61 protein-coding genes (2 of these 61 cut by a window edge) are annotated in these 57671 nt (G+C 40.3%); 43 read left to right on the top strand and 18 right to left on the bottom strand.

The window, feature by feature from the left end; genetic code table 11:
- From M9R32_RS06425 to hflX, 3 genes are all read left to right on the top strand, one after another.
- Nucleotides 1-143 carry the final stretch of a DUF485 domain-containing protein gene (locus M9R32_RS06425; protein WP_269925906.1) on the top strand. Its footprint begins 217 nt before the window's first position, so 143 of the gene's 360 nt are visible here — the last part of the coding sequence; the start codon falls outside the window, past its left edge; it ends in the stop codon at nt 141-143.
- On the top strand, nt 140-1675 hold the full coding sequence (locus tag M9R32_RS06420; RefSeq protein WP_269925905.1) for a solute symporter family protein: 1536 nt from the start codon (nt 140-142) through the stop codon (nt 1673-1675). The genes M9R32_RS06425 and M9R32_RS06420 overlap by 4 nt, the downstream gene beginning before the upstream one ends.
- 289 nt (nt 1676-1964) lie before the next feature.
- Nucleotides 1965-3236, top strand: a complete 1272-nt coding sequence (gene hflX, locus M9R32_RS06415; RefSeq protein WP_269925904.1) for a GTPase HflX — start codon at nt 1965-1967, stop codon at nt 3234-3236.
- A gap of 49 nt (nt 3237-3285) precedes the next feature.
- Here hflX and M9R32_RS06410 read toward each other — a convergent pair whose 3' ends face one another.
- Nucleotides 3286-4998: an ABC transporter ATP-binding protein gene (locus tag M9R32_RS06410; protein ID WP_269925903.1), complete on the bottom strand. Its 1713-nt coding sequence runs from the start codon at nt 4996-4998 to the stop codon at nt 3286-3288.
- A 262-nt stretch (nt 4999-5260) separates the two neighbouring features.
- Between M9R32_RS06410 and M9R32_RS06405 the strand changes: the two genes are divergently transcribed.
- A complete protein-coding gene (locus M9R32_RS06405) occupies nt 5261-6748 on the top strand; it encodes a peptide MFS transporter (protein ID WP_269925902.1) in 1488 nt (495 codons plus the stop codon).
- A gap of 72 nt (nt 6749-6820) precedes the next feature.
- Here the strand turns inward: M9R32_RS06405 and M9R32_RS06400 are convergent, their stop codons facing one another.
- Nucleotides 6821-6958 (bottom strand): hypothetical protein, encoded by a 138-nt coding sequence (locus M9R32_RS06400; RefSeq protein WP_269925901.1) that lies wholly within the window; start codon nt 6956-6958, stop codon nt 6821-6823.
- A 134-nt stretch (nt 6959-7092) separates the two neighbouring features.
- Here M9R32_RS06400 and M9R32_RS06395 point away from each other — a divergent pair, with 134 nt between their 5' ends.
- On the top strand, nt 7093-7950 hold the full coding sequence (locus M9R32_RS06395) for a DUF6612 family protein (RefSeq protein WP_269925900.1): 858 nt from the start codon (nt 7093-7095) through the stop codon (nt 7948-7950).
- 65 nt (nt 7951-8015) lie between these two features.
- Here M9R32_RS06395 and M9R32_RS06390 read toward each other — a convergent pair whose 3' ends face one another.
- Nucleotides 8016-8360, bottom strand: coding sequence for a YflT domain-containing protein (locus M9R32_RS06390; RefSeq protein ID WP_016429662.1), 345 nt, complete (start codon nt 8358-8360; stop codon nt 8016-8018).
- Nucleotides 8361-8536: 176 nt separating this feature from the next.
- Here M9R32_RS06390 and M9R32_RS06385 point away from each other — a divergent pair, with 176 nt between their 5' ends.
- From M9R32_RS06385 to M9R32_RS06355, 7 genes are all read left to right on the top strand, one after another.
- A complete protein-coding gene (locus M9R32_RS06385) occupies nt 8537-9157 on the top strand; it encodes a phosphatase PAP2 family protein (RefSeq protein WP_269925899.1) in 621 nt (206 codons plus the stop codon).
- 57 nt (nt 9158-9214) lie between these two features.
- Complete coding sequence (locus M9R32_RS06380) at nt 9215-9865, top strand: uracil-DNA glycosylase (RefSeq protein ID WP_269925898.1); 651 nt, start codon at nt 9215-9217, stop codon at nt 9863-9865.
- Nucleotides 9866-10251: 386 nt separating this feature from the next.
- The gene (gene zupT, locus M9R32_RS06375) at nt 10252-11061 is read left to right on the top strand and encodes a zinc transporter ZupT (RefSeq protein ID WP_269925897.1); all 810 of its coding nucleotides are present in this window, start codon (nt 10252-10254) and stop codon (nt 11059-11061) included.
- A gap of 292 nt (nt 11062-11353) precedes the next feature.
- Nucleotides 11354-12571 carry an MFS transporter gene (locus tag M9R32_RS06370; protein ID WP_269925896.1) on the top strand — a complete coding sequence of 406 codons (1218 nt, stop codon included), beginning with the start codon at nt 11354-11356 and terminating at the stop codon, nt 12569-12571.
- A gap of 115 nt (nt 12572-12686) precedes the next feature.
- Nucleotides 12687-13028 (top strand): DUF6054 family protein, encoded by a 342-nt coding sequence (locus tag M9R32_RS06365; RefSeq protein ID WP_269925895.1) that lies wholly within the window; start codon nt 12687-12689, stop codon nt 13026-13028.
- Between the two features lie 43 nt (nt 13029-13071).
- On the top strand, nt 13072-13443 hold the full coding sequence (locus tag M9R32_RS06360; protein ID WP_269925894.1) for a VOC family protein: 372 nt from the start codon (nt 13072-13074) through the stop codon (nt 13441-13443).
- Nucleotides 13424-13972 carry a DNA topology modulation protein gene (locus tag M9R32_RS06355; protein WP_269925893.1) on the top strand — a complete coding sequence of 183 codons (549 nt, stop codon included), beginning with the start codon at nt 13424-13426 and terminating at the stop codon, nt 13970-13972. The genes M9R32_RS06360 and M9R32_RS06355 overlap by 20 nt, the downstream gene beginning before the upstream one ends.
- Before the next feature lie 16 nt (nt 13973-13988).
- On the opposite strand, the gene M9R32_RS06350 is transcribed toward M9R32_RS06355, so the two are convergent.
- From M9R32_RS06350 to M9R32_RS06330, 5 genes are all read right to left on the bottom strand, one after another.
- Nucleotides 13989-14630 carry a class F sortase gene (locus M9R32_RS06350; protein WP_269925892.1) on the bottom strand — a complete coding sequence of 214 codons (642 nt, stop codon included), beginning with the start codon at nt 14628-14630 and terminating at the stop codon, nt 13989-13991.
- A gap of 4 nt (nt 14631-14634) precedes the next feature.
- Nucleotides 14635-15996 (bottom strand): copper amine oxidase, encoded by a 1362-nt coding sequence (locus tag M9R32_RS06345; RefSeq protein ID WP_269925891.1) that lies wholly within the window; start codon nt 15994-15996, stop codon nt 14635-14637.
- Nucleotides 15997-16230: 234 nt separating this feature from the next.
- Entirely contained in the window at nt 16231-16992 is a 762-nt protein-coding gene (locus M9R32_RS06340; protein ID WP_269925890.1) for an anti-sigma factor, read from the bottom strand.
- Complete coding sequence (locus tag M9R32_RS06335) at nt 16973-17560, bottom strand: RNA polymerase sigma factor (protein WP_269925889.1); 588 nt, start codon at nt 17558-17560, stop codon at nt 16973-16975. Before M9R32_RS06335 ends, M9R32_RS06340 begins: the two co-directional genes overlap by 20 nt.
- A gap of 156 nt (nt 17561-17716) precedes the next feature.
- Nucleotides 17717-18361, bottom strand: coding sequence for a hypothetical protein (locus M9R32_RS06330; protein ID WP_269925888.1), 645 nt, complete (start codon nt 18359-18361; stop codon nt 17717-17719).
- Between the two features lie 137 nt (nt 18362-18498).
- On the opposite strand from M9R32_RS06330, the gene M9R32_RS06325 reads away from it, so the two are divergent.
- The 6 genes from M9R32_RS06325 to M9R32_RS06300 all read left to right on the top strand — a co-directional run bounded on the left by M9R32_RS06325 (nt 18499) and on the right by M9R32_RS06300 (nt 23358).
- A complete protein-coding gene (locus M9R32_RS06325; RefSeq protein ID WP_269925887.1) occupies nt 18499-19248 on the top strand; it encodes a gluconate 2-dehydrogenase subunit 3 family protein in 750 nt (249 codons plus the stop codon).
- 17 nt (nt 19249-19265) lie between these two features.
- Nucleotides 19266-20978 carry a GMC family oxidoreductase gene (locus tag M9R32_RS06320; protein ID WP_269925886.1) on the top strand — a complete coding sequence of 571 codons (1713 nt, stop codon included), beginning with the start codon at nt 19266-19268 and terminating at the stop codon, nt 20976-20978.
- Nucleotides 20979-20994: 16 nt separating this feature from the next.
- A complete protein-coding gene (gene tatA, locus M9R32_RS06315) occupies nt 20995-21195 on the top strand; it encodes a twin-arginine translocase TatA/TatE family subunit (RefSeq protein ID WP_269925885.1) in 201 nt (66 codons plus the stop codon).
- A gap of 12 nt (nt 21196-21207) precedes the next feature.
- Nucleotides 21208-22029, top strand: a complete 822-nt coding sequence (tatC, locus tag M9R32_RS06310; protein WP_269925884.1) for a twin-arginine translocase subunit TatC — start codon at nt 21208-21210, stop codon at nt 22027-22029.
- Between the two features lie 107 nt (nt 22030-22136).
- A complete protein-coding gene (locus M9R32_RS06305; protein WP_269925883.1) occupies nt 22137-22997 on the top strand; it encodes a GNAT family N-acetyltransferase in 861 nt (286 codons plus the stop codon).
- A gap of 1 nt (nt 22998) precedes the next feature.
- On the top strand, nt 22999-23358 hold the full coding sequence (locus M9R32_RS06300; RefSeq protein ID WP_269925882.1) for an MmcQ/YjbR family DNA-binding protein: 360 nt from the start codon (nt 22999-23001) through the stop codon (nt 23356-23358).
- 153 nt (nt 23359-23511) lie between these two features.
- Here the strand turns inward: M9R32_RS06300 and M9R32_RS06295 are convergent, their stop codons facing one another.
- Entirely contained in the window at nt 23512-23670 is a 159-nt protein-coding gene (locus M9R32_RS06295) for a hypothetical protein (RefSeq protein WP_269925881.1), read from the bottom strand.
- A gap of 117 nt (nt 23671-23787) precedes the next feature.
- Between M9R32_RS06295 and M9R32_RS06290 the strand changes: the two genes are divergently transcribed.
- The 5 genes from M9R32_RS06290 to M9R32_RS06270 all read left to right on the top strand — a co-directional run bounded on the left by M9R32_RS06290 (nt 23788) and on the right by M9R32_RS06270 (nt 29272).
- The gene (locus M9R32_RS06290; protein ID WP_269925880.1) at nt 23788-24636 is read left to right on the top strand and encodes a helix-turn-helix domain-containing protein; all 849 of its coding nucleotides are present in this window, start codon (nt 23788-23790) and stop codon (nt 24634-24636) included.
- A 315-nt stretch (nt 24637-24951) separates the two neighbouring features.
- Nucleotides 24952-26598, top strand: coding sequence for a ribosomal protection-like ABC-F family protein (gene abc-f / locus M9R32_RS06285; RefSeq protein WP_269925879.1), 1647 nt, complete (start codon nt 24952-24954; stop codon nt 26596-26598).
- A 136-nt stretch (nt 26599-26734) separates the two neighbouring features.
- The gene (locus M9R32_RS06280) at nt 26735-27712 is read left to right on the top strand and encodes an ABC transporter ATP-binding protein (protein WP_269925878.1); all 978 of its coding nucleotides are present in this window, start codon (nt 26735-26737) and stop codon (nt 27710-27712) included.
- Complete coding sequence (locus M9R32_RS06275) at nt 27705-28346, top strand: ABC transporter permease (protein ID WP_269925877.1); 642 nt, start codon at nt 27705-27707, stop codon at nt 28344-28346. The genes M9R32_RS06280 and M9R32_RS06275 overlap by 8 nt, the downstream gene beginning before the upstream one ends.
- A gap of 11 nt (nt 28347-28357) precedes the next feature.
- Nucleotides 28358-29272 carry an ABC transporter substrate-binding protein gene (locus M9R32_RS06270; RefSeq protein WP_269925876.1) on the top strand — a complete coding sequence of 305 codons (915 nt, stop codon included), beginning with the start codon at nt 28358-28360 and terminating at the stop codon, nt 29270-29272.
- A gap of 54 nt (nt 29273-29326) precedes the next feature.
- Here the strand turns inward: M9R32_RS06270 and M9R32_RS06265 are convergent, their stop codons facing one another.
- Together M9R32_RS06265 and M9R32_RS06260 are read right to left on the bottom strand one after the other, a co-directional pair.
- Nucleotides 29327-30142 carry an SGNH/GDSL hydrolase family protein gene (locus M9R32_RS06265; protein WP_269925875.1) on the bottom strand — a complete coding sequence of 272 codons (816 nt, stop codon included), beginning with the start codon at nt 30140-30142 and terminating at the stop codon, nt 29327-29329.
- A gap of 87 nt (nt 30143-30229) precedes the next feature.
- A complete protein-coding gene (locus M9R32_RS06260) occupies nt 30230-30535 on the bottom strand; it encodes a nucleotide pyrophosphohydrolase (RefSeq protein WP_269925874.1) in 306 nt (101 codons plus the stop codon).
- Between the two features lie 161 nt (nt 30536-30696).
- Here M9R32_RS06260 and M9R32_RS06255 point away from each other — a divergent pair, with 161 nt between their 5' ends.
- From M9R32_RS06255 to arsC, 6 genes are all read left to right on the top strand, one after another.
- Complete coding sequence (locus tag M9R32_RS06255) at nt 30697-31287, top strand: DNA-3-methyladenine glycosylase (RefSeq protein WP_269925873.1); 591 nt, start codon at nt 30697-30699, stop codon at nt 31285-31287.
- A gap of 65 nt (nt 31288-31352) precedes the next feature.
- Nucleotides 31353-31871, top strand: a complete 519-nt coding sequence (locus tag M9R32_RS06250) for a type 1 glutamine amidotransferase domain-containing protein (RefSeq protein ID WP_269925872.1) — start codon at nt 31353-31355, stop codon at nt 31869-31871.
- A gap of 179 nt (nt 31872-32050) precedes the next feature.
- Nucleotides 32051-33184 carry a M20 peptidase aminoacylase family protein gene (locus M9R32_RS06245; protein ID WP_269925871.1) on the top strand — a complete coding sequence of 378 codons (1134 nt, stop codon included), beginning with the start codon at nt 32051-32053 and terminating at the stop codon, nt 33182-33184.
- Nucleotides 33185-33668: 484 nt separating this feature from the next.
- On the top strand, nt 33669-34001 hold the full coding sequence (locus M9R32_RS06240; RefSeq protein ID WP_269925870.1) for an ArsR/SmtB family transcription factor: 333 nt from the start codon (nt 33669-33671) through the stop codon (nt 33999-34001).
- A gap of 14 nt (nt 34002-34015) precedes the next feature.
- Nucleotides 34016-35311, top strand: a complete 1296-nt coding sequence (locus M9R32_RS06235; RefSeq protein WP_269925869.1) for an arsenic transporter — start codon at nt 34016-34018, stop codon at nt 35309-35311.
- Between the two features lie 16 nt (nt 35312-35327).
- Nucleotides 35328-35747, top strand: a complete 420-nt coding sequence (gene arsC, locus M9R32_RS06230; RefSeq protein ID WP_269925868.1) for an arsenate reductase (thioredoxin) — start codon at nt 35328-35330, stop codon at nt 35745-35747.
- A gap of 45 nt (nt 35748-35792) precedes the next feature.
- Here arsC and M9R32_RS06225 read toward each other — a convergent pair whose 3' ends face one another.
- Nucleotides 35793-36593 (bottom strand): GNAT family N-acetyltransferase, encoded by an 801-nt coding sequence (locus tag M9R32_RS06225; protein WP_269925867.1) that lies wholly within the window; start codon nt 36591-36593, stop codon nt 35793-35795.
- 199 nt (nt 36594-36792) lie between these two features.
- On the opposite strand from M9R32_RS06225, the gene M9R32_RS06220 reads away from it, so the two are divergent.
- Together M9R32_RS06220 and M9R32_RS06215 are read left to right on the top strand one after the other, a co-directional pair.
- The gene (locus M9R32_RS06220) at nt 36793-37584 is read left to right on the top strand and encodes a GNAT family N-acetyltransferase (RefSeq protein ID WP_269925866.1); all 792 of its coding nucleotides are present in this window, start codon (nt 36793-36795) and stop codon (nt 37582-37584) included.
- Nucleotides 37585-37663: 79 nt separating this feature from the next.
- Nucleotides 37664-38464 (top strand): alpha/beta fold hydrolase, encoded by an 801-nt coding sequence (locus M9R32_RS06215; RefSeq protein WP_269925865.1) that lies wholly within the window; start codon nt 37664-37666, stop codon nt 38462-38464.
- 14 nt (nt 38465-38478) lie between these two features.
- Here M9R32_RS06215 and hmpA read toward each other — a convergent pair whose 3' ends face one another.
- Nucleotides 38479-39663 carry an NO-inducible flavohemoprotein gene (gene hmpA / locus M9R32_RS06210; protein WP_269925864.1) on the bottom strand — a complete coding sequence of 395 codons (1185 nt, stop codon included), beginning with the start codon at nt 39661-39663 and terminating at the stop codon, nt 38479-38481.
- 154 nt (nt 39664-39817) lie between these two features.
- Between hmpA and M9R32_RS06205 the strand changes: the two genes are divergently transcribed.
- Nucleotides 39818-40255, top strand: coding sequence for an Rrf2 family transcriptional regulator (locus M9R32_RS06205; RefSeq protein WP_269925863.1), 438 nt, complete (start codon nt 39818-39820; stop codon nt 40253-40255).
- A gap of 47 nt (nt 40256-40302) precedes the next feature.
- Nucleotides 40303-41232, top strand: coding sequence for a manganese-dependent inorganic pyrophosphatase (locus tag M9R32_RS06200; protein WP_269925862.1), 930 nt, complete (start codon nt 40303-40305; stop codon nt 41230-41232).
- A gap of 187 nt (nt 41233-41419) precedes the next feature.
- Here M9R32_RS06200 and M9R32_RS06195 read toward each other — a convergent pair whose 3' ends face one another.
- On the bottom strand, nt 41420-42208 hold the full coding sequence (locus M9R32_RS06195; RefSeq protein ID WP_269925861.1) for an AAA family ATPase: 789 nt from the start codon (nt 42206-42208) through the stop codon (nt 41420-41422).
- A 125-nt stretch (nt 42209-42333) separates the two neighbouring features.
- On the opposite strand from M9R32_RS06195, the gene M9R32_RS06190 reads away from it, so the two are divergent.
- Entirely contained in the window at nt 42334-43041 is a 708-nt protein-coding gene (locus M9R32_RS06190) for a DsbA family oxidoreductase (RefSeq protein WP_269925860.1), read from the top strand.
- Nucleotides 43042-43161: 120 nt separating this feature from the next.
- Nucleotides 43162-43797, top strand: a complete 636-nt coding sequence (locus M9R32_RS06185) for an FMN-dependent NADH-azoreductase (protein WP_269925859.1) — start codon at nt 43162-43164, stop codon at nt 43795-43797.
- 47 nt (nt 43798-43844) lie between these two features.
- On the opposite strand, the gene M9R32_RS06180 is transcribed toward M9R32_RS06185, so the two are convergent.
- Nucleotides 43845-44207 carry a DUF2500 domain-containing protein gene (locus M9R32_RS06180; protein ID WP_269925858.1) on the bottom strand — a complete coding sequence of 121 codons (363 nt, stop codon included), beginning with the start codon at nt 44205-44207 and terminating at the stop codon, nt 43845-43847.
- Between the two features lie 72 nt (nt 44208-44279).
- Here M9R32_RS06180 and M9R32_RS06175 point away from each other — a divergent pair, with 72 nt between their 5' ends.
- Nucleotides 44280-45302 carry a S66 family peptidase gene (locus M9R32_RS06175; RefSeq protein ID WP_269925857.1) on the top strand — a complete coding sequence of 341 codons (1023 nt, stop codon included), beginning with the start codon at nt 44280-44282 and terminating at the stop codon, nt 45300-45302.
- A 42-nt stretch (nt 45303-45344) separates the two neighbouring features.
- Here the strand turns inward: M9R32_RS06175 and M9R32_RS06170 are convergent, their stop codons facing one another.
- Nucleotides 45345-47069, bottom strand: coding sequence for an ABC transporter ATP-binding protein (locus M9R32_RS06170; protein ID WP_269925856.1), 1725 nt, complete (start codon nt 47067-47069; stop codon nt 45345-45347).
- A 189-nt stretch (nt 47070-47258) separates the two neighbouring features.
- Here M9R32_RS06170 and M9R32_RS06165 point away from each other — a divergent pair, with 189 nt between their 5' ends.
- A complete protein-coding gene (locus M9R32_RS06165; RefSeq protein WP_269925855.1) occupies nt 47259-49421 on the top strand; it encodes a bifunctional diguanylate cyclase/phosphodiesterase in 2163 nt (720 codons plus the stop codon).
- 46 nt (nt 49422-49467) lie between these two features.
- On the opposite strand, the gene M9R32_RS06160 is transcribed toward M9R32_RS06165, so the two are convergent.
- Nucleotides 49468-49989, bottom strand: a complete 522-nt coding sequence (locus tag M9R32_RS06160) for a YceI family protein (protein WP_269925854.1) — start codon at nt 49987-49989, stop codon at nt 49468-49470.
- A gap of 234 nt (nt 49990-50223) precedes the next feature.
- On the opposite strand from M9R32_RS06160, the gene M9R32_RS06155 reads away from it, so the two are divergent.
- The 6 genes from M9R32_RS06155 (at nt 50224) to M9R32_RS06130 (ending at nt 56286) form a co-directional block, all read left to right on the top strand.
- Nucleotides 50224-50532, top strand: a complete 309-nt coding sequence (locus tag M9R32_RS06155) for a winged helix-turn-helix transcriptional regulator (protein ID WP_269925853.1) — start codon at nt 50224-50226, stop codon at nt 50530-50532.
- 74 nt (nt 50533-50606) lie between these two features.
- Nucleotides 50607-51521 (top strand): UDP-N-acetylmuramate dehydrogenase, encoded by a 915-nt coding sequence (murB, locus tag M9R32_RS06150; protein WP_269925852.1) that lies wholly within the window; start codon nt 50607-50609, stop codon nt 51519-51521.
- A 105-nt stretch (nt 51522-51626) separates the two neighbouring features.
- Nucleotides 51627-53099 (top strand): potassium/proton antiporter, encoded by a 1473-nt coding sequence (locus M9R32_RS06145; RefSeq protein ID WP_269925851.1) that lies wholly within the window; start codon nt 51627-51629, stop codon nt 53097-53099.
- 107 nt (nt 53100-53206) lie between these two features.
- Nucleotides 53207-55570, top strand: a complete 2364-nt coding sequence (locus tag M9R32_RS06140) for a penicillin acylase family protein (RefSeq protein ID WP_269925850.1) — start codon at nt 53207-53209, stop codon at nt 55568-55570.
- Between the two features lie 24 nt (nt 55571-55594).
- Nucleotides 55595-55948: a fluoride efflux transporter FluC gene (locus tag M9R32_RS06135; RefSeq protein WP_269925849.1), complete on the top strand. Its 354-nt coding sequence runs from the start codon at nt 55595-55597 to the stop codon at nt 55946-55948.
- The gene (locus tag M9R32_RS06130; protein ID WP_269925848.1) at nt 55945-56286 is read left to right on the top strand and encodes a fluoride efflux transporter FluC; all 342 of its coding nucleotides are present in this window, start codon (nt 55945-55947) and stop codon (nt 56284-56286) included. The genes M9R32_RS06135 and M9R32_RS06130 overlap by 4 nt, the downstream gene beginning before the upstream one ends.
- Nucleotides 56287-56724: 438 nt before the next feature.
- Here the strand turns inward: M9R32_RS06130 and M9R32_RS06125 are convergent, their stop codons facing one another.
- Nucleotides 56725-57671 carry the 3' portion of a DmpA family aminopeptidase gene (locus M9R32_RS06125; RefSeq protein WP_269925847.1) on the bottom strand. The gene runs 34 nt beyond the window's last position, so only the last 947 of its 981 coding nucleotides appear in the window; the start codon falls outside the window, past its right edge; the stop codon is at nt 56725-56727.

The raw sequence follows: 57671 nt of genomic DNA, 5'->3' as shown, positions 1-57671 counted from the left end.
CCTGGAGTTGGGTATATGCCCTTGGACTATTCATCATGACATGGACTCTTGTAACCATTTACATGAAAAAATCAGCTGAATTTGATCGTATGGCTCATGAGACACTTAAAGAATTTAATTACGAGGAGGAGGATAACCAATGAATCCAATCGTAGTTATCTTATTTTTAATTATTGTAGGTTTGACGCTTGTCGTTACATACTTTGCTGCCAAGAAAACGAATACGGCCAGTGAATTCTATACAGCTGGTGGAGGACTAACCGGTTGGCAGAACGGACTTGCAATTGCAGGAGATTATTTATCCGCGGCATCCTTTTTAGGAATCGCAGGGGCAATTGCGTTATATGGTTTTGATGGATTCCTTTTCTCTATCGGTTACTTGGTTGCTTATTTAGTCGTTCTTTTTATCGTTGCAGAACCTTTGCGTAATCTTGGAAAGTATACGCTTGCTGATATGATCAATTCAAGATTCAATGCAAAAAAGGTGCGTGCTGGGGCTGCAATCAGTTCCATTACAATCGTCATTTTCTATATGATTGCCCAGTTGGTGGGGGCGGGAGCGCTTATTCAATTGCTTTTTGATATTCCATATTGGATTGCCGTATTACTTGTAGGAATTATGATGACGGTTTACGTATTATTTGGAGGTATGACAGCGACAAGTTGGGTACAGATTATTAAAGCAGTCCTGCTTATGGCTGGTACAATCATCATTTCGTTCCTTGTATTGAAGGAATTCAACTTCAATATTTTTGAAATGTTTACATCTATGAAAACGGCAACTCCTCATGGTGCAGATTACTTGAATCCAGGCGTTAAGTACAAAATGCCTTTGGATACGATTTCCTTAATGATTGCACTCGTTCTTGGAACAGCGGGTTTGCCACATATCCTGATGAGGTTCTTTACAGTCCGTGATGCTAAAACAGCTCGCAGTTCAGTTATGTGGGCGACTTGGATTGTCGGAATCTTCTATGTCATGACGATCTTCTTAGGATTTGGTGCAGCTGCTTTCGTAGGACAAGATTTAATCGTCTCAACCAATGCAGCCGGCAATATGGCGGCACCTCTTTTAGCACAGGTATTAGGCGGAGATTTTCTAATGTCCTTTGTATCAGCGGTTGCTTTCGCCACCATTTTGGCAGTAGTTGCGGGACTAGTATTATCAGGTGCCTCGGCATTTGCCCATGACATTTATGGGCAAATTATTAAAAAAGGGAACGTGACAGACAGAGAGCAGATGTTGGCAGCGCGATATGCTTCCGTTGGTGTAGCTGTATTTTCCATTATTTTGGCATTATTCGCTCAAAGTTTGAATGTGGCGTTCCTTGTATCACTCGCATTCTGTATTGCTGCCAGTGCCAATTTACCGGTAATCGTCTATACGATTTTCTGGAAAAAATTCAATACTGCCGGTGCTATTTCTGCAATGGCGACGGGTTTGATTTCTGCTTTAGTACTTGTTTCAATCAGTCCAAGTGTGATGAATCCGGTTGAAGGTGCAGCCATCATTACAGGAAATCCGATTTTCCCACTGACCAATCCAGCACTTGTATCAGTACCACTTGGATTTATTGGTGGATGGCTCGGTACGCTTCTGACGAAAGAGTCGGACGTAAAGAAATTTGCAGAAGTAACAGTGAAAGCAAATACAGGTGGCTTCCGACAATTGTAAGAAGTTGTATCTAATCAAATGAGTATGATACGATAAACATACTTTAAGGAACGGAGGTTTTCCAGATGATTGACTACAAATTCCGATGGAACACTTTGCGATGAAACTAAATAAAGCAAAGAACTGCTACTGGGCAGGTTAATCGGGATAGGTCTATCCATTTTGAAAACCAATATACTTTTCAGAAAAAGAGAGCGACTCGTGTGCTCTCTTTTTCTGTCTAATATTTACGGTAGTAAAAGGATGATTTCGATTTTCTCTCAGTAGGACAATGAGGAGGAATTCATGAATGGAAGAATTAATGGAACGCGCCATTGTTGTTGGCGTTAATTTAAACAAAGACGAACATTTTGAATATGGCTTGGAAGAACTACACAACTTAGCGGAAGCATTAAATGTGGAAGTGGTTGGGGAAGTAACGCAAAACTTGGATCGTGTTAACCCTGCGCACTATGTTGGAAAAGGTAAAATCGATGAAATCAAAGCTTTCTTCGATGAAGCGGATGCGAATCTCGTCATTTTCAATGATGAATTATCCCCTTCTCAAATCCGTAACTTGGAAGCGGCTCTGGAATGTAAGGTTATCGACCGTACCATGTTGATTTTGGATATTTTTGCTCGACGGGCTAAATCAAGAGAAGCTCAAATGCAAGTGGAATTGGCACAGCTTCAATACATGCTTCCTCGTTTAGTGGGACTGCGCGCATCTCTTGGTCGTCAAGGTGGCGGCACCGGTGGAGGCTTTAAAAACCGTGGTGCTGGGGAAACAAAACTTGAGCTCGACAGACGTAAAATCGAAGACCAGATTGCCAAGCTTCGTCGTGACCTGGAGCAGGTAAAAGACCAGCGCGAAACGCAAAGAAAACAACGGAAGAAAAATGAAGTACCTGTAGTATCGATTGTAGGCTATACAAATGCTGGGAAATCGACCATCATGAATCGCCTGCTTGCAAAGACAGGGCTAATCGATGACAAACAAGTTTTTGAAAAAGACATGTTATTTGCAACGCTTGAAACTTCAGTCCGTCAAATTCGTTTGCCTGATCAAAAAGAATTTCTGCTTACGGATACGGTTGGATTTGTCAGCAAGTTGCCAACGCATTTAGTAAAAGCATTCCGTTCTACGTTGGAAGAAGCGAGAGAAGCTGATTTGCTTCTTCATGTAGTCGATGTGTCCAATGACGAGTACCGTTACATGATGGACGTTACGAATGAAACGTTGCAGGCAGTTGGAGTTGAAAACGTTCCGACCGTCGAGGTATACAACAAGTCTGATTTAGCCGGAGTCAATTATCCACATGTGAGTGGCAATAATATTTGGATTTCTGCCAAAGAAGATGCAGGCCTGGATGAATTGATTGAGCTGATTCGCACACATATTTTTGCCGACTATAAGATGTGTCGAATGCTCATTCCGTATGACCGGGGAGATGTCGTGTCTTATTTGAACGAACAAGCCTCTGTACAAGGGTCTGAGTATGAAGAAGAAGGTACATTATTAAAAGTGGAACTAAAACAGGCCGATTATGAACGGTACCATGATTTTGTTCTCGATAAGTAAAAAAACGCATTCCCGATTTTTCGGGAATGCGTTTTTGTTTGTATTTAACTCATTGATATTGAATATTGTGCAGTCTAGCAAACAGTCCATCAGCTTCCACTAAATCTGAGTATGAACCTTCTTCAGCAATTCCTTCTTTCGTTACGACAAGTACACGATCTGCATCACGTATGGTTGCAAAACGATGGGCAATAATAAGCGTTGTGCGATTCTCGGCCAATTCGCTTAAAGCTGACTGGATGATTTTTTCCGTCTCTGTATCTAGAGCTGAAGTGGCTTCGTCCAGTATTAAAATCGGTGGATTTTTCAGGAACATACGAGCAATGGCTAAACGCTGTTTCTGCCCACCTGATAATTTCAGGCCGCGTTCACCGATTTGAGTTTCATATCCATCAGGCAACTCGGAAATAAATTCTTCTAAATGCGCTTTTTTAGCAGCATCCATTATTTCTTCATCAGTGGCGTCTTTTTTTCCATATGCAATGTTTTCCCGGACCGTTCCCGTAAATAAGAACACGTCTTGCTGAACAATCCCAATTTGTGCGCGCAATGATTGCTTGGTCATATCTCGAATATCAAGACCATCGATTGTGATGGCACCTTCCGTGACATCGTAAAAACGTGGGATTAATGAACAAATCGTCGTTTTCCCTGCACCGGAAGGACCTACGAACGCTACGGTTTCTCCCGCGTTTACTGTGAGATTAATATCTGACAGTACTTCTTGATGTTGATCGTAATTAAAATGGACATTGTTAAATGAAATATTGCCATGCAAATGTTCCACTTGCTTAGCATCTGGACGATCTTTAATTTCAGGGTCTTGTTCGATTAAATCAAGGAAACGTCTAAAACCAGCCATTCCTTTTGGATAGAGCTCAAGTAATGCACTGATTTTGTCCACTGGTTTAATAAGTACATTAATGAATAGAACAAAGCTGACAAGCTCTCCATAGGATAACTTTCCATTGACTGTGAACCATGCGCCAACAACCAAAACGACCAAAGTCATAAGGCGCGTCATCATGTAAATGCTGGAATGTGTACCAGCCATTACTTTGTAAGCGACAAGTTTAGCTAGTCTAAATTGCCCATTATCATGCTTGAAGCGATTGATTTCAAACTCTTCATTTGTGAAAGATTGAACCACACGAACGCCTGAAACACTGTCTTCCACACGTCCATTGACATCAGCAATTTTTATGTACATGTTCTTCCATGCCTGATTCATTTTGATATTGCTGAAAGTGACTAGGATAATCAAAAATGGAATCATAATAATCGCAATGATTGCAAGCTCAGGATTGATGTTGTACATAATGAAAAATGCACCGATAAACGTCATGATGGCGATAAAGAAATCTTCCGGACCATGATGGGCCAGTTCGCCAATATCGAATAAATCATTGGTGATCCGACTCATAACATGACCCGTTTTGGTATTGTCAAAAAAGCGGAAGGATTGGCGTTGTACGTGGGTGAACAGCTGTTCACGCATGTCCGTTTCAATGTTGATGCCAAGCTTGTGTCCTAAATAACTGACGATAAATTGCAACAGGGTACTAATTAAATAGACGGCAAGCAGGAGTACACTGACGGTGACAATCTGATCCCATTCCCCCGTCGGTAATAATTCGTCGATAAACCACTGGACAGCAAGTGGAAATGCAAGCTCCAAAATGGCTACAATAATGGCGCTGGTGAAATCAATTATAAACAGACGTTTATGGGGTCGATAGTAAGCAAAAAATTTCTGAATCATATAAGTTCTCCTTGTATTCTTAGTACTGGAAATTATAACGGAAAAAGGTCCTAAAGACGAAAGAAAACTTCTGAATGCGAAGGAAATCAAAGTATTTCAAGTTCCGAATGTTTTTTGACAATTAAAAGAGTGCAAGTTAGAATGTAAAAGTTGTCTTTTACTGATAAGTCAATCGGTCCTTTATTATCAGTATATTGTGCACATTTATCTTTCGAAAAAGGTATGTGTATATATTAAATTCAAGAAGAAAGAAGGGAAAAGAATGGCGACAAAACAAGAAATCGTCCAGTCGGTTCCTCAAAAAGGATTCTTTGGACATCCAAAAGGCTTATTAAGCTTATTCTTTACAGAGTTTTGGGAGCGCTTTAGTTACTACGGAATGCGCGCAATCCTGCTCTACTATATGTACTATGAACTAAATCAAGGTGGACTTGGTTTAGAAAGATCGACTGCTAACTCAATCATGGCGGTATACGGATCACTTGTATACATGTCAGGAATTATCGGTGGATGGATTGCTGACCGACTATTCGGTACAACCAAAACCGTATTCTACGGTGGGGTAGCCATCATGCTAGGACATGCTGTATTGGCATTGCCAGGCGGAGTCACTACGCTATTCGTTTCAATGGCCTTGATTATTATTGGTACAGGTTTATTGAAACCGAATATCTCAAGCATCGTTGGAGATTTGTATGCAGATAACGACGTTCGTCGTGACTCTGGATTCAGTATTTTCTACATGGGTATCAATATGGGTGCCTTCCTTGCACCATTAGTTGTAGGTACTGTCGGAATGGACTATAGCTTCCATTTAGGATTTGGACTTGCAGCAATCGGTATGTTCCTAGGGTTAGTTGTATTTGTTATTACGAAAAAGAAATACCTTGGACTTGCAGGGTCGTATGTTCCAAACCCAATGTCTAAAGATGAGCGTAAAACTGTATTCACGCGTATTGCGATTGGATTAGTTGCTGTCTTGCTTATTGGTTATATCTTGATTACTAACGGAATCATGACAATCGATGTCTTTACGATGATCGTTTCAATCTTGGGTATCGTTATTCCTACGATTTTCTTCATCGTTATGTATCGTAGTTCAAAAACGAATGCAGATGAAAAATCTCGTGTTATTGCGTACATTCCATTGTTCATCTCTGCGATGGTCTTCTGGGCAATTGCAGAACAAGGGTCAATCATCCTTGCACAATACGCAGATGAGCGTACTGACTTAATGCTTGGATCATGGGAAATTAACCCAGCATGGTTCCAATCATTAAATCCATTATTCATTATTGGGTTAGCCCCAATATTTGCATGGTTATGGGTACGTCTTGGAGTTAAACAACCGTCAACTCCTAAGAAATTTGCCCTTGGTTTATTCTTTGCGAGTATGTCATTCCTAATTATGATCATTCCGGCATACATGAACGGAACTGAAACACTTGTTAGCCCATGGTGGTTAGTATTGAGTTTCTTCCTAGTAGTACTTGGTGAATTACTTCTTTCACCAGTTGGATTATCAGCAACTACGAAACTTGCGCCAGCGGCATTTGCGGCTCAAACAATGAGCTTATGGTTCTTAACAAGTGCTTCTGCTCAAGCAATTAATGCGCAAGTTGTGAAATTCTACAATCCTGAAAGTGAGATCGTTTATTTCGGTGTCATCGGTGCCGTTGCGATGTTAATCGGTTTAGCGATGTACATTCTTTCACCAAAAATTGAGAAGTTCATGCGTGGCATACGTTAATAAAACAGAAATCCTACCGATAACTTGTCGGTAGGATTTTTTTATGGACTTGTAATAGAGATAACAATTCCATTATCTAAAAATTACTTTCAAAATCACATTGAAGAATACTGTCAGCCATTTTAGAATTCCCCTTTTTTCATTCTGCTGTCGCATTCGATATTGTCTGTCTTTTTTTAAAACAGGGTATTCTTTTTCCAAATCCTTCATTGAAATCACTCCTCAAAATACTTATTCAATAAAAGGGAAAAAATCCCTTTAACTCAAAAAAGATTTCCAATTGAAACCTTTTCAAGATACACTTATATAAGAAGAAAGAAAATTGAGGTAAAGGTGGCGACAACATGAAAAAGTGGATGACACTCATGGCTGCTGGCGCATTAGCGTTAAGCTTAGCAGCATGTAATTCTTCAGCAACTCCAACTTCCGATACGACAGAAGAAAATACAAGTGATTTATCACTGAAACAAGTATTCGAGAAGTCATTAGCACAATCTGAATCTATTGAAAGCCTTAGTGCAAATCTAGATATGGTTCAAAAAATTGAAGTTCCCGGGCAAGATGTAGCGATGGATACCACTTCAAAAATGACAATGGATTTAATTGTGGAACCTTTGAGCATGCATCAAAAAGGGACTACATCGACAAAGATTCCAGGTGAAGAGTCTTCAGGTCAGCCTCAGGAGATTGAAATGGAAAGCTACATGACGGAAGATGGATTCTTTACGCACGATAATATGTCACAGCAATGGATGAAGTTGTCGGCGGATATGTACGAGCAAATGATGGCCGTCTCACAAAAACAAGCAGACCCGTCACAACAACTGAAAGACTTAGAAACGTTTATGGACGAATTTACATTTGAGCAAAATGAAAAGGAATATATCTTAAATTTGTCTGCGTCCGGTGAGAAGTTTAATAAATTGATTCAAAAACAATTAGCAGAAACCATGCCGGAACTGGGTTCAGATCAACAGGAAATGTTGAAAGAATTAAAAATTAAAAAAGTGGATTACGAAATTTTCATTGATAAAGAAACATTCAATACAACAGCATTAAATATGGTGATGGATATGTCGATGGCGGTAGATGGGGAAGAAATGAACCTATACCAAGACATGAAATCTACTTTTAGTAATTACAATGGTCTTAAAAAGATTGTTGTACCCCAAGAAGTACTGGATAACGCACAAGAAATGTAAAAAAACAGCCTTCCCAATTTATCGGGAAGGCTGTTTTTTCATATAGAGTATATAGGTTTAGTTAATTAATAAGTAAATCCGGCTGGTGTATTTTTAACCACCACTACCACTTTATGTTCATCAAGTTTTTCTTCTAATTGTTCGGCTTCCGGTTGACTAAAACCAAGCTCTTCAAATTGTGCTCGAAGTTCGTCTCCTTTTTTACGGAAAACATTTGCTAAGGATGTACCTAATCCCTGTTCAGCAACACCGACTGTATTTGCATCTGCCATATCAGCTACTTGATTTGTACGATGATTTTCATGAGTAAGTACGTAAATATCGTCCTCATGTACACCTTTGGCTTTAATCTCTTGAATTCCGCGAATTGCTTCATCATCTGTTAAATACTCTTTGTAGGTTACACTCATTTTAAAATCTCCTTTCAAATCGTTTATTCTGACTCACAATAGTACTTTACCACCCTCGGGCTAAATTAAACGAAATGAGCTGAATTTCAATCGAAAGTCTTAGACGACAGGTAGATTAATGGGAAAGGATTTATAAGAATATGATAAGATAACTTTTAATAAGGAGCGTGAATGATATGAAAAAATGGTTTTATCCTTTAGCGGTTGTCACGTTTATTGGCTTCATTGCTCTGTTTTTCAGTTTTACTCACAATGAAATGGTTGAATTCGATGAAGAAATAGCGGAAGCACTAATTGGAAACGAATTTATTCGATTCTTCCATTACTTTGGAGAACCGATTTGGATTGTCTCAGCAGCTGTTCTCTTGATTGTCTACCTTGCATTTAAAAGCCACAACTATCGCGGCATGTTATTTGTGCTATTTGCAGTAGGTGGAGGAAACATATTAAATCTCGCAATAAAAGAATGGGTTCAACGGGCTCGTCCTGATATTCCTCATCAATTGACCAGTTTCAGTTTTCCATCCAATCATGCCATGGTGGGGTTATTGTATATCTTTACATATGCGTATTTTTTAACGGAAAATCTGACTTCTGAAAAATGGCGGATTGTCATCTGGATCAGTGCCGTACTCTTTACTTTGCTGGTTGGTTTATCGCGGATTGCGGGTAATAATCATTATGGGACAGATGTAGTTGCCGGTTGGATGTGCGGCTATTCAATCTTCATACTGGCGGTAGTTTGGTATGAGTGGCGTAATCGTCACATGAAAAAAAGAGTGGCACAACCTGAATAAACGGAGTCTTACGTCAGATAAATGGCGTAAGACTCTTTTTGAAAGAGGTGGTACGAAGTGTTTACGATTCCGGATGAATTAGTTGAACTTGGACAAAAACGTATTAAAGGATACGACGTGCAAGGATTTGTACGTAGTCATGGGAGTATCTCGCCAAAGTTACTGTTGATTGGTGAAGCGCCGGGTGAGAATGAAATAGAAACTGGCATTCCTTTTATCGGACGGGCGGGTGATGAGCTCATGAAGTCGTTGAAAAGTATCGGTTTTTCTCGTGATGATGTCTATATGACCAGCCCTGTCAGAAGTCGACCGTACAAATGGGGCACAAAAAAAGAACGGGATGGAACGATCGTGAAACGAACATACAACCGTGCGCCAAAGCCGGCCGAGATTCTGGCTCATGCACCATTGTTGGATTATGAAATTCAACACTTGCAGCCACAATTGATTGTTACGCTGGGCACGATTGGTTTACAGAGATTACTGGGGAAGAAAGCGAAGGTAACTGAATTACATGGACAAAAACTAATCCAACCAATTCAATATTTAAATAAACTTGAGGATAAACAGTTTAGCTTAACATCAAAGACCTATATGATTGTTCCCACATTCCATCCAGCTTCCGTCTTTTACAGACCGTCTTTAAGAGAACAAGTGGAAGAGGACTGGCAAAAAATCGGTCAATATTTGAAGGAGTTAACCGTATGATTCTGGAGTATGCTCTAAAACATGCACTGTGAATCACGGAAATAATAGCCGACTACATGGAATTATGACTGCTACGCTTTTCTTGGGCTTGCGCTGGACTAACTTGAACTAGCCAAAAAATGGTTTTACAACGTGACCGTCGATAATTACAACGTCAACGTCCATAATTCCTACGTCAAGGCCAATATTTCCTACGTCAAACGCGATTTTTACAACCAAGAAATTTGTTTATAGCAATTTTACGTAGATGGTGATATTTTTCAGCTGAGAAAGTTAAGTTATACGTTATTATCAGATTTATTCTATTTTTTAATAAAGGAAGTTGCGTATAGGAAACTTATCTCATACAATTAACCCAACAGTTGTCAGAGAAAGTAGTTGAGCGTATGGAAGGGAATATATTATTTGCGTTGGCATTAACCGTGTTTGCGGGGTTGGCCACTGGAATTGGTAGTTTATTAGCTTTTGTGACCAAACGGACGAACACAAAATTTCTATCTTTAGCATTAGGCTTTTCAGCGGGTGTAATGATTTACGTTTCGATGATTGAGATCTTTGTAAAGGCAAAGGATGCACTGGTTAATGAACTTGGTTCATCACAGGGCTATTGGTTAACGGTCATTGGGTTTTTCAGCGGGATTTTACTGATCGCGTTAATTGATAAATTACTGCCAAAATCCACTAATCCGCATGAAGTAAAAGGTGTGGAAGAAATGGATATTAAGCCATCAGACGATGAATACACCAAACTGATGAGAATGGGCTTGTTTACTGCGCTTGCAATCGGTATTCATAATTTCCCGGAAGGAATTGCCACGTTTGTTTCCGCTATGCAAGATCCGAATTTGGGAATAGCGATTGCGGTTGCTGTAGCGATTCACAATGTTCCAGAGGGAATTGCAGTTGCGGTGCCTATATATTATGCTACAGGGAATCGTAAGAAAGCGTTCAAATGGTCGTTCTTGTCCGGTCTCGCAGAACCAGTAGGAGCGATTGTTGCCTTCCTGATTTTAATGCCGTTCTTAAATGACATCATGTTCGGTATGATTTTTGCAGCGGTAGCGGGCATCATGGTGTTTATTTCATTGGATGAGTTATTGCCGGCCGCACAAAAATACGACGAAGCACACCTGTCCATTTATGGGGTAGTTGGTGGAATGGCTGTAATGGCGTTAAGTTTACTATTGATTGCTTAAAATGGATTCAGTTAAGAGGGACGGAGCGAAGTGACACTAGTCATTTCGCTCTTTTTAGATTTAAGTTGTTTTCAGACGTCAATCCAGCTTTTTCCGACGTGGGACCCCAAATTTCAGACGTCGACCTCAGTTTTTCCGACGTGAATACTAAAAAGTCAGACTGAGACGCATAAGACACATCAATAAGTCTTAGATGTGCTTTTTATTTTTGAGAGTTGTAGAATTGGTTTTATAGAACTATACTGATGTGTAAAGACAGAAGATGACATGTGTCAAGACAAGGGGAGTTCAGATGACTACAGTAAGAGAAAAAGAGAATAAACCGATTTCCCGTAATAAATTATTAGGAATTGCCGGGCTTGGATGGATGTTCGATGCGATGGATGTTGGAATTTTATCTTTCGTTATCGTAGCCTTAGCCAATGAATGGGCTTTGACTCCAGGTCAAATGGGATGGATAGGTAGTGTTAACTCCATCGGAATGGCAGTAGGAGCACTTGTTTTTGGGATTTTCGCTGATCGTGTTGGGCGAAAACATATCTTTATCGTGACACTTGTTCTCTTTTCGGTGGCGAGCGGATTGTCCGCATTCTCAGCATCACTGGCCATCTTTTTGATTTTCCGGTTCTTTGTTGGAATGGGGTTAGGTGGGGAACTTCCTGTCGCATCCACGTTAGTATCTGAAAGTGTGGAAGCAAAAGAACGTGGTCGAGTTGTTGTATTGTTGGAAAGTTTTTGGGCAGCTGGATGGCTGATTGCCGCAATTATTTCTTATTTTGTTATTCCAGAGTATGGCTGGAGAGTCGCCTTAATCATTACTGCTTTACCAGCACTTTATGCAATTTACTTACGATTGAATTTACCGGACTCACCGCAATTTACCGCAAAACGAGTGCGGGAACGGACCTATGGACAAAACATTAAAGCAGTTTGGTCTAAAGCATATGCGAAACCAACATTGATGTTGTGGATTTTATGGTTTACTGTTGTGTTTTCATATTACGGAATGTTCCTATGGTTACCGAGTGTCATGGTAATGAAAGGATTTACGTTGATTAAAAGTTTTGAGTACGTACTGATCATGACATTTGCACAATTACCTGGATATTTCACGGCTGCTTGGTTGATTGAAAAAGCGGGCCGCAAATTTGTGTTGGTCACTTACTTACTTGGTACAGCAGCGAGCGCATATGTATTCGGTAATGCGGATACGACGATGCTACTGATTGTATCTGGCGCATTTTTGTCCTTCTTTAATTTAGGCGCATGGGGTGCATTGTACGCGTATACACCTGAACAATACCCGTCTGTCATTCGTGCAACAGGAGCAGGAATGGCTGCGGCTGTTGGTCGAATCGGCGGGATTTTAGGGCCATTATTGGTCGGGACGCTGGTAGCTAGGGGTTACGATATCGGTTGGGTGTTTAGCATATTCTGCATCGCTATCGTCATTGGTGTACTGGCAGTTGTGCTTTTAGGAAAAGAAACGAAACAGTTGGAACTTGAATAATAAGTCGGGAGGTTCTCTTTAGAAGAGAATCTCCTTTTTTTGTGGATTTTTTTGGAAGTGTACAGAAACCTTTTATCCTCGAGAACCGTATAACAGGTAAAAGGGGGAATCGGAATTGAGTATAAAAGAATTTAATATAAATATTAGTCCTGACGAGGCGATGAATAAAATTAATGAAGGTGTGATAAAGGGAACTATCTCGGGGAAACTCGTCGATTTCTATGAACGCTTCTCTGGAGAGCATCAAATCATGGTATTTGTCCTGGAAAAATTTTTTATGCGAACGAGTAATCGCTCATCAATGACGGTAACCATTGATAACTTCGGTGGCGTGACTAAAGTACATGCGGTAGCCTCTGGCAGTTCAGAAAGTCCATTCTTTAGATTTGATTGGGGAGCAGGCGACAGTTTTGCGAATAGTGTGGAAAATGCGCTGGCACAACACATTATTAGTTGATAGAATAAAGCTACCAAATATCTGTGATAAGGGAGAGTCGGCTATGTTCAAAAGAATTGACACCGTATTTTTGCCTGTACAGGATACAAATAGCTCAATCAAATGGTTTGAAGACAAGTGTGGATTTACCTTGAGATGGCACGATGAAGTTAATGGTTATGCTGCGATGGATATTGGAAATGGCGAAACAGCTTTTACGCTCGTGAGAAATCCGCAAATGGGTTCAAGTCAACCGAAAGAACATGAGTGGTTCAATCTTTATACCGAGGATATCCATGCTACACATCATTTCATGCTGGATGCAGGAGTCGATGCGACACCGGTTCAAACTGGAGGTAACGTGGAATTCTTTCAGTTTAAAGATTTAGATGGCAATACGATTGGAGTCTGTTCATTTGAAGAAGACGCAGCTTAATCATAGAAAAATCCTGATCGTGGGTTCGGGCGGAGCAGGGAAATCCACGTTATCACGTCAATTAGGTGAGAAATTGGGATTACCTGTTGTCCATTTAGATGCCATGTTTTGGCAACCTGGTTGGAAACCGTCGCCACGCCCTGAGTTTATGGAAAGAGTAGAGAAGGAATTAAGGAAACCCGAATGGATCATTGATGGGAATTATGATTCTACTATCGAATTGCGGGCAAAGTATGCAGATCTTATTATATTTCTTGATTTCTCGAATGTCCTTTGCCTCTATCGCGCATGTAAGCGTGCGTGGATGTATCGCGGAACAACTCGTCCGGATATGGGGAAGGATTGTCCGGAAAAAATAGATTGGGAGTTTGTAAGATGGATTTGGCGTTATCCTAAAGATGCACGACCAGAGATGTTATCAATGTTAGCCAAACTAGAAACAGACGTAGTTACATTAAAGTCACCTAAAGAAGTAGATCAATGGTTACAACAAATTTGGCACGTAGAAAAGAGTGAATCGTCCGCATAAGGACGATTCACTCTTTTTAGGAATTTTTCAATGTAGAGTAAACAACAAGACGATCTTCGTAATAGGAACCTTTTTTATTGTATTCACCTGTACATGTAATTAGGTTTAATCTACTGCCAGTGCTGAATCCGAAAATTTCTCTTAGGGGGGATTCATCAAAAGGGTAAATTTCAACTCTGTCCACAATGAAAACAAGTTCAGTACCATCTTCAGCATTAACGATAATTTCATCGCCTGTTTTTAATTTTCCGATGTCGTAAAATACAGCAGGTCCATTTTTCCCGTCAACATGTCCTGCGATAACGGAGTTTCCTGGTTGACCGGGCATATACCCATCTTTAAACCAGCCAGTCGATACAATATCATTCGGAACATCCATGTCCCCATCTTCAGTTAATCCAGCGGGACCAATAGGTGCATCCACTTTAATGGCTGGAATTTTGAGACGGGAAGGGACAATTCCCTGTCTTTCATCTTTTATGAGTTTGGAAGCAGTTAGTTGGCCATTGCTTAAAGTTAAGGCTGCTTTTGTAGAAGAAGAGGCTTCCTCACTGGAAGCCTCTTGTTTTTCTACTGCTGGCTCTGGGCTTGCTTCTTCCGCTTGGCAAGCAGTTAGAAGTAACGAAACACCCAGAACACCACTTAGTAATTTTTTCAAGCGATTACGCCTCGTTTGAGCGTCTGCGTAATGTGAATGCGCCACCTAAAGCTGCTGCTATTAAACCACCAAGTAGGAACCACTCATAAGGTAATCCATCTTGGTCCGCTGTGCCACCCATACCTGTTTTAGGCATTCCGTCTGGCATAGACTGTCCACTGAATTTATCAGGGAATTGATCAACGATTGTTTGTGATAAGCCTTTCGAAGGCATCAACATATGTGCGTAAGACTCACGTAGTGAAGCGTATGATGCTTCATAATCACCTGCAACGTATTGATCGAAGGCTGCCAGTAATTGATCTACGTGTTCTGTAAGACCGGCTTCAAGGTCTGCTGCTGGTAAACGATCTTCTGTTGCTGTTGCCAAGAAAGCCGCTTGTTCTACGATATAGCCATCCAATTCTTCCATAGCTTTATCTTTTCCGGCTTGATCGTCATTTGCTGTAGCAGTTACATAGTCAACGAAGTAGCCAATATGAGATTTCCAGATTTCTTCAAATGCTGCTCCGCCTTCTTCACCATAAACTGAAGCGACTGCTGCAGATAGATCGTCCGCATTTGCTAGCAGAGCTGCTGCAGAGGCATCAAAGTCAGGATCACCATCGACGCCATTTTGCATAGCCATTACCGCTAGCCCGGCATGTTCAGTAAATACTTGGTCAAGTGATGCGCGTAAATCTGCCGCAGGTGTTACGGCCATTGAATTTTCAAATTTGTCCGGGAACTGATCTGTAATTGCAGTTGATAGACCAGCTGCTACCATTGTCATATGTTTGATTGCTTCACGTTCATTCATATAAGAAGTTTCATAGTCTCCAGCGACATAGCTGTCAAATGCCCAAACTAGTTGTTCTACATGCATTTTTAATCCAGCTTCCAAGTCAGCTGCTTTCAAACGTCCTTCTGTTGCTGTTTCCAAGAAAGCTGCTTGTTCCACAATGTATTTATCTAAGTTTGCTACTGCCTGATCTTTTCCGGCTTGATCATTCGCTTTCGTAGCAGTTGCATAATCAACGAAGTAACCAATATGTGAACTCCAGATTGTTTTAAACTGTGCGCCTGCTTCTTCACCGTAAACGGAAGATACTGCTGCTGTTAAGTCATCTGTATTTTTACTTAGTGCTCCAGCTAATGCATCAAAGTCTTCCGTGCCATCCGCACCTTTTTTCAACGTTTCAACTGCAAGGAAAGCATGTTCAGTGAATAAATGACCTAAAGCTGAACGAAGTTCCGATGCTGGAGTCGATACGCTTGTATCTACATTACCTTCAGTAGCCTTTCCTTCATGATCGTTTGCGAAAGCTGCAGTTGGTACCAGTAAACTCATTGATAATGGAACAGCTAATAGTGTGCGTTTTTTCATTTTAAATTCTCTCCTTTTTCTTTGGGTTTTGTTTTGGTTTCGAATAGCTAACGAAAGCAGTTTTGATTTGGATCACTTTTTATTTAAATATTTTTAAAATTAGTTTTTTACGAGGCAGAAACTGATGAGGAGGAGGAAAGGTTTAGTTGCCCCAATGAACGAGGAAGTCTCTCCAAATACACAAAAAAAGCAAAAAAAAAATTGAGCAGGTCCGAAAACCCACTCAATTAGCGTTTATTTGAAATTAGAAGCCATCAATACATTGCCCAATGGTGTTTCACTTTCTGCATTCGGTTCATGAGAGACGGCAACTTGCGTCCAGTCTCGATCCATTCCTTTAGGTAGCGTGAAAACAACTGCTCCTTCTTGTGAATCAGACTTGAATGTGCCTGCTCGTTTAGGACCTTCTTCATCTATTAACCATACTTGGTACACTTCGTCATTGGATAGTTCCGGTAGTGAGCTCGCTTGGACAACCACTCGTGTTTCATCTCCATGTTTTACAATAGAAGCCGTTCCGGACGCATTCCCTTCAACTGGGGTTAAGTTCACATAAGCAAGTAGTTGATCAACTGCTTCACCTTGGGCTACTAGATCTTCCTGTTGATTCTTCACGAGTGAAGCCAAGAAAATATTAGTTCCCAGTGATAGCATCAAAGCAGCGGCTACTGCAGGGAACCATGATAGAACACGATTCTTTTTCATTGGTGAATCAATGTCTCTAACAGGAAGTACGGGTACAGGGCCAACATTTGCTACTGGTTCTTTTGAAGTTTCTTCTTCAAAGACAGCACTTAAAATACGCTCTTTCATGCCTTCGGGGGGATTGGTTGTAGCCGAAACATACGGTAAATCTTCCGTTAACGCTTGCCACTCAGCCAGTTCCACTTGGCAATCTTCACAACTAGCAAGATGCTTTTCGAAAGCATGCTTTTCAACTTCACTTAATTGTTCATTAAAATAGTCAACGAGTTGATTACACATCTGACGGTCCATTTGGTGACATCCCCCTTTCTGATTCTAAATGTTTTCGTAAGTGCTGTAGTGCTAATCGAATACGGCTCTTCACTGTTCCAAGCGGTATGCCGAGTTTTGTTGAAATGGATTCCTGTGACAAACCGTGGAAATAGAAAAGCTCCACAATTGAACGCTGATCGTCTTTTAAGCGATCGATGGCTTTTCGCAAAACTGTACCTTTTTCTTTCCATTCCAGCATTTGTTCAGGAAGTTCATCAATTGATGCTTTCATTTGCTCGGCATCTTTATCGAGCAAGCCGACTTCTTGTTGTTTGCCTTTTTTGCGCAACGCATCTAGTGAAGTGTTGCGCGTCATGGTCAAGAGCCAGGAAGAAAACTTTCCTTTGTCTTCGGTATAGGGTGCGTGATCTTTCCACAACTTTATAAATACTTCTTGTACAGTATCTTCAGCCAATTGCGCATTTTGAGTCATGCGATACGCAAAGGAATAAACGAGCCGTTCGTAACGATCATACAATTCTTCAAGGGCTGATTGGTCTTTTGACCTTAGCCGATCATACAACTGCGCATCAGTGAAATTATCCATTTTTACCCCCCTCTGTACAAACATTCTATTTATATCATACAGAAGGTCGAAAGTGTGCACAACTTCCTCTCATTTGGTAAACGAAAGGCAACCGTAAAAAGTTCACTTTAAAACAGAAAAAATTGGAAAACCAAAATGGTTTTCCAATTTTTAAGTTTAAGTTGATTGATTAAGGGTATTGAATAAGTTTTCTGTAACCTTAGCAAAGGGTTTGATGCCTTCTTCAGTCATTGTAAAACGAACTTCATTCACAGAGCCTTTCTCAACTTTAGAAACTACGATTGGTGGGTAAGAATCTTTGCGAACAACTGCAGGAGATGTCTTCTTGTCGAGATCAGATGGTTCAAAAGGGATCGATTTAGCTGCAACCAGCTGTTCTAGCTGTAAATGATTCTTAAAATGATATTGAAATTTATTTAATAACGCTTGGTTGTAAGATTCTACTAAGAAAAAAGAAAGGAGCGTGTAGGCAACTCCGCCAATCAGAACCCACATATTATCTTGATAGAAATAGAGGAAAACAGCAGGAATGAGAATTAAAAGCGACATTATTAGAATGGCTGTGGATCTATAAAAATACACACGATGTTGCATGGCGGTTATTTCTTCTGTATACGCCACTTTCCATGAAGGTAAATCTACTATTTGAAAACGGTTTAAATCTTCCTCAATTTGGACATTGTATATTTGAGAGAGTTCATAATCTGCGGTGGTAGTATCGTATTCATACTGGACATCCAAACTGTCATCTTTCCATCCCAAAAAGAAAGGAATTTCTTTTAACGTTAGATTTGTGTGCATAAGCAATCCTCCTAAATGATGATTCTAATTTCTGAATATTCGTTCCTTTAATAGTGAAAGTGTGATTCAAAAGATTTACAATCCTATATACCCCAAAATTGATAAGATAGTCTATTTTAATTGAGGAGAGTGAAGGTATGGCAAAGAAAACGAAAAATTTTTCAAGACGTGACTTTTTAAAAACTTCGGGTGTGGCAACGGGAGCGTTGATTGGAGGAAGTCTCCTTGGTGGATTGATAGGGTATAATGCTAACAATTCAAAGACATCACCAACGGAAACGAAATCAGGCGAACATAAACAAGAAGCCGCGTTAAACAAAGGCCGTATGTTTTTTACAAACGATCGGGAGTTTCAAATATTGGCCAATGCAACGGAACGCATCTTTCCGAAGGACGATTTAGGTCCAGGCGCCATCGATCTTGGAGTCCCTTATTTTATCGATAATCAATTGGCAGGACAGTATGGTAGTAACTCGAAAGAATATATGCAGGGACCTTTTGCGTCAGGGGCGCCTACACAAGGGTACCAAAGTAATTTAACGCGTGCAGAGATTTTCAAGCAAGCCGTAGCGAAACTAGAGAGTGAGGCTCAAACTCGCTTCAAAAATGGATTTTCAAAAATAGAAGCAGAGCAAATGGATGAAATATTAACTGCATTCCAAAAAGATGAAGTACCTATGAAGGGTGTCTCTTCAGCCTTTTTCTTCCGACTATTAAGAGCTGCGACTCTGGAAGGTGCTTATGCGGATCCGATTTACAATGGCAATAATAATATGGATGGTTGGAGAATGAAAGGATTCCCTGGTCATCAAGCAGCATACATCAATGTTATTGAAAGTGATGAATTCCAAAAAATCGAGCCAAAATCAATTGGTAGTATGCACTAGAAAAAGGGGGAATCTAAATGGTGAAAACTTTACCAAAAGTTGATGTTGTAACGGTAGGGGTAGGATGGACAGGCGGTATTATTGCGGCAGAATGTACGAAAGCAGGCTTGAAAGTAGTGGGGCTAGAGCGTGGTCAAGAACGTGGAACTGAAGATTTTTCCATGGTGCATGACGAATATCGCTACGCCATTCGCTATGAATTGATGCAAAATCTATCCAAAGAAACCATCACATTCAGAAATAATCGAAAGATGCCAGCGTTACCGATGCGGCAGATGGGGTCCTTCTTACTCGGTGAAGGATTGGGTGGTTCAGGTACACACTGGAATGGACAAACTTGGAGATTCCTACCTTACGACTTCCAAATTAAAACAATGACAGAGAAAAAATATGGACCTAATAAATTATCCAATGATTATATTTTGCAAGACTGGGGACTTACCTATGATCAGCTAGAACCCTATTTCGATAAATTTGAGAAAACGGCAGGGATTTCAGGGGAAAATAACAATCCTCATTGGGGGGAAAGATCGTCTGACTATCCGACCCCGCCGATGAAAAAAACGCATATCTTGAAGAAGTTTGAATCAGCAGCAACTAAACTGGGCTACCATCCATTTATGATGCCTTCAGCGAATTTATCTGAGCCTTACACGAATCCAGATGGTGCCCAAATCAATGCATGTCAATATTGCGGCTTCTGCGAACGATTTGGCTGTGAGTATGGAGCGAAGACTTCACCGGAAGTTACGGTTGTTCCGACAGCAAGAAAAACTGGCAAATTCGATGTTCGTTTCCACGCCAACGTAGTTGAAGTCTTAAAGAGTGGAAACAAAGTGACAGGAGTTCGATATGTAGATACGTTGACTGGGGAAGAATTCATTCAGCCAGCGGAGGTAGTCGTATTAACAAGTTATGTGTTCAATAATACGAAGTTATTAATGGTATCCAAAATCGGCGAGCAATATAATCCCGATACTGGAAAAGGGACACTTGGCCGGAATTATTGTTATCAAATCCTTCCAGGAGCTACTGGATTCTTCGATGATCAATACAATACGTTCATGGGAGCTGGGGCATTAGGGATGGCGATTGATGATTTTAATGGTGATAGTTTCGATCATAGTAATCTGGACTTCATTCATGGCGGAAATATTTCCATCACACAAACAGGTTCCAGACCTATTGCCTCAAACGTAGCTCTACCTGACACTCCAACTTGGGGAGCAGAATTTAAAAAGCAATCAATCCATAATTTCACAAGAACCTTATCAGTGGGTGCTCAAGGGGCATCTATTTCACACAAAGAGAATTACTTGTCCCTAGATGGCACGTATAAAGATGCGTATGGTGTACCTTTATTGCAGCTTACGTACAACTTCACTAAGCAAGATATCGCGTTGCACAAATTCATTAGTGAAAAATCAGGAGAGATCATGAAGGAAATGGGCGCGAAAACAGTAGTTAATCGAGGTGCCATTGATCAATACGATATTGTCCCTTATCAAACGACGCATAACACGGGTGGTACGGTCATGAGTTTAACTCCTGAAGAAGGGGTAGTGAATAACTATCTGCAACATTGGGATGCCGAAAATCTATTTGTCGTCGGGGCAGGAAACTTTGCCCACAATGGTGGCTACAACCCAACAGGAACAGTCGGTGCTCTCGCGTACCGTGCCGCAGAAGGTGTCATCAAATACAGTAAAACGAGTGGATCACTCGTATAAAAAAGGAGGAATACCAATGGGTGGATTAGGATCAATAGGTGTACCAGGATTAATTATCATTCTTGTCATTGTACTCATCGTATTCGGACCAAAGAAATTACCTGAAATCGGTTCGGCAGTAGGGAAGACATTTTCGGAATTCAAAAAGTCGACCAGAGGTTTAATGGATGACGACGAACCAGTGAAAAAAGAAGAAAAGAAATCAGAAATCGTATAGAAGGTGTAATTTATGGACCCATACGAACATCACAACAAGAAAATAATCAGTCCACTGGACAAAAAATTGGAGGAAGAAGTAGGGGCGACAACTGAAATGATTGATACTGATGTAACTCCTGTCGGCGATGAAGGTACACTGGTAGATCATTTATCGGATTTGCGAAAACAAGTCATAAAAAGTGTTGCCGTTTTCCTATTTTTCTTCATTGTTGTCTTTTCCACGATTAATATGTGGTTCCCATACGTTACGAGAGGTAACGAGCTGATTGTACTCGGACCACTTGAAGTTGTAAAATTCTATATGTCCATTTCCAGTACACTTTCACTTGGTTTCTCATTGCCATTTATATTTCATTTTATATGGCAGTTTGTAAAACCAGGTCTGAACCATAATGAGAGCCGCTTTATCGGGTTGTATTCCCCGTTAATGCTGTTGCTTTTTCTAATGGGAATTGCATTCGGTTACTTTGTGGTGAATCCATTGAGTTATCAATTTTTAATTAACATCGGTGAAGTGAACTTCGAAGTAATGGTATCGGCAAGTGAATACATCCACTTCCTGCTCATGACAACAGTTCCACTCGGTTTTTTATTCGAGTTGCCGATCATCGCCATGTTCCTGTCTACGATTGGCATTTTGACTTCGGAAAATATGAAAAACGTCCGAAAATGGTCGTATATCATTTTGGGCGTTGTGTCGGCACTTATGACCCCACCTGACTTTGTTAGTCAACTGTTGGTGCTCATTCCGATGATCTTGCTATATGAAATCAGTATTTTGGTTGTCACGAAACTGGAACGCAAACAACTTTTAGCCATCTCCCAAGAGTAGGGAGATGGTTTTTTGTTTGAAGAGTATAAAAATTTCGGAAAAAAGGATGACATCCCACGTTGCATTGTGTAATATCTACTATTAAAACGATAGGGAGATATTGTAAGATGAAATTTAAAATGTTTCTGAATCCTCAAGATTTTGAGGACAAAGCTAAGCCGTTTTTAACGGAAAATGAAGATGTATATAGTTTGTTTTACGGAGTGTTGCAAGGAATCAAAGCTGGGCGTTATGAAAATCCGTTCATGGCTACAGTGGAAGTGGACGATCAAATCGTGGCTCTTTTTCAAATGACACCACCTCATCCTCTAAATCTAATTGTGATGGATGAAACAAAAATGGAAGACATTATGACTTTTGCAGCGAAAGAAATTTTCAAAAGAGAAATCCCTGTACCGTCGGCTGTCGGAGTGAAGCACGTCGTAAACGCTTTTTCTGAAAAATGGCAGGAGCTGACGGAAAGTAGAGCAAGGGTGTTAATGGATCAAGGTCTGTACCGACTGGATAAAGTAGATCAATCCCTAGATAAAAGTTCGGGTTCGTGGCGTTATGCGAGGAAGGACGAAGCGCCGCTACTTGCAAAGTGGTTTAAAGCTTTTGAACAAGATACGGGACTTAAAAATACGCCAATCGAAGCCATCAATGAACGTGTGAAGCAATTTTTGGATGATAAAGAAGTATTCTTCTGGGAAGACAATGGAAAAGTTGTATCGATGATGAAAAAAGCGCGGCCTTCAGATCGAGGTGTTACCGTATCATTCGTCTTTACCCCTCATGAGGAACGAAAAAAAGGATATGCGCGGACGATGGTGGCTGCAGGAAGTGAAGAGCTGCTCAAAACTTATGACTTCTGTGTACTTTATACAGATATGCTGAACCCAACTTCAAACAAAATCTATCAAGAGATAGGCTATCGTAAAATTGCAGATTCCATACACGTAGAATTTGTACATGAAGAAGGGCTCTGATATGGAAGTTAGTGAATTGAAAGCATGGTGTGCGGGACATCCAGGAGCAAAGTTTGATTACCAAAAGGACTGGAATGCAGAGCGTTATTTAGTAGGCGGTAAAATGTTTGCCATGTTTGGACATGATAAGTCGGGGACGCCGATCCTGTCGGTGAAATGTGAACCACACCGTGCGGACATGCTTCGTGAAGAATATGAAGATATCAAACCGGGATACTATATGAACAAGACTCATTGGAATTCGCTTGCGCTAAACGGGTCTTTACCCGACGCCATTTTCAAAGAATGTATTACGCATTCATATGAATTGGTATTTAAGGGATTGACGAAAAAGCTGCAAAACGAGGTGACTGGTCAATGAACTGTGATTCTGCCACATCATTACAGGAGCTTAAGAGTCCCCACATAAAGGCGTACGTAAATTAATTTACGTACGTTCTTTGTTAAAATAAAAATTTTACTAATTTATGTCACCATTACATTAGTTAAAGAAGAATCATTCAGCATATGTTTTTCATCTTTTAGACTTATTTTCTTTATACTGTTTCAATTCTGAAAGTAAGTCAGATTGAATTTCTTTTAATATCACTTCTGTAGAGACATTCAAAGGATTAACTATCTTAATTTTTTGGGAGACTATTCTGAAAAGCGATTCTTTAGTTAGTTTTCTCATATTCATCACCTCCTGATTAATAATGAAACTTGTTTGAAAAAGTTTATAAAACAATAGTCACACGTTTTTATGGGATATAAAAATAATTCCCTTATACGGGAATGTTGGGGTGTTTAGTTGGAGCTATATGGGGAAGTATTTCGTGAAATTAGAATAAGCAGAGGGTTAACTATTGAGGATTTAGCGGATCAATACGTTTCTAAATCAACTATTTCAAGGTTTGAAAGGTTGGAATCTGATATAACCTTGGAAAAATTACTTCACCTCTTGAATAAAATAAAAGTCTCATTGCGTGAATTTGTTTTCCTTTCATCACAAAAAACAAATATCCCTTCATCGCTGGAATTCTTATCTAAGGCAGTAATTGAAAATAATCCTACAATGCTTAAAGGGTTTGTAGATGAAGAGTGGTTAATATACGAGAAGACTTCGAGTATTTATTCGAAGCTAACTGCTATTGTTCTAGAATCTCATTACAAAAGCTTATTGGGGGAGGAAGTTGGTTTTGATGATAACGTAGCTTTTTTGACAGACTATTTTTTTCAATGCGATGTATGGACACAATTTGATGTGGTCCTGTTCGCAGATTCGATCTCTTACCTACCAATTGAAACATCAATTGTGCTTTCAAAAGAAATAATGAGAAAAACTCAGATTTTTCATAAAGATCGTCAGAGTTTTGAAACACTCATTAATACACTTGAGAATATTATTTTAGTTTGTTTAGAAAATAATCGAATAAATGAGGCTAACGAATTTATAAAGATAATAGATCAGTTAGAGATAGATGAAACATATTTATTGGAAAAAGTAATTATGAAATTCATAAAAGGTGTTTATTTGTTCAAAACTGGAAATGAAACCAAGGGTAGAAAAAATATTGAAGAATCTTTACTGGCAATGCATTTGGCAGAAGCTTTTCAATTTGAGAAAATTTTTCAGGAATATGCTCAAAAATTACTTTAATAAAGGACAGATAAATGGCATGGTTTAGTAAGTGATTTCGAAATGGACAAAATTGCGCGTCAATTGAAAAGTGTTATGGTATAATTTTTTTACTAAGTATGAAGGGATGACGGGTGACTGATGGATTTCTAATCTGATTTCGATGCAAATGAACATTTTTGCAAAACGGAAATTGGATTCGTCTGCCCATTTATCCCTTCATCGCCACTCTTTTCGTATAGAAAGAGCTTTTTTGTGATGACTATAAATGACCAGTGAATCCTTCCGTATTAAAACGGAGGATTTTTTTATTGCTCCGATATTGGGGGATTTTAGATGACATTACTTGGGAAATTACAAAACTTATCGATTCAATTTGGAATGAAGACGATTGTGAAAGATGTGACAATGGATATCCACTCTGGAGGCTGCATCGGAATTGTCGGTGCAAATGGTGAAGGAAAATCAACGCTACTGTCTGTATTAGCGAATGAAATGGAGCCTAGTAAAGGTTTCATTCAGTGGTATGGTGGCATTCCTTCGATGCATTATTTTAAGCAACAAGTAACTGAAGTACAAGAACTCTCTCTTGCTCAAAAGAGTGGATTACCAAAATGGCATATCCCAAAAGGTCGCGCATATGAATTAATGAGTGGTGGAGAACAAATGAAACAAAGATTGGTGGAAGCTTTTTCGAACAAGGTTCAATTATTGCTTTTAGATGAACCGACGAATCATTTGGACCAACAGAGCCTACAAGAATTAATCGTACAAGTTAAGCGATATAAGGGAACAGTTCTGGTCGTTTCACATGATCGGCATTTCCTGGATGAAGTGGCTGATTCGATTTGGGAGATAGAACATCAAGGTGTCAAAGCATATGAAGGGAATTATTCGGTTTTTCGCCATCATAAAGAAGAACAAAGAAAAGCGCAGGCTCACCTGTATGAGGTGCAACAGAAGAAAATTGCCCGGATTGATGAACAGATTTCTGAACTTCAAAATTGGTCTGCAAAAGCGCATTCACAATCGACGAAGCAAGAGGGATTTAAAGAATATCATCGGGTAAAAGCAAAGAGAATGGATTCTCAGGTCCGTTCAAAACGCAAGCGGCTTGAGGGAGAAAAAGCAAAAGCAGAACTCAATCGACCGACAGAAGAGAAAAAAGTATCTTTTTCAATAGAAGCAAACCGTAAGCAAGGAAACCGCGTGATTGAATCCAGGTGCGTTACTAAGACTTTCGGAAGTCACACACTTTGGAAAGATGCTTCATTTACCATTAAGCAAGGAGAAAGAGTGGCACTCGTAGGTCCGAATGGATGTGGAAAGACAACGTGGTTACGAATGCTTATGGAAGAAGAGCCATACGAAGGAGAACTGTGGAAAACAAATGCAAAGCGTATAGGCTACTTGCGACAATCCATAGATGATTTACCAGAAGAAAAGTCACCGGATGAATGGTTTGCTCCTCGTGATTTTGATTCGCGTGGATTGATTCAAACATTGATGACAAACTTGGGGTTCGGGAAAGAACATTGGCACTTGCCGATTGGCTTGATGAGTATGGGAGAGAGATTGAAATTGAAATTGATGGCGTTCATGCTCGAACAAAAAGATGTATTGCTGCTAGATGAACCGACCAATCACTTGGATTTACCTTCTCGCGAACAGCTTGAACAAACTTTGGAGATGTATTCGGGAACCATCATCTTTGTGACGCATGATCGATACTTTCTTGAGAAAATCGCTACCAAGCTGTTGGTCTTTGAAAAAGGAAGTATGAAGAAAATCGACATGAGTTATAAAGAATGGCAAAATCGCCAAGTAGAAACAGCACAACAGCAACAACTATTAATGCTTGAGACTGAGCGACAGGCAATCCTAGGAGAAATCAGTTTTATACCAAAACACGATGTGAGATATGATGCGCTTGACCAACGTTTCAATGAATTAACTGTTCAAATCAAGGCTTTAAAGGAGTAAGCTGCGTCCACTCGGTTAAACTAATCGAGTGGATGTGTTTTTTTGAAAATAAGCATAGGGAAATGTGCATACTTCCTATTACAAACGGGTAAAAGAAAAAGGATATACATACTGAAGCTTAAAAGGGGCTGAGGCTGTGATTAGATTTGATAAAGTTACGAAAAGGTTTGCGGATGGAACGGAAGCATTGAAAGAAATTTCATTAATCATCCCGACTGGTATGTTAACGGTTATTATTGGTCCCAGCGGATGTGGTAAAACCACATTGATGAAAATGATTAATCGGTTGGAAACACCGACCTCAGGCGACATATTAATCGATGAAAAATCAATTAAAGAACGTGATGAAGTGGAACTTAGACGTTCGATAGGCTATGTCATTCAGCGCATCGGCTTATTCCCGCATATGACAATTGCTAAAAATGCTGCCCTTGTCCCAACTTTAAAGGGATGGACTGCAGAAAAAACCCAAACACGCGTAAGTGAACTGATGGATATTGTCGGACTGGATCCGGATACATATTTAAATCGTTTTCCTCTTGAATTAAGTGGTGGCCAGCAACAACGTGTAGGTGTAGTACGTGCACTTGCTGGAGACCCTAACATTATCTTAATGGACGAACCATTCAGTGCGCTTGATCCAATTAGTCGCGAACAACTTCAAGACGAATTGCGCAATCTTCAGGAAAATATACAAAAAACCATTGTCTTTGTTACACATGATATGGATGAAGCATTGAAAATTGCCGACCATATGATTGTTCTGCGTGCTGGAAAAGTAGAACAAACAGGATCTCCTCAAGAACTAATAAACGAACCTGCCAATGAGTTCGTGCGCAATTTTATCGGAGAAGAGCGTATTAATCGAAAACGTTCATTTGGCAAATGGAAGATGAGCGAGTTATCACCGTACTACATGCAATCTAAAATAGGCGAACAAATTGTGTCTATAAACTCTTCAGAAGAAGTGGAACAAGCCATTGCCTTGTTAGAGCAGCCTCATACAGATGTCTTGGCTGTATATAAGGATGAAGAATTTGTCGGTTACATGGACCAATCTGCATTGTTGAAAGCCGTACTTGCAAAGGAAGTAGGTGCTTCTTCTAATGAATGATTTCTTAGAGACCCTCCAAAGTCGCTCTGACCTGATTCAGCAAGCCTTTCTTGAACACATCTATTTATCTTTCGTGGCACTGGCAATAGGTATTGCGATTGCTTTGCCACTTGGGATATTGATTGCGCGCTATCGGAAATACGCGGAACCGGTAATCGGCATCACCGCAATATTTCAAACGATACCAAGTTTAGCGCTATTCGGTTTCCTAGTACCTCTTATCGGAATTGGTTCAAAAACAGCTCTCATTGCACTTATTATTTATGCGCTGTTGCCGATTCTCCGTAACACCTATACAGGGTTAACCAGTGTGGACTCTTCAATTATTGAAGCGGGTCGAGGGATGGGGATGACACGGACCCAAATATTGAAACAAATTGAATTCCCTCTTGCTTTGCCATTTATTATGGCTGGTATCAGAACGGCAACCGTCCTGACAGTCGGAATCGCAACGCTTGCTACTTTTGTGGGTGCCGGCGGACTAGGTGATGTGATTTATAGAGGTTTGCAATCGTATAATAATTCGCTAGTCCTTGCAGGTGCACTACCTGTAGCACTTCTAGCTATCAGCTTTGATTTATTACTGAAGTGGGTTGAAAAGAAGGCAACACCAAAAGGAATGAAAACACGCTAGGAGGAAAATACATGAAAAAAAGGTTAGCAGGATTAGCACTATTTGCATCAGTTGCTTTAGTAGGTTGTGGCTCTTCAAATAATGCAGGCGGCGATGCTAGTGAACCAATAGTAATAAGTGGGAAACAATTTACAGAGCAATTCATTTTACCCCAGATATTAGGTCAGTATGTTGAATCTAAAACAGATTATGAAGTGGAATATAAAGAAGGACTAGGCGAGGTCGCAATCTTAACACCGGCGATTGAAAAAGGTGATATCGATGTCTATGTAGAATATACGGGCACAGGTTTGCAATCCGTATTGGAAGAAAAGCTGGAGCAAGGCGAAAGCTCCGACAGTATTCTGGACCGTGTTCGTAAAGGATACGAAGAAAAATTCGGTGTCACATGGTTGGAACCACTAGGCTTTGAAAATACGTACACGTTAGCTTATGGCAAAGATAAACCGTATAATGCTGAAACATACTCGGACTTGGTTGAAGCATCCAAAAAAGAAGATATCGTGTTCGGTGCACCCCATGCTTTTTATGAGCGTCCAGGTGATGGTTACGATGCTATGCTGAAAGTCTATCCATTTGAATTTTCAGGAGAAGAAAGTCTGGATCCAAACGTAATGTATGAAGCGGTTAAACAAGGTGACGTTGACGTTATTACGGCATTTACTACAGACGGCCGTATCGAACGATTTGACTTAGCGATTACTACAGATGATAAAGGCTTCTTCCCAAAATATGATGCAGCACCACTTGTTCGTGAGGAAACTTTAAAAACGTATCCAGAACTTGAAGAGGTGCTAAACGAGTTGGCAGGGAAGATTTCTTTGGAAGATATGCAAAAAATGAATGCACGTGTCGATATTGACGGTGAAAAAGCAGAAGATGTAGCACGTGACTTCTTAATTGAAAAAGGTTTGATTAAGAAATAACAAATGGACATAAAACAAAAAGCACAACTCGGTAAGAGATGTGCTTTTTGATCTTTACATAGTACTTGGAGTAGTGCCTTGTTTTTGTTGAACGAATGGCCATAATACGTCGGCCCAAATTTTATATCCTCGATCGTTCGGGTGAATGCCATCCTTTAATGTGGATGGAAGTGTGATGTTTTTTGATGACATATGGTACAGCATGGCGCCATGTGTATCAAAATAATTCCATCCTTGTTTTTTGATATAGTCAGCCGTTTCCTCAACATAATCGGTAAACTTCAGTCCAAACTGATTGAGTGTTGGCCCGAATTTATTTTCGGTGCATGGGTTTGGAGATAGAAAAACGATGCGAGCTTCCGGTAATGCATCAGAATACAACTTGTACAAGGAATTCAAAGAAGCGAAAGTGTCGTCCAGTGAAACATTCTTGTTGTGATTATTGATTACTGATGTCTCTATGAATAAAACATCAGGCAGCTCTTGTAAAATTGGAGCAGTAACATGGTCTTCCAGTAACCTGACCGAAGTATAGCCTGAGTGACCGTGATTCGAAATGGTGAGATCTCTTAAAGCTGGATTCGTATTTCGAAGATTCGCTTCGATTCGACCACGCCATGTTTTGGATTGATGGGAAGATCCGGATCCGCGTGTGACACTACTGCCAGTAATGGCCATTTTGGCTTGTCCTGACATCATGGAACGAAAAACTAAATAGTCAGCCAGTGATTGATTCGGATTATATTTTGGATCGTATGTTTGAATGTCTGTTGGTTTTGCGCTAACTTCATCGTGCTTTGTATCCGTTCTTGTATAAAAGAAGAGGAGTGCGCCCGCTGCAACCCAAATTAACCACTTCCATTTGTTCATGCGGTCAACTCCTTATTAGCTTGTTTAAATAATATAATATTCAGTTAACTATACTTCAATAGGAAAATAGATGGATGTAGGCAGGATTTAGACTGATTTAGATGGTATTGGATACTTAATTGCGTTTTTCTTCATTTTTTCACGGGCGGCAACCAGTAAATCTTCACCAATAACATCTGAGAACTGAAGCAAGTATATGAAGACATCCGCCATCTCATCGACAATTGCTTGTTTATCATGAGCAATGGCTTCTTCGGCTGAACGCCATTGAAAACATTCCAATAGTTCACTGGCTTCAAGTGAAATGGAAATTGCCAGACTGCGTGCATCGTGATTTCCACCCCATCCACGTTCGTCTCTAAATTGATTAATTTCTTTTATCATATCTTTCACAATTATCATCCCCGTTTCATTAAAATTCGATGTATTGATTAAATATTTTTTGCTCCCTTTTCGGGGAGGAACTGGCGTAGCGAATAGCTAATGCGGCAAACAAAACGAGTGGAAATAAGTATGGTTTAATATAGTCTATATCAATAGAAAGGGGCATGTACATGAATTTCCATCCTATTTCATCCGACTTTTTTCAGCAAGGTACAATTAATCTCGCGAAAAATCTTATTGGTCAATATATCGTCCATCAACATCCATCAGGATTAATGGTTGCCAAAATAATTGAAACGGAAGCGTACATGGGTCCTGAAGATCGCGCAGCACATAGTTTCGGAAATCGCCGAACGAAAAGAACAGAAGTTATGTTTGGTGAAGCTGGTCTTGTCTATACATATCAAATGCACACACATACATTGATGAATATTGTAAGCGGACCTGTCGGTAAACCAGAGGCGGTGTTATTGCGCGCTGGTGAACCTATTGAAGGACTTGATCTAATGCAGCAATTCAGGGGGACAACCCCAATGAAAAATTGGACGAACGGACCTGGAAAGCTTGCAAAAGCACTTGGAGTGGGCATGAGTTATTATGGACACCATTGGGCTGAAGAACCTCTTTTCATTTCACCGGGACCTGGTTGCAAGGAGCTGGAAATCGGTCCTCGTGTAGGAATTCAGAATTCAGGTGAAGCGGTACATTATCCATATCGCTTTTCGGAAAAAGCACATCCTATGGTTTCAAAATACCGATAACAATGTTTAATGGGATATTTTAGTGGAATACTAAATAAGAACAAACTTTAAGGAGTGATTTGGAAATGGCGAAGATTGCAACATTAATCACGAATATGTTTGAAGACGTTGAATATATGGATCCCTCGAGAGCATTTAACGAAGCGGGACATGAGGTTTTTACAATTGAAAAAGAAGCAGGCAAAGAAGTGAAGGGTAAACAAGGGGAAGCGATGGTGAAAATCGATCACGGAATCGATGATGTAAAGCCGGAAGACTTTGATGCTCTATTCCTCCCAGGTGGATTTTCACCGGACCTATTGCGTGAGGACGATCGTTTTGTGGCATTTGCAAAATCATTCATGGATGCTAAAAAACCAGTCTTTGCAATTTGTCACGGACCACAGTTACTCATCACAGCAAAAACTTTGGAAGGTCGAGATGCCACAGGTTATAAGTCGATCGCTCAAGATATGTTGTATGCGGGAGCAAAATATGTGGATAAAGAAGTAGTTGTTTGCCAAAACCAATTGGTCACGAGCCGACAACCTGATGATATTCCTGCCTTTAACCGTGAATCATTGAAATTACTAGAACAAATATAATCGGAAAATGTCTCGCATTAGCGAGGCATTTTTTTATATTATATTAGTAAGAAGGCAAGACTAATCTTTAAAGAGTCAGTGTCCCGTATTGGATTGATCCATTTTCTTCAAACTAATCTTAAGTTTATCTTCCAAATAGGATACTGTAATAGAAACAACAAGTTCATGAGGTGAAAGGTATGAAAGACAGCAATGAATCACACAGGGCAAGAATAAATGAAGTGTTTGACTATTTGCATACACATCCCGAAGTAAGTTGGAAAGAAGTTGGAACAACTGCTTACTTGAAAAAAATAATCGAACAAGAAGGATTTACCGTTCAAACATTCGACGAATGCACTGGCCTTGTCGTTGAAGTAGGAGAAGGGGATACATGTATAGCGATTCGCACAGACATGGACGCACTATGGCAAGAAGTCAATGGCGTGTTCAAAGCAAATCACTCATGCGGACATGACGCACACATGACAATCAGTGTCGGAACTCTGCTTGCGATGAAAGAAATAGGATTTCCCGAAGGCATCCGGTTAAAGTGGATTTTTCAGCCAGCTGAAGAAAAAGGTCAGGGAGCATTGAAACTATTGAGTCTTGGTGTTTTGGACAATGTTGATTATTTGTATGGAGTCCATCTCAGGCCCATTCAGGAAATACCCGATGGTACGGCATCAGCGGCAGTCTGTCATGGCGCTGCAAGTCTAATAAGAGGCACCATACAAGGGGAGGATGCCCATGCAGCAAGACCTCATCTTGGGAAGAATGCTATTGAGGTAGGGGCTGCTATTATTCAGGGCTTGCAAGCACTAAGAATGGATCCACTCATCCCAAGTTCAGTGAAAATGACCAAACTACAAGCTGGAAGCGAGACAGGCAATATAATCCCGGGAAAAGCATCCTTTACACTAGATTTACGGGCTCAAACAAATGATGCCATGCGTACTCTTCGAACAAAGGTATGTGAAGTGATTGAAAGTGTGGCATCCATCTATCATGTAAACATCCAATATAATGTACATGAAGGTTTGGTAGCGGCAATTGTGAATGAAGACGCGTATCATTTAATGGAAGAGGCAATTATTAACGTAATTGGTGAAGAAAACTTACAACCCCGAATTGAAACTCCTGGTGGTGAAGATTTTCATTTTTATTCCTTATACAAACCAAATTTAAAAGCTACGATGTTAGGTCTCGGCTGTGATTTGTCCCCAGGACTTCATCACCCGAACATGACATTCAATCACAACAGCATACATACAGGAATCGCAATACTAACCCAAACCATCCTAAATACAATTAAATCAATTTCTAAAAAATAAGATTGCCTCGGCAATCATCAGATTGATGAAAAACAACAAAAGAATGAATATAACTGCATACTATTGAAATAAAGTGCATTGCAAGAAAATGTTAATTTCTTTGTGACGAGTAACCGCAGGTGTTTTAACCATCTCCACTCTAATCAACAGAAACCACTTCTGTCAGTGTTTCTCTTCAAAATATTTAAAGAGGAAAGTGGTCGGCTATTTCTGAAGACTCCTGCGGAAAAACGGAACAAGCAAGACCCCACAGGGGCAGCTGTCAGAGACAGCTGAGCCGAGGAGGCTTGCGTTTCGTCCGCGGAAAGCGAAAGAAATAGCCGACCACCTTCTTTTTTGATTGAATGCAAAAATAATAACCTGGAGATTGCCTCGGCAATCTTTTTTGTTTTGTAGCCAGTTCATTCGTTTTCTTATTTCGTGGTTGCATTCATAAGAGAATGCTTATATAATCTAATTGTTATTAACAGATAAGGAGATGCTTATGGATTATATAGCACTTGAGCAGTATTTAAAGGGCATTGGTGATCAAAATCGTCTAAGAATCTTGACTTATCTCATGCATGAATCATTATGTGTTTGTGAATTAACAGAACTGCTTGAAATGACGCAGCCGGCAATCAGTCAGCATATGCGAAAACTAAAAGATGCAGGGATTGTGAGTGAAGAAAAACGTGGACGTTGGACGATCTGGTCTTTAAATGTTCGTCATCCTCAATATCCAGTATTGATTCATTTACTCAGTTTACTTCCTGCACCTGGCCGTACAGTGGAGGATTTAATTAAAGAAGGCAAAAAAGTCATGTGTGATGCATAAGTGGAGGTTTTAAAATGGATTTATGGTTAGCAAGTATTGTTTTTATTGTGACATTAATTTTTGTCATCTGGCAGCCGAAAGGATTATCAATCGGATGGTCGGCAATGGCGGGAGCGGCAATCGCACTTCTTGTTGGTGTCGTTAACTTTCAAGATGTCATTGATGTAACGGGGATTGTATGGAATGCAACATTGACGTTCATTGCGTTAATAATCATTTCATTGATATTGGACGAAATTGGTTTCTTCGAATGGGCTGCACTTCATATGGCCCGTTTTGCAAAAGGAAGCGGTATTCGTATGTTTTTGCTCGTTACACTTCTTGGTGCAGCTGTAGCAGCTTTATTTGCAAATGATGGTGCAGCTTTGATTCTAACACCGATTGTATTAGCAATGGTGCGAGCTCTTGATTTCAAAGAGAAAATGATTTTACCGTTCATTATGGCTTCTGGATTTATTGCCGATACGACCTCACTGCCATTTGTCATCAGTAACTTAGTAAATATCGTATCAGCTGATTTCTTTGGCATCGGTTTTATCGAATATGCTTCTAGAATGTTTGTGCCAAACTTATTCAGTGTGGCGGCAAGTATGCTTGTCTTGTATTTATTTTTTGGCAAATCAATACCGAAGCACTTTGATGAAAAAATGTTGAAAGAACCAAAACAAGCATTGAAAGATATTCGGATGTTCCATGTTTCATGGTATGTACTCGGTGTATTGCTGATTGGCTATTTCTTAAGTGAATCATTAAATATTCCTGTCTCTGTTATTGCAGCAGCAGTGGCAATGATTTTCTTATTTATTGCTCGCAAAAGCAAGGCAGTACACACACGAAATGTCATCAAAGGAGCTCCTTGGGCGATTGTCTTCTTCTCGATAGGGATGTACGTGGTAGTCTACGGTCTGAGGAATGTAGGCTTGACCTCAGTATTGACTGGTTTAATTGAATGGACGGCAAGCCACGGTTTATATACAGCCACGATTGGGATGGGCTTCATAGCCGCAATCCTATCTTCAATTATGAACAATATGCCGACGGTTATGATTGATGCACTTGCTATTGCGGATACGAATACATCTGGCGTAATGAGGGAAGCACTGATTTATGCAAATGTCATTGGGTCTGATTTAGGTCCGAAAATGACACCGATTGGTTCCCTTGCAACATTATTGTGGTTGCATGTCTTAAGTCAAAAAGGCGTGAAGATCTCATGGGGCTATTATTTTAAAGTAGGGGTAATTTTAACCGTACCTACACTTTTCATTACTTTAACAGGTCTATATTTATGGTTAACAATAATTCACTAAAAAAGGAATGATCATTATGGAAAAGAAAATATTTTACTTTTTATGTACAGGTAATTCATGCCGTTCACAAATGGCAGAAGCTTTTGGTCACAAGTACTTAAGCGACAAGTATGAAGTATATTCTGCTGGTATTGAAGCACATGGTCTTAATCCGAATGCTATTAAAGCAATGGATGAAATCGGCATCGATATTCGCAATCAAACATCAGATATTATCGACTCAGAGCTTTTAAATAAAGCGGACTTTGTCGTTACTCTATGTGGTGATGCCAACGATAAGTGTCCTATGACACCACCTCATGTGACACGCTGGCACTGGGGCTTTGATGATCCTGCACGCGCTGAAGGAACGGAAGAAGAAAAATGGGCAGTGTTCCAACGCGTTCGTGATGAAATTGGGGCACGAATCGAAGAGTTTTCAAAAACAGGAAAATAACAAAAAAGACATCGTGGGATTATAAATCCTCCACGATGTCTCTTTTTATATTATTTTCCCCATATAAAACTCATTTACATACTTACCATCAATGAATAGGGAATTTAGACGAGTACCTTCAATGCTATAGCCCATTTTCTTATAAAGCGCCAGGGCGGGTTCATTCTTTTCAACCACTGTCAATTCCAGGCGTGAGATCCCAACTTCATGTGCCCAAGTCTCCACTTTTTTCATTAAAGACGTTCCGACGTTTTGACCATAATATGCTTGTCGTACACCAATTACGAGCGAAGCACGGTGATCAGCCCGGGGAGCGGGGCCAGCTGTCATGGCGATGAATCCAGCGAATTCTCCATTTAGGATGCCAACAAACATACCAGACTTCTCCGATTTTTTCCAATCGCCTATGCGTTTACGAATGGATTGAACCGTCATTTTTCTTTCATCCTTACCAAATAACATAAAATCCGATTCTGCATCAATATCCTGGTGAAGATGGATGATTGACCGTGCATCATCCAAGTCTACAGGACGTATGATTAAGATATTTTCAGGTTTGTCTGCAGAAGAAAGATCGCAATCTATGGCTTCCGTTATTTTAACAAAAGTGACGGATCTACCTAACTCAATCTCTTTTACTGTATAATCTGAGTCAATCCATGCTAGGAAATGAGAAGCAGGAGGTTTCGTTTTTTTCCACCAGCTACTATTTAAATAAGCTGCGTTTGGTAGCTGTTGTCCAACTATATTTTCAATTGCTGTATATGTAAGGGTGATTTCACTTTGTGCAGCTTCTGCAAAAAAAGTTGCTAGAGGGATATACTTTTTCTCCAATTTCTTTACCATAATTGACCTCTTTTCTGTATCAAAAGAAATGTATCTAAATTAGTATAATAATATCACTTATAGTCTATGTAATCACTACTATATCACTAAATTAAGAAAATATTGGGTATTTTATGTAAAAAAATGAAAAAAAATTTAAAAAATGATTTAAAATCTTAAATAACAAAGGAACTAAAGTCCTAAGAAATGAGGAGTAGGTATGATAAGAAAACTAATTGAAGCGGATCGTCAAATAACAATGAATTTCGTAGGGCAAAAGCCTGCGGAAAATGTCTTTATTATTGGAGATATTGAAGGTCATGGATTTCATTCAAGCATCCAGACGCTTTGGGGTGACTTTAATGACAAAGGAGATTTAAGAGGCGTTTTATTAAAATACGATAAAAATTTTATTGTGTATGCACCGGCTAATTATGATGCAAAAGGATTTGCCGATATCATTAATAAAGATGCATCATTCAGTTACCTATCGGGAATTGAAGAAATGGTAAACCAGCTGGCTCCATACATAAAAGCCCAACCTAAAAAACCACGCGTTCTCTATTATGCAAAATGTGAGACGGTGGAATATCTACCTGCAATTCCAGAGGACGTCCACTTGGAAAAAGCTCAAGCGGATGATGCAGGAGCGATCATTGCACAAATGAAAGCAATACCGCAATTTTCAGAAGGCAATTACAGCGTGGAGAATAAACGGGAATCACTGGAAAAAGGCTTGGCCAGAGCCTATCTAATCAAAGAAAATGGAATCATCGTAAGTTCAGCTTCCAGCACTGCAGAAAATAGTCAATCTGCCATGATTGTAGGAGTTGGAACTTTACCTGATTATCAGAAAAAAGGGCTTGCTACATACTGCATGTCCAAGCTTTGCCGGGAATTGCTTGAAGAGAACAAAATGTTGTGTCTGTTTTATGACAACCCTGCTGCAGGTGCAATCTATAAGCGAATCGGCTTCGTTGATATCGGAAAATGGTGCATGTGGACATATTAAAATTCACGAATCTGTTGAACCGAAGAAGGATACGGTGGTTTAATAGAAGAAAGAGATTGCCAGAGGAGTTTGAATCTTAATGCTTCACAATAAAACTTACATCGTTTCTCCGGAAGCACCATGGGTAACATTTGTTCACGGCGCAGGAGGAAGTTCTTCCATATGGTATAAACAAATACGTGAATTCAGAAAAGCGCACAATGTTTTATTAATTGATCTTAGAGGTCATGGTAAATCAGCCCGAGGTCGTTGGAAAAAAGGCGATTCGTTTTCACATATTGCTGACGAAGTAAAACATGTGCTGGATGAATTGAAAATAAAAGAAACACATGTGATTGGCATGTCACTTGGGACAATCGTTGCCCAAACAATGGCTGAACGTTTTCCTGAAAGAATCTCTTCGCTGATTTTAGGAGGAGCTGTCATCCGTCTTGATATCCGTACGAAGCTTTTATTATGGACTGGACGTGTAACGAAACGTTTCATCCCATATATGCTGTTGTATAAACTATTTGCTTGGATTATTATGCCAAAGAAAAGACATGAAGAATCCCGTCTGGTTTTCGTCAACCAAGCGAAGAAAATGTGTCAAAAAGAATTTATCAAATGGTTTTCATTAACTAAGTTAATCAATCCTTATTTAACGAGGCTTCAAATGAAAACGAATGCCATTCCAACTTTGTTTTTAATGGGCGATGAGGATTATTTGTTTATGCCGCCTGTTGAAGAATTGGTGAGACGTAATGAGGAATTTAAACTGATCAAGATAAAAGACTCAGGTCATGTTTGTAATATTGATCAACCGGATCGGTTCAATCAACTGTCGATTGATTTCATTTCTAGCATACAAAAAAACAAAGCTATCACCGCAATCGGGTGATAGCTTTTGTTGTTTTATGCGTGAACTGGTTCCAGAGAAACAGCCGGCCCGAAAAATTCGAAATGTACGTCTTCCTCAGAGAATCCTAGCGCATAAAGGTTATTAATAATTGCTTTCATGAACGGCACAGGTCCGCATACGTAAATATCGCTATTGGCAAGAACATTTTCTGCTAAGAACTCTTTCGTGATGAGGTGATTTTTATCCGAATATTGTGCGGCATACGTTGTATCTTCCATGTTAGATAGCAACGAGCGAACTTCTTTGTCGAAAGCATGTAGTGAAGCATTTCGTGCTCCGTGCAGGAAAGAGACTGGGCGGCTAGGGTTTGTTTTAGAGATTGTCTCCAACATACTCATCATCGGCGTAATGCCAACTCCACCACTGATTAAGGTAACAGGTCGTGAACTATCAACGTTTAAATAGAAATCTCCAGCAGGTGCACTTACTTCAATTTGGTCTCCGACTTTAAGCGTGTTGTGCAGGTAGCAAGACACTTTGCCATTCGGATTCATTTCACTTTCCTTTTTAACGGAAATACGGAATGTTTCATTCCCGGGTGCTTGTGACAGACTGTATTGACGGTTAAACATATGTGTTTCACCAGGAATCGATAAACGTACCGTAATGTATTGACCAGGTTGGTAAGAAGGAATGGATGTACCGTCAGCTGGTTTTAGATAGAATGAAGTAATAACGTCGCTTTCTTTCACTTTGTCGACAATGACAAAATCTTTGAACTCATTCCAGCCGTTAGACTGTGTAGATGCTTCTGCATACATGTCATTTTCGACTTGAATGAATACATCGGCAATAACTCCGTAAGCTTCTCCCCAAGCATTAATGATGTCGTCAGTAGCTGCATCACCCAATACTTCTTTAATTGCGCCTAATAGATGTGCTCCTACAATCGGATAGTGTTCCGCTTTTACACCTAGTGAACGGTGTTTATGCGCAATTTGTTTGACTGCCGGAAGCAGGACGCCTAAGTTATCGATATGTTGCGCAGCTGCATATACGGTATTGGCAAGCGCAGTTTGTTGGCGGCCTTGTTTTTGATTGGCATGATTGAATATGTTAAGTAATTCTGGATGTGCAGTGAATAGATTTTTGTAAAAAACGGATGTAATATTCTGTCCGTGCTCAGCTAGAACTGGGACTGTTGATTTTACGATGGCGATTGTTTGAGAAGATAACATGTTTGTTTCCTACCCTTCATCATTTGATAATTTCACAATACGCCTGCTAACATTTTAAAGCAATATATAAAATACATCTTTAATAATTCAGACACATTTCTTTCACGAAAAAGACATAATGCTATAATGATGAAGGAGAAAGAACGGTGAAATTATGAGAATGACAATGTATACCGATTTTTCCCTCCGTGTATTGATGTATGTGGGGGCGAAAGAAAAATCGGAGCTATCGACGATACAGGAAATTTCAACTGCTTATGGAATATCAAAAAATCATTTAATGAAAGTCACATATGAATTAGGCAAACACGGTTATATAGAAACGATCCGTGGACGAGGGGGCGGAATTCGTCTTGCATTTCCGCCTGCATCCATCAATATTGGGGAAGTCGTAAGAAAAACAGAAGACGATTTTCATTTGGTTGAATGCTTCAATTGTGCGGCGAACCGCTGTGTGATCACCCCAGTATGTAAATTACGCAGAGTATTGCATGAAGCGCTGGTTGCCTACTTGGCTGTTCTTGATACTTACACATTGCAAGATTTGCTTAGTAATAAAGACGAGCTAGGAGCCATTTTGTTTACGAAATAGGTATGATAAAATAAAAAACGTGAAGTTTGAATTATTGGAGGATACACATGGAAAAAGTATATGTACTAGGACATAAAAACCCGGATACGGATTCAATTTGTTCAGCAATTGTTTATGCACATTTAAAGCGTGAATTAGGTATGGACGCTGTACCGGTTCGTCTAGGCGATGTACAGAATGAAACAGCTTTTGCTTTGGACAAATTCGGCTTTGAAGCACCACTATTTATTGAAAAAGCATCTCCTGAAGTTAAACAAGTCATTTTAGTTGATCATAATGAAAAACAACAAAGCGTAGAAGATATTGATGAGGTTCAAGTAATTGAAGTCATTGATCATCACCGTATTGCGAACTTTGAAACGGCAGACCCATTGTATTTCCGTGCGGAGCCAGTTGGCTGTACAGCAACGATTTTAAATAAACTATTTAAAGAAAATGGTGTGGAGATTCCTCCAAACATCGCGGGAATGATGCTATCTGCCATCATCTCGGATTCGTTGTTATTTAAATCACCTACTTGTACAGTGCAAGATATTGCGGCAGCAAAAGAACTTGAAGTACTTGCAGGCGTAAATGCACAAGAGTACGGGTTGGCGATGTTAAAAGCCGGAGCAGACTTAAGCGATAAATCACTTGAAGATTTACTGACACTTGATGCAAAAGAATTTGGTATGGGTGAATACAAAGTGGAAATCGCGCAAGTAAATGCAGTTGATGTTAATGATGTGATGAGTCGTCAAGCAGAGTTGGAAGATTTGATTTACCGTAAAATCGCTGAAAAAGAACTTAACTTGTTCTTCTTCGTTGTAACGGATATTTTAAACAACGATTCTGTCGCGTTGGCTTTAGGTAGTCAAGCAGAGAAAGCAGAAAAAGCTTTCGGTGTTCCTTTCGTCAACAATGTCGCGCTATTAAAAGGCGTTGTATCTCGTAAGAAACAAGTAGTGCCTGTCTTAACAGAAGCACTTAGTGAATAAGAAAAACGTGAAAGCCGGTTCTCATATGGAGATCCGGCTTTTTTGTGTGTGGAAAGGTGAGCAGGTGCTCAGTCTGACTTTTTTGCAATGACGTCGGAAAAATGGCAGTTGACGTCTGAAAAATTTACATTCACGTCTGAAAAAAAAGCCAGAACGTCTGAGAACTCCCTAAACTCTATCCCTCATACTAAGGCTCGAGTAAATGACGTAAATAGCGATTCGGTTCTTTCAGGAAATCGGCTGTTAAACGAACATGCTCCACTTCATCAAAAGTGGTGGGGGTTAGTTCATGTTCGTTAATTTCGAGTAGAGTAGCTCCTGGATATGCCATAACAATTGGAGAGTGGGTAGAAATCAGAAATTGTGCACCATCATTAACCATGTCATGTAGCAAAGCGAGAAAAGTAAGTTGTTTATTTGGCGATAGGGGGGCTTCAGGCTCATCTAAAATGTAAAAGCCATTTGGTTTGAATCTGGCCTGGAACAAATCAAGGAAACTCTCTCCGTGCGATCTTTTATCTAAGCCCTTTCCATATAAGTGACGCAGCTCAGAATATGTTCGGGCGTATGGCAATACTTCAAGGCTATGAGGGTTGCGTTTTTTGATTTCCTCCACCGTAATTCGTGCTTCTTCCCGCATATTGGCGAGTTCTCTTGTATAAGTAATGAAATCAGAAGCGCGGAAGAAAAAACCATTACGTGTTTTTACGGACCATATCAGTTTGAGCTCCTCTGCCAGTTCGTAGGCATGGGAAAACGACTTATCTTGCTCCATATATTCGCCACTAATCAGGATACTGTCACTTGCAGCGGCAATCCCTTCAAGCAACGTTGTTTTACCGGAGCCGTTATCTCCAGCAAGAATGGTAACGGGATGATTGAACTTGAGGGATTCAAATGCCTCAATAAGAGGTAGATTGAATGGGTATTGATTCTTAGCGGTACGACCTTTTCGAACAATTTCCCGTAAAATCATGGTCACAACACTCCTTTAGGTACACTTTAGCATAGTCGGAAAAGGAATCGCACCATAAGTAAGTACAGAGCAGGAAAATTGCAGACCGTAATCGAACGGACTACAATAACTTTGAGGTGAATGGAATGAAAATTGAAGTATGGTCGGACTATGTATGTCCATTTTGTTATATAGGAAAACGTCGTTTGGAAGATGCAATCGCCACGACAGGGCTAGCTCAAAATGTCGATGTTCAATTCAAAGCATATGAATTGGATCCGAATTCACCAGCGTTTTCAGACAAATCGACATATGAAATGCTTGCGGAGAAGTATCAGACGACTCCTGAAGCGGCAAAACAAATGACGGTTTCAGTAAAACAACAGGCACAAACAGTAGGTTTGGAGTACGATTTTGATCGCATAAAACCAGCCAATACGTTCGATGCTCACCGTTTGGCAAAATGGGCGGAAGCGCAAGGGAAACCGGCTGAAGTGAGTGAACGTTTGCTGAAAGCATATTTTATTGAAGCACAAGAAATTGGACGTCATGAAGTGCTGTTAGATTTAGCAGAAGAAATTGGCCTGGATCGCACGAGTGCTGCTGAAATTTTATCTTCAAACTCTTATGAAGCTGAAGTGAAACAAGATATTCAAGAAGGTATGTCTCTTGGTGTACAAGGTGTACCGTTTTTCGTCATCAACCGAAAATACGCGATTTCTGGAGCTCAACCAGCCGAAGCATTTGCTGAAGCGTTAAGAAAAGTAGCAGAAGAAGAAGGTATTTCTACCAAGCTTCAGACACTCGGACAAGACAATGTTGGCATTTGCAAAGACGATAATTGTGAAATTTAAATAACGGAGAGCAGAGTCTTTGACTTATTAACTGCTCTCCATTATTATGGCAATATATCTCGAATTAAAGATAAATAATCTTAAGATATATAATTTTCTAATAAAAAGGAGTTTTCACATATGAATGTTTTAGTCGTAAAAGCAAATAACCGTCCTTCTTCCGAAGGCGTATCAAGTAAAATGCACGATCTATTCTTAAATGAATTGACGAATGCAAAAGAATTAAATATCAACACATTTGATGTATTTAAGGAAGATATGCCTTATTTCGGTCAAGACTTCTTTGATGCAATGGCAAAATCGGCTCAAGCTGAACCGTTGAACGATCTAGAACAACGAATCTTGACGGCTGCAAACAAAGCGATGGATGCTTTCTTGGAAGCGGATGTTGTCGTATTTGCATTCCCACTATGGAACAAAACCATTCCGGCACCGTTACAAACGTTTATTGATTACATTTACCGTGCGGGTGTTACATTCAGCTACAATGAAAATGGACCAGTTGGACTCGTTCCAGATAAAAAAGTAATCATCTTAAATGCACGTGGTGGAGTCTATTCAACTCCAGAAATGGCACCTTCTGAAATGAGTGTCAACTATGTTCGCATGATCATGAACTTCTTCGGAATTACAAATATTGAAGAAGTTATTATCGAAGGACACAACCAATATCCAGACCGTGCAGAACAAATTATTGCAGATGGAATGGCTGAAGTGAAAGCTGTGGCATCACGTCTGGCAACAGTAACAGTATAAAATGCAAAAAGGATTGGACACATTGTGTTCCAATCCTTTTTTTGATTTTATTTTCTTTCAAATCCTTTAAACCGGGTTCCTTGAAAAGTGAGCATGCCTAAGTCTTCTTCCGCAAGTAATCCGAAATCTGATCCATCCACACCCAATTCCATCCGATCCCCACTTTGAACTTGGAACGTCACAAAATACCTCGTTCTCGCCGAGGAATCTCCGCGACCACCGGAAGTTTGTGTTCTCTTAGTAACTACTTCAGCCGGGACTGTCAATACCGGTGATTGATTATTTTTCGACCACTCGGAAATCCCTTTGATTGCTACAAAAATAAAAGTCCCGATCACTAATGTGAAAATGAGAATAAAAAATGTAAAGAAAATTCCTGTACCAATTCCCGAAAACATAAATGAATCCATTTTTTCAACCCCCTATTAAATGATACGAACAAAGAGTAAAATAGTTTCAATATTGAAAAGAGGGTGACAACGATGATTCGCTATCCAAATGCACTTGTACAAGGACAAACAATTGGATTAACTGCGCCTTCCTCTGGCGTGAATCCCCAATTACACCATCTCGTGCACGAGAGTCAGAAGCAATTTGAGAATCGTGGCTATAACATTATAATCGGGGAAACTGTCTGGACTCAGCATAAAGCAGCATCCGCTACGAAGGTCAAACGGGCGAATGAACTGAATGCAATGCTTCAAAACAGCGAAATACATGCGATTATTCCTCCATGGGGAGGAGAAATCCTGCAAGAGATTTTACCGCTTATTGAGTGGGAGAAAGCACAGCCGAAATGGATTCTTGGCTATTCGGATACAAGTACTCTGTTGTTCGCATTGACGATGAAAACAGGTATTGCAACCGCACATGGAACGAACTTGGTCGACTTGAGAAGTGACGAATGGGATCCAACTACGAGTAAGTTTTTGGATGTCCTATCTGCTGAAGGTGGAGCAACCATCCATCAAACTTCTTCTGTCAACTATCAATCAGAATGGTCTCATGATAGACAACCAAAACCGTACGTTTTTAATCTTGATACTGAGACGAAGTGGGAAACAGTTTACAATCGACCGGTAGAAATGAAAGGCCGTCTTCTCGGTGGGTGCATGGATACCATTCGTCATTTAATCGGCACACCGTTCGGAGACGTGAAAACGTTCCAAGAAACCTATTTAATGAATGAACCAATCGTCTGGTTCCTTGAGAACTGCGAAATGTCCGCAACCGATTTTCACCGTACATTGTTGCAAATGCAGCAAGCTGGTTGGTTCGAATATGCATCCGGAATTGTATTCGGCCGCACGGAAGCTGGTCAGGAAGTGGGTGGATTTAGCACATTTGATGCATTAGAGAGACTGGCAGAAACAACGAATCTACCTATTATTTATAACGCGGATATAGGTCATGTACCGCCACAAATGACTTTCGTAAATGGAGCATATGCAACAATAAAAGTATCAGGTGGCAAAGGCGAAATGACAATGACATTGAAGAAATAACAAAAAGCAGTTCTTCTCTGAATTAGAGAAGAACTGCTTTTCTTATGACAACCCTTGTCCTAATGCAAATTCCTTGTATAGCTTATGGGAGGCAAACAGTTCACTGTGAGTACCTGTGCCTGTAATTTGCCCACCTTCAAGAACAATAATCTGATCTGCATGAAGAACGGTTGCAAGACGGTGGGCTATAATCAAAGTTGTTCTGCCCTCCATCAAAAGTTGCAATGCTTCTTGCACTAAAATTTCTGAACCGCTATCCAGATTTGAAGTGGCTTCATCAAGAAGTAGAATTTGTGGGTTATATAATAATGCTCGTGCAATAGCTATTCGCTGACGTTGCCCTCCCGATAACTTCATGCCACGTTCACCAACCAATGTCTCAAAACCTTGCGGAAGCTTTTCAATAAACTCCCAAGCATTCGCTGCAATGGCCGCTTCTTTAATTTGTTCGAGTGAAGGTCTTACTTCCAAACCATAAGCCATGTTATCCAGTATGGAACCGCTCATTAATGGGCTTTCCTGTGATACATAGCCAATTCGTCCACGCCAGTCCCCCAGCGGCAAGTCCTTAATAGCAGTCTGGCCGATAAATATTGCTCCGCTATCCGGTTCATAAAAACGCTCCAACAATGAAAAAATGGTCGTTTTTCCACCGCCACTTGGACCAACAAATGCCGTAACCGTTCCTGGTGTTGATTCGAAAGAAACGTTTGTCAAAATCTTTTTCTCTTCTGAGTAAGAAAAATGAATATGTTCAAAGCGAAGTGGTTCTTTATTAATTTGAGGAGACCCTGAAATGGTTTCGTTGTTCAATTCCAACATTCCTTGTATTCGTTCCGTCGCGCCGACTGCTTTTTGATACGCAGTAAAAAAGGAAGCCATTTGGGCAAACGGCACAACAATCTGAAACAAATAGAAGATAATAGCGACAAGTGAACCGGCCGATAAATTGCCATTAGAAACTTGCATCCCGCCGTAACCTAAAATGATTACCAGGATACCCATCATAATTAATGTCATAACAGGAGAAATAATCGACTGTATTTTTGCTTCTTTTAACCCAAATTGAAACAGCTCTCCAACCGCTTGATCCCCTTTACCACTTTCTGTTTCTTCCGCCCGGTAAGCTTTCACAAGACGGATGTCTGAAAGTACCCGCCCGAGAAGTCCAGAAAACTTTGCCATTTCTTCCTGTGTGCCCTTTGCCACTTTGTGCATTTTACGCCCGAGAGGAATAATGATGGCCATGGATAATGGGACACTTACAAGCATAATCAACGTCATTTTCCAATCAATGAAGAACAATAAGATAACGGAACCAATAACTGAAATGATTCCTGAAACAAATGTCACGAGGTGACCTGTTATGAGTTGTTTCAATGTAGATGTATCTTGTGTAATGCGGCTCATGGTTTCGCCAGTTTCATGTGTATCAAAATAGGGAACTGGCAAGCGCAAAACTTTACGCCAAAGTTTCTTCCGTAAATCGGCCACTATGGTTTCCCCAATAAAAGATAACAAGTAGTATGAAACACCGCCGGCAATCGCTTGCAAAATAAAGACGACAAATAATAGTGAGATTAAGCGCCAGTCAAAAATAGCAGTAGTTAATGAGTCAACTAAATTTTTAGTGACTAAAGGAATAATTAATCCGGTAATTGTTTCGGCTAACGCAAGAAAAACAGCAAAAATGGTTACACCTATAGGCCAATTCAGTGAACGAATAAGTTGGAAAAATTGTTTGGATGATGTGTTATTAGTTTTCAAAATAAATGTCGTCCCTTCGAATCAACCTTAAATAGTCAGTATTGCCCTTTTTTTATACTAAACTATCATACAAACATTGACTATTGTCTGACATTAATCGACAATAAACTAGGAAAGAAAATGCTTTCATTTGGTATTTACATCCAAATAATGGAAAATTAACAACAAAGAAGTTCTGGAGGTGACAACATGTCAAATAGGCAAATACAAGCATATCTTTTGCTGGTCATCATTTTGTTGACTGTTGTTACCCTAACAATTTTTAATTATAAAACTTCGAAAGATTTTGTTCTTGAAACTGTAAAAAAAGAAAACCAGGTATTGCTTGATAATTTTACAGATGAAACGAATAAATTTTCAAATGAACGAGTGGCCGAGCTTGAGTTGATAGCTGATTACATCGCATTAACTCAGACGGAGAAAGAAATCGTTCCGTTTCTGAAAAAACAACAAGAAAAAATGCCTTTTTTTGCTTCACTAGGTTTTATCACTCCGGAGGGGGAAGTACTGGCTGGAGACGGTTCCCGATTTAAAGTGAATCAACAAGAATCGTTTGATCGTGCGTTGCAAGGTGAGTTAGTTTTTAGTGAACTATTTCCTTTCTATCAAGATTCTACACAGTTGGTAAGTGCTATCCGAGTTCCCGTTTCCAAAGACGGCAAAATCATTGGCGTACTTTCTGGTGTAGTGAATATGGGCAACATAGTCGGTGCAATCGCAGCAGATTCAAACTTACCTGGGACATTATTCTTAATAAGAGAGAATCAAGTAGTTTTCTCTACGCCTAATCAGGATTTTGATACAGTTGTGCCTAATGGGGCCCGAGTTCTTTCAAAAATCAATGAAACGGAACAAGGGACCATTCTGATAGACGAAAATAAAGCGCACTATGTTATGTATCAGCGTACAGGTGGGGATTGGACAGTTGTTGTTGACACGTATAAAGAGAAGACAAGTCAGCAAATTTCCTCTATTTTCTGGCGTAATACATTGATTGTTGTATTGGCAATCATGATCCTTTGCGGCATCCTTTATTATTTGAAACGTAATGAACAACGTGAAGAAAACATGTTGAAACGTGATTTACTGACAAACTTACCGAACCGAGTCATGTTGGAAGAACGGTTGACAAAAGAATTAAATCCACAGAATTTTAAAAAGTTCGCCTTGTTCTTTATTAATTTGGACCGATTTAAGGAGATTAACGAACGCAATGGCTATCAGCTAGGTGATCGTGTGCTCTTTGAAACAAGTCGGAAAATCCAGTCATTTGCTCCTCGAAATGAGTTGTATCGGGTAGGTGGAGACGAATTTGTGCTGTTGGTACCCGCTCACTCAGAAGAGGAATTACGCTCTTTGGGATTAGGTTTAGTCAAATTAATGGAAGTACCAATGGAGTTGTCTGCTACGGAAAGCATGTGGGTAACGTTCAGCGTCGGTATTCGGAAATCTCAATTAGGAGACTGGCCGGACTTAATGATGCAAGATGCTACGTACGCAGTGCAAGAAGCAAAAAAACAAGGCGGTAACCGCTTTGTCTTTTTCTCTCAAGAACTTGCCAATCAAAATGAACGTGTAAGATTGATTGCCAACAACGTGGTCCATGCATTGGCGAATCAGGAATTTTTCATGGTGTATCAGCCGGTGTATGATCTATCCACGAAAAACATTACGAGCTATGAAGCCTTGTTGAGATGGAAGTCTCCGATAATCGGCCAAGTGTCTCCTGCAGAATTCATTCCTCTTTTGGAAGAAAGTGATTTAATTATCCCAGTCGGGAAATGGATTTTACGTCAAGTGACATCTCAGCTGAATCGGTGGGAAGTGGAAGGTCATAACGATTTTCATTTAGCGGTTAATATTTCCGTCAAGCAAATGATGCATCCTGATTTTTTACATGATGTGAAAATGATTATTCAAGAAGCCGATATATCTGCTCATCGATTGATTTTTGAAATTACGGAAACCATTGCTGTTCAAAATAGTGAACTGGCCAATCAGATTCTGACTGAACTAAATAATCTCGGTGTCAAAACTGCACTTGATGACTTTGGAACAGGCTATTCTTCATTATCAATATTAAAGACTTTGCCAATCCAGCAAGTAAAAGTAGACAGGTCTTTCATTATGAAAATAGAGTTGGATGATGAAAAATCACTGGTCATTTTACAAGGCATATTAGACATTGCCCGTAATCTAGGCATGACTACCGTCATGGAAGGTGTAGAAACAAACGAACAACTCGATTTGCTTAAAAAAATGGGAGCTCAAAAAATCCAAGGGTTCTTAATCAGCCAAGCTGTAGTCGCAGAACTTGCAATCAATCTCAAGAACCAAAAATGGATGCACTAAAAAGGAACTTCTCTAATTTGAGAAGTTCCTTTTTGATTTCATTAAATTAAGCTGGGTTTGCTTCTAGTTCTACCGTAATTTTAATGTCTTTTCCTACTAATACGCCACCAGTTTCAAGCGCTTGGTTCCAAGTCAATCCAAAATCTTCACGGTTGATTTTCGTTTCAGCTGAGAATCCAACTACTTCTTGGCCCCATGGGTTTGTGCCTTTACCTTCGTATTCAGCTTCAAAGACAACCGGTTTCGTAATGTCTTTAATTGTTAAATCTCCAGCAATTTCATATTCATCACCATTTTTTGAAATGTTGTTAGCCACAAATTTGATTTCTGGAAACGCTTCAGCATTGAAAAAATCCGCCGAACGAAGGTGATTGTCACGATCTTCGTTCCCTGTATTAATACTTGCAACGTTGATGTTAAATGCAATGTTAGCATCAGTTAAATCTGTTTCATTTGCTTCTACATTTGCATTGAAATCACCAAAACTTCCTCGTACTTTAGAAACCATCATGTGTTTTACCGAAAAACCAATACTTGAGTGAGCTGCATCTACGTTCCAATTTTTCATTATTAATTCCTCCATGTTGTTTTTTGTTTTCTATAACTTACTATATGTTGATGATATCTCGATGTCAATACGTTTGAATTAAAATATCTCGAATTAAGGATATTTATTTTTAATTGACAAATAAGACGCTGATTAAGTTGTTAAATGTAACCAGGTATTAAAAAGTAATTAAATTACGATGTTTTACACAAATTTTCATTTACGATATAATAATTAACAATAGAGGTGATTTGAATGAAAGAAACAACATTATGCCCACGTTTATCAAAAGCGATGGAACTCATCGGAAAAAGATGGACGGGGTTGATCTTATATCAGTTACTGGAAGGTCCTCAGCGATTCAACGAAATTGAATCTGCTTTGCCTGTGAGTGGAAGACTTCTTTCCGAGCGCTTAAAAGAGCTTGAAAAAGAAGGGTTAGTTGAGCGACATGTTTTTGCCGAGGTACCTGTGAAAGTTGAATATTCTTTAACGGACAAAGGAAAAGGGCTGAAAGATGCAATTGCCAACATCGAACAGTGGTCAAAAGTATGGTTATCTTGAAATTACTTGTCAAATAGGTCGTCAATACGCATACTATGTAATGGAAAGAGTTAAGGGAAAGGATTTGGCTTTTCATGACTAAACAGCGTTGGTTTGACGATTTAACTAGAGAACTTTCACTAGAATGTGTAAAAATAGATGAACCACTTTACTTGCACACAATGACGAAAATGGGTGGACGGGCAGATTTATTTGTATCACCGACTACTGAAGAAGAAACAATTTTTGTTGTGTCATATGCTCATCAACATCAGATTCCCCTTCTATTACTTGGGAATGGATCTAATATGGTGGTCCGAGACGGTGGCGTGCGTGGGATTGTCTTGAATTTATCTAAGTTAAACGAAATAAAAATTAATGGTACTCGTGTATATGCACAAAGCGGTGCGGATATTATTGATGTCTCAAGAGCGGCAGCAAAAGAAACCTTATCAGGTTTAGAATTTGCATGTGGGATCCCTGGATCAGTTGGCGGTGCGATGGCAATGAATGCAGGGGCGTACGGTGGCGAAATTAAAGATGTCATTTTGGAATGTACTGTATTGACTCATGAAGGGGAAAAGTTGGTTTTATCAAAAGATGAACTTGAACTGGATTATCGCATGAGTGTCATTACGAAAAAAGGTTATTATGTATTATCTGCAGAGTTTGAATTGACTGTAGGTGATCAGCTGACAATCGATGCAAGAATAGCGGACTTGACGCATTTACGTGAATCGAAGCAGCCTTTGGAATATCCTTCAGCAGGCAGCGTGTTTAAACGCCCTCCTGGTTATTTCGCCGGAAAGCTTATTCAGGACTGTGAATTGCAAGGTAAGGGATTTGGCGGGGCTGAAGTTTCAACGAAGCATGCGGGCTTTATTGTGAATAAAAACAATGCCACTGCTACTGACTATATTCAAACAATTGAAATGGTCAAAAAGAAAGTGAAAGAACAATTCGGTGTTGAATTGGATCTTGAAGTGAAAATTGTAGGCGAAAACGAATAAATGAAAAAGCCTTGAATTCTATTGGAATTCAAGGCTTTTTTTATGCGCATTATCTGAATTTCCTTTAAACTAAAGAGAGAACTACTGTAAAGACGGGAGGTACAAATGGAGCATTTTACAACAGATTTTATTGTATTACTTATTGGGATTTTTCTTTTAAGCGGCGTCTTGATGACAAAGCTATCCGCACGTGCTGGTGTACCAGCCCTTATATTGTTCATGTTTTTAGGAATGGTATTAGGAAGTGATATTTCAGGACTCATTTATTTTTCAAATGCGAAAATTGCCCAGATGGTTGGGGTATTTGCACTAATTATCATTTTGTTTGAAGGTGGATTACAAACACAGTGGAAACATGTCCGACCCGTTCTTGGCGGTTCAACTGTGCTGGCAACTGTAGGTGTATTAATTACCACGTCCGTTGTGGCAATTGCCGCTTATTATGTGTTGGATATCGGGTGGCTTGAGGCATTTCTGCTTGGTTCTATCGTTGGATCCACTGATGCTGCTGCGGTATTTTCAGTTTTATCCGGTCAAAATATAAAACAAAAACTAACTTCAACATTGGAAGCCGAATCAGGCACGAATGATCCGATGGCCATGTTTTTGACCATTGTTTTTATTGAATGGATTTTGATGCCGGATATATCCGCTTGGTCATTAGCCGGTATGTTCTTAATGCAAATGGGACTTGGTGCGTTGTTCGGGTTTGGATTAGGCTATATTGCTTCCAAAACGATGAATAAAATCAAGCTAGATGCGAGTGGACTTTATGCTGTATTATCCGCAGGTTTTGCCATTTTCATCTATAGCCTGACAGCTGTTTTAGGTGGAAGTGGTTTACTAGCCGTATACATAGCAGCAATGATTATAGGAAACCGGGAGTTGACCCATAGCCATTCCATTTTCAGTTTCCATGAAGGCTTTGCATGGTTGATGCAAATTACCATGTTCGTGATTTTAGGACTTCTTGTATTCCCAAGTGAACTTGCGCAGTGGGATCTTATTTGGAAAGGGTTAGTGCTTTCGTTCATATTGATTGCCGTAGCACGACCAATTGCCGTATTTGTCTCTACCATCTTCTTTCCCTATACAACAAAAGAAAAATGGTTCATGTCATGGGCTGGTTTACGAGGAGCGGTTCCGATTGTCCTGGCGACTTTTCCGATGTTAGCAGGTATTGAGAATAGCACACTGTATTTCAATGTCGTGTTCTTTATCGTGTTAAGCTCAGCTTTGCTGCAAGGATCGACCATTCCTTATGTTGCGAAACTACTAGGATTGAATGGACCCCCTGTTCCCAAACGAATCCATACATTGGAACTCGTTTCCATGGATCGCGCAAACGCTGAAATGCTGGAATTTGAAGTGTCCGAACTCTCCCCGTTTGCAGGTCAACTTGTGCAAACCATTGGACTCCCTGAAAAAACGGTAATCAGTGCAATTATCCGTCAAGGTAATTTGGTCATGCCGACCGGTGGAACAAAACTTCAAAAACAGGACATTCTATATATTCTTACTGCAAAAGAACAAGTAGCCAATGTGAAACTCGTTCTGGGTGAAGAATTAATGAAATAAAAGGAGTGGATATGACTGTAAAAGGTCATGTCTACTCGTTTTTTATTTGAAGGACTTTTTTACTTTCAGTCGAAATAATATAGTAATAAAGTATTGGAGGGGAAGACGTGAAGGGGAAAAGAAGAGTAGGGAAGTGGATTGCTTGGATTGTCGGAAGTATTGCACTAATTCTAATAGCGGCAGTCATTTTTTTGAATGTCTACATCAGTAAGTCCAAACCGCAAATTGAAGGAAACATGGCAGTGGACATCCTGGAAGAGGCAGTAATCGTAACCCGTGATGATCAAGGAGTGCCTCACATCAGCGCGAAAAGCGATGCAGATTTGTATAGAGCACAAGGTTTTGTGCAAGCACAGGACCGAATGTTTCAGATGGATTTAGCGCGACGTCAAGCAAGTGGGCGTTTATCGGAAGTAGTGGGTGAAGCAGCCGTAACAACGGATCAGTTCTTCCGTACTTTCAGCCTGAGACAAGCTGCAGAAGATTCGTGGGCTGGTTACGGAGAAGACGCAAAGCAAGTGCTCACCTGGTATGCAGAGGGCGTGAATGCGTATATGGAACAGGCAAGCGATCAAGGCAAACTCTCTTTTGAGTTTAAACTGCTCGGATACGAACCTGAACCTTGGACAGAAGTAGATTCTTTAACCATCGGGAAATTTATGGCATATGACCTTGGCGGTAACTGGTCGAGCTTGGCTGTTCGACACTGGGCACTTGGAAATTTCCCTGAAGATAAAGCACGTGAGTTATTTATTACATATCCAGAGGATAAACCCTCGATTATTGCATCAAATCTAGAAAACCAAGTAACAGTAGAGGGGCAATTTGACCCTGCTGTCATTCCAAACGAATTTAATGGAAGCAATAACTGGGTGGTATCCGGAGACAAAACGAAATCAGGGCTGCCTTTGCTTGCGGACGATCCGCATCTAGGTTTAAGCACGCCGTCCATTTGGTATCAAATGCATCTTCAGTCTCCTGAGCAAAATGTAAGCGGTGTCATATTTGCGGGTATTCCGGGTATTATTTTGGGGCACAACGACGAAATCGCCTGGGGGGTAACGAATGTAGGTCCCGATGTTCAGGATCTATATATTGAAACGCCAAATCCAGAGAACCCAACCCAATTTAAATACGAAGGCAAATGGGAACAGGCAGAAGTGCGGGATGAACCGATTAAAGTGAAAGATGGTGAAACAGTTGACTTTGAAGTGGTAGTAACTCGCCATGGACCGATTATTTCAAATGTCATGTTTGATGAAGAAAAACCAGCGGCACAGTTCTCCATGCAATGGACTGCACTAGAGCCTACTAGAGAACTGCAAGCGGTATTGAATATGAACAAAGCGTCTAATTGGGAAGAATTCGAAACGGCGTTGGAGGATTTCCATGCGCCTGCTCAAAACTTTGTGTTTGCAGGGAAAGATGGAACAATTGCGTACAAAGCGAATGGACGTATTCCAATCCGCAAATCTGGAGATGCCCAGTTGCCGGTGCCGGGTGATTCAGAGGAATATGGTTGGGAAGGGTACGTTCCATATGATGAACTGCCTACTGTTGTGAATCCTGATGAAGGATTTATCGCAACGGCAAATAATCAAGTTGTCGATGAAACATATCCGTATCATATTACCGACTATTGGGCTCAATCTTATCGTTATGAACGGATTGCAGAAGTATTGGAAAAAGGCGATGACTTCACGAAAGAAGATATGATGGCTCTTCAAATGGACCAACATAATCTACAAGCGCGAGAGTTCTTAAAAGATATGGTCGCTTCTGTAGAAAAAATGGATAAAGACAATAAATATGATGATATAACGAAACTGTTAAAAGATTGGGATCAAGTGGATTCTGTTGATGCTGCAGCACCTCTTGTTTTCCACAAATGGATTAAACAATTGCCAGCCACGCTATTCGTGGATCAAATGCCGAAAGATATTTACGATTTAATGGCAGGCAAAGGCAATATAACGGATGCCATGATGCGTGAAAGTTTCAAAGGTCAAGAAGGAGCGTGGGTGAAAGGACACGGAGGGGTGGACAATTGGATGATGGATTCATTTGAAACAGCTGTCACATCCATTCAAGAAGAGTTTGGCAACAAGCCGAGCGACTGGAAGTGGGGAGATTATCATCAACTCACGTTCGACCATCCTTTAGCGGGTGCATCGCCAATTTTCGCTTATTTCTTGAACCCATCGCATGTACCAATTGGTGGTTCCAATATTACGGTTCAGGCAGCCGGATTTACACCAGATGGCTTAGTTGATCATGGAGCTTCCTGGCGTTTCGTCGCTGACTTAGATGACCTATCAAGTACCCATCACATCGTGGGGCCAGGTCAAAGTGGTCACATGAAATCCGACTGGTTCCACAATCAAGTAAATGACTGGGCAGAAGGGAATTATCATGAAACGGTAGTTGATGGTGACATTGAAGATCCTCATACGTTAACATTAACTCCATAAGAGTCGTTAGGGTGTGTAAACTGTATGAAGATGAAGGAACTTCTATTAGTAGGTCTTGGCGGGATGATTGGGGCACTGTTACGCTATGGCGTCATGGTGACGGCTCCTGACACCTTGGTTTTATGGTTGGAAAATGGAATTGGGAGTCTCATCTTAGGATGGCTGACCGGACGTGCTATTTCTTCAGGAAGAAAGGCATCCGTCTTATGGACAACTGGCGTTCTCGGTTCGTTCACTACCTTTTCAACATTCTCTGCCGAATGGCTTGTTTTGATGCAAGATCACTTTGTGTTGGCGATGGTCTATGGACTTGGCATGACATTGATGTGTTTTTTATTAGCTGCCTTAGGATTTAAGCTAGGAGGCCAATTTAAATGACACTTCTGGCAATAGCACTTGGTGGTTTCCTTGGTGCCGTATTGCGGTTTGGGATTTCACAGAAAATCCAAGGAATGAATGGGATACTGATCATCAATTGTGCAGGTTCCTTTCTGATGGGACTATCCCTTCATATAGCGATACAAACAAATTGGTTGGCCATTTTTTGGATGGTTGGTTTTTTAGGTGCATTTACGACCTTCTCGACATTCGCTGTTCAATTCGTTGAAAGTTGGTCGAAAGGAGAACACCGAAAAGCCATTGGCTATGCATTGTTCACTGTCTTAGGTGGATTTTTATCCGTTCTCCTCGGTTGGTGGAGCGGAGCGGTTTTGTAGCGTATCGTGTATAGAACAAGCTAAAAACGTCTAAAGGGTCTTTCCGTTCTCACGGAAAGACCCTTTAGACTGATGTTTTGCACTTATTCAAAAAAGAAGGTGGTCGGCAATTTCTTTCGCTTTCCGCGGACGAAACGCCAGCCTCCTCGGCTCGGCCTGCGGGGTCTAGCTTGTTCCGCTTTTTCCGCAGGAGTCTTAAGAAATAGCCAACCACCAGCCTACTTAAATAGTTTGCAGAGACACGCTAACAGAAGCACTTTCTGTTGATTGGAGTGGAGGCGGCGACTTCTGCGGGAACAGCACGAGCTGAAGGCCCCGGAAGAACGAAGTGATGAGGAGACTGAAGCCGTGCCCGCGAAACGCGTCCGCCGCAACGGAAATCAACATTTTCTTGTATGTGTATTTTTAAATAGTATGTAGCTATATTCACCCTTTTTATTAGAATATCCCTTTTTCAATGACTCTTCCCAAACGACCCGTTGTCGTTTCAGCGTAGAGAATAGATTGATAGACAGATTCTTCTGTTGCTTCAATAACAGCCTGGAATAATTCATTCATAAGTGGATGATCATCTCTTAGGAATGATTGTGTTTCAATCGGTTGGTCAGATTCATGAGCTATGAAATTGGCATTAGAGAACGCGATGACAATGTCCCCACTGCCGTTATGTATATGTGTGCCTGTTCGACCAAGTCCGATTGCAGCCCGTTTAGCCATCCGCTTCAATTGACGTGCATCGAGCGGGGCATCTGTTGCCACAATGATAATGACGGAACCATCCGGTTTATCCAAATTGTCTTGAGCCCAATTTGCCATCCGACACTCGTGAGCTCGTCCAAAGTTCGTTAGGGTAAGAACTCCTACAGTAAAGGCGTGTCCATCATGTTCTGCGATACGGGATGAACTGCCAATACCGCCCTTAACCCCGTAACAAATCATACCGGTTCCGGCACCGACCGCTCCTTGTTCAAAACTTCCAGGTTCTGCAGCCTGCAGTGCTTCAATTGCATGTTCAGGACGAACCGCCAATAGACGCATCGAATTTAAGTAACTGTCGTTACATTCCCCCACGACTAAATTGAGCGAACTTGTGGAATCACCGATTGCAGGGTTTTGCTCCAGCATATACGAGAGTGTTCCCTCCAACACCGCTCCGACGCTGAATGTATTTGTCAGCATGATTGGCGACTCCATTAACCCCAGTTCTTCGAGTTGAATGAGACCGACTGTTTTGCCAAAACCATTCAGGACAAAGCTCGCTGCAGGAACTTTATGCAGGAATGAATTTTGTTCATGAGGCAAAATAGCGGTGACGCCTGTACAAATTGAGTCTTTTTCATCCAAGTATTGCTTTAATGTAACATGTCCCACTTTTACACCAGGTA

Origin of the sequence: Paenisporosarcina quisquiliarum, from assembly GCF_027563315.1 — a bacterium.
Taxonomy (GTDB): Bacteria; Bacillota; Bacilli; order Bacillales_A; family Planococcaceae; genus Paenisporosarcina; species Paenisporosarcina quisquiliarum.
This window is presented reverse-complemented; position numbering and strand designations above follow the sequence as displayed.

Bases quoted from the DNA above. Each gene is read 5' to 3' on its own strand.
- M9R32_RS06370 (WP_269925896.1), top strand. From the start codon at position 11,354: ATGACTACAGTAAGAGAAAAAGAGAATAAACCGATTTCCCGTAATAAA.
- M9R32_RS06145 (WP_269925851.1), top strand. From the start codon at position 51,627: ATGGAGCATTTTACAACAGATTTTATTGTATTACTTATTGGGATTTTT.
- tatC (WP_269925884.1), top strand. From the start codon at position 21,208: ATGGACCCATACGAACATCACAACAAGAAAATAATCAGTCCACTGGAC.
- M9R32_RS06215 (WP_269925865.1), top strand. From the start codon at position 37,664: ATGCTTCACAATAAAACTTACATCGTTTCTCCGGAAGCACCATGGGTA.
- M9R32_RS06335 (WP_269925889.1), bottom strand. From the start codon at position 17,560: ATGGATAATTTCACTGATGCGCAGTTGTATGATCGGCTAAGGTCAAAA.
- M9R32_RS06240 (WP_269925870.1), top strand. From the start codon at position 33,669: ATGGATTATATAGCACTTGAGCAGTATTTAAAGGGCATTGGTGATCAA.
- M9R32_RS06165 (WP_269925855.1), top strand. From the start codon at position 47,259: ATGTCAAATAGGCAAATACAAGCATATCTTTTGCTGGTCATCATTTTG.
- M9R32_RS06265 (WP_269925875.1), bottom strand. From the start codon at position 30,142: ATGAACAAATGGAAGTGGTTAATTTGGGTTGCAGCGGGCGCACTCCTC.
- M9R32_RS06200 (WP_269925862.1), top strand. From the start codon at position 40,303: ATGGAAAAAGTATATGTACTAGGACATAAAAACCCGGATACGGATTCA.
- M9R32_RS06155 (WP_269925853.1), top strand. From the start codon at position 50,224: ATGAAAGAAACAACATTATGCCCACGTTTATCAAAAGCGATGGAACTC.
- arsC (WP_269925868.1), top strand. From the start codon at position 35,328: ATGGAAAAGAAAATATTTTACTTTTTATGTACAGGTAATTCATGCCGT.
- M9R32_RS06325 (WP_269925887.1), top strand. From the start codon at position 18,499: ATGGCAAAGAAAACGAAAAATTTTTCAAGACGTGACTTTTTAAAAACT.
- M9R32_RS06270 (WP_269925876.1), top strand. From the start codon at position 28,358: ATGAAAAAAAGGTTAGCAGGATTAGCACTATTTGCATCAGTTGCTTTA.
- M9R32_RS06420 (WP_269925905.1), top strand. From the start codon at position 140: ATGAATCCAATCGTAGTTATCTTATTTTTAATTATTGTAGGTTTGACG.
- M9R32_RS06395 (WP_269925900.1), top strand. From the start codon at position 7,093: ATGAAAAAGTGGATGACACTCATGGCTGCTGGCGCATTAGCGTTAAGC.
- M9R32_RS06300 (WP_269925882.1), top strand. From the start codon at position 22,999: ATGGAAGTTAGTGAATTGAAAGCATGGTGTGCGGGACATCCAGGAGCA.
- abc-f (WP_269925879.1), top strand. From the start codon at position 24,952: ATGACATTACTTGGGAAATTACAAAACTTATCGATTCAATTTGGAATG.
- M9R32_RS06205 (WP_269925863.1), top strand. From the start codon at position 39,818: ATGAGAATGACAATGTATACCGATTTTTCCCTCCGTGTATTGATGTAT.
- M9R32_RS06405 (WP_269925902.1), top strand. From the start codon at position 5,261: ATGGCGACAAAACAAGAAATCGTCCAGTCGGTTCCTCAAAAAGGATTC.
- M9R32_RS06340 (WP_269925890.1), bottom strand. From the start codon at position 16,992: ATGGACCGTCAGATGTGTAATCAACTCGTTGACTATTTTAATGAACAA.
- M9R32_RS06185 (WP_269925859.1), top strand. From the start codon at position 43,162: ATGAATGTTTTAGTCGTAAAAGCAAATAACCGTCCTTCTTCCGAAGGC.
- M9R32_RS06195 (WP_269925861.1), bottom strand. From the start codon at position 42,208: ATGATTTTACGGGAAATTGTTCGAAAAGGTCGTACCGCTAAGAATCAA.
- hmpA (WP_269925864.1), bottom strand. From the start codon at position 39,663: ATGTTATCTTCTCAAACAATCGCCATCGTAAAATCAACAGTCCCAGTT.
- tatA (WP_269925885.1), top strand. From the start codon at position 20,995: ATGGGTGGATTAGGATCAATAGGTGTACCAGGATTAATTATCATTCTT.
- murB (WP_269925852.1), top strand. From the start codon at position 50,607: ATGACTAAACAGCGTTGGTTTGACGATTTAACTAGAGAACTTTCACTA.
- M9R32_RS06410 (WP_269925903.1), bottom strand. From the start codon at position 4,998: ATGATTCAGAAATTTTTTGCTTACTATCGACCCCATAAACGTCTGTTT.
- M9R32_RS06245 (WP_269925871.1), top strand. From the start codon at position 32,051: ATGAAAGACAGCAATGAATCACACAGGGCAAGAATAAATGAAGTGTTT.
- M9R32_RS06175 (WP_269925857.1), top strand. From the start codon at position 44,280: ATGATTCGCTATCCAAATGCACTTGTACAAGGACAAACAATTGGATTA.
- M9R32_RS06250 (WP_269925872.1), top strand. From the start codon at position 31,353: ATGGCGAAGATTGCAACATTAATCACGAATATGTTTGAAGACGTTGAA.
- M9R32_RS06345 (WP_269925891.1), bottom strand. From the start codon at position 15,996: ATGAAAAAACGCACACTATTAGCTGTTCCATTATCAATGAGTTTACTG.
- M9R32_RS06190 (WP_269925860.1), top strand. From the start codon at position 42,334: ATGAAAATTGAAGTATGGTCGGACTATGTATGTCCATTTTGTTATATA.
- M9R32_RS06305 (WP_269925883.1), top strand. From the start codon at position 22,137: ATGAAATTTAAAATGTTTCTGAATCCTCAAGATTTTGAGGACAAAGCT.
- M9R32_RS06135 (WP_269925849.1), top strand. From the start codon at position 55,595: ATGAAGATGAAGGAACTTCTATTAGTAGGTCTTGGCGGGATGATTGGG.
- M9R32_RS06295 (WP_269925881.1), bottom strand. From the start codon at position 23,670: ATGAGAAAACTAACTAAAGAATCGCTTTTCAGAATAGTCTCCCAAAAA.
- M9R32_RS06255 (WP_269925873.1), top strand. From the start codon at position 30,697: ATGAATTTCCATCCTATTTCATCCGACTTTTTTCAGCAAGGTACAATT.
- M9R32_RS06180 (WP_269925858.1), bottom strand. From the start codon at position 44,207: ATGGATTCATTTATGTTTTCGGGAATTGGTACAGGAATTTTCTTTACA.
- M9R32_RS06360 (WP_269925894.1), top strand. From the start codon at position 13,072: ATGTTCAAAAGAATTGACACCGTATTTTTGCCTGTACAGGATACAAAT.
- M9R32_RS06385 (WP_269925899.1), top strand. From the start codon at position 8,537: ATGAAAAAATGGTTTTATCCTTTAGCGGTTGTCACGTTTATTGGCTTC.
- M9R32_RS06235 (WP_269925869.1), top strand. From the start codon at position 34,016: ATGGATTTATGGTTAGCAAGTATTGTTTTTATTGTGACATTAATTTTT.
- M9R32_RS06400 (WP_269925901.1), bottom strand. From the start codon at position 6,958: ATGAAGGATTTGGAAAAAGAATACCCTGTTTTAAAAAAAGACAGACAA.
- hflX (WP_269925904.1), top strand. From the start codon at position 1,965: ATGGAAGAATTAATGGAACGCGCCATTGTTGTTGGCGTTAATTTAAAC.
- M9R32_RS06390 (WP_016429662.1), bottom strand. From the start codon at position 8,360: ATGAGTGTAACCTACAAAGAGTATTTAACAGATGATGAAGCAATTCGC.
- M9R32_RS06275 (WP_269925877.1), top strand. From the start codon at position 27,705: ATGAATGATTTCTTAGAGACCCTCCAAAGTCGCTCTGACCTGATTCAG.
- M9R32_RS06320 (WP_269925886.1), top strand. From the start codon at position 19,266: ATGGTGAAAACTTTACCAAAAGTTGATGTTGTAACGGTAGGGGTAGGA.
- M9R32_RS06330 (WP_269925888.1), bottom strand. From the start codon at position 18,361: ATGCACACAAATCTAACGTTAAAAGAAATTCCTTTCTTTTTGGGATGG.
- M9R32_RS06130 (WP_269925848.1), top strand. From the start codon at position 55,945: ATGACACTTCTGGCAATAGCACTTGGTGGTTTCCTTGGTGCCGTATTG.
- zupT (WP_269925897.1), top strand. From the start codon at position 10,252: ATGGAAGGGAATATATTATTTGCGTTGGCATTAACCGTGTTTGCGGGG.
- M9R32_RS06220 (WP_269925866.1), top strand. From the start codon at position 36,793: ATGATAAGAAAACTAATTGAAGCGGATCGTCAAATAACAATGAATTTC.
- M9R32_RS06225 (WP_269925867.1), bottom strand. From the start codon at position 36,593: ATGGTAAAGAAATTGGAGAAAAAGTATATCCCTCTAGCAACTTTTTTT.
- M9R32_RS06160 (WP_269925854.1), bottom strand. From the start codon at position 49,989: ATGAAAAATTGGAACGTAGATGCAGCTCACTCAAGTATTGGTTTTTCG.